Origin of the sequence: Burkholderia sp. Bp9031, from assembly GCF_003857965.1 — a bacterium.
Classification (GTDB): domain Bacteria; phylum Pseudomonadota; class Gammaproteobacteria; order Burkholderiales; family Burkholderiaceae; genus Burkholderia; species Burkholderia ambifaria_A.
Genome location: NZ_QTPW01000008.1, coordinates 1 through 57,318 on the forward strand (window position 1 = coordinate 1; position 57,318 = coordinate 57,318).

Annotated in this window: 49 protein-coding genes and 2 pseudogenes; 29 read left to right on the top strand and 22 right to left on the bottom strand. The window is 68.4% G+C overall.

Features of this window, described 5'->3' with window-relative positions:
- The 3 genes from DIE15_RS12705 to DIE15_RS12715 all read left to right on the top strand — a co-directional run.
- A partial coding sequence (locus tag DIE15_RS12705) for a type VI secretion system Vgr family protein (RefSeq protein WP_148095687.1) occupies positions 1–2,031 on the top strand: 2,031 nt, incomplete at its 5' end.
- On the top strand, positions 2,028–3,422 hold the full coding sequence (locus DIE15_RS12710) for a VRR-NUC domain-containing protein (protein WP_124833404.1): 1,395 nt from the start codon (positions 2,028–2,030) through the stop codon (positions 3,420–3,422). The genes DIE15_RS12705 and DIE15_RS12710, both read left to right, overlap by 4 nt.
- Before the next feature lie 13 nt (positions 3,423–3,435).
- On the top strand, positions 3,436–4,677 hold the full coding sequence (locus DIE15_RS12715) for a type VI immunity family protein (protein ID WP_057927073.1): 1,242 nt from the start codon (positions 3,436–3,438) through the stop codon (positions 4,675–4,677).
- 86 nt (positions 4,678–4,763) lie between these two features.
- Here DIE15_RS12715 and DIE15_RS12720 read toward each other — a convergent pair whose 3' ends face one another.
- From DIE15_RS12720 to DIE15_RS12730, 3 genes are all read right to left on the bottom strand, one after another.
- The gene (locus DIE15_RS12720) at positions 4,764–5,246 is read right to left on the bottom strand and encodes a PRC-barrel domain-containing protein (protein WP_124833405.1); all 483 of its coding nucleotides are present in this window, start codon (positions 5,244–5,246) and stop codon (positions 4,764–4,766) included.
- A 91-nt stretch (positions 5,247–5,337) separates the two neighbouring features.
- Positions 5,338–5,769, bottom strand: a complete 432-nt coding sequence (locus tag DIE15_RS12725; RefSeq protein WP_057927071.1) for a CBS domain-containing protein — start codon at positions 5,767–5,769, stop codon at positions 5,338–5,340.
- A gap of 85 nt (positions 5,770–5,854) precedes the next feature.
- Positions 5,855–6,109, bottom strand: coding sequence for a hypothetical protein (locus tag DIE15_RS12730; protein ID WP_057927070.1), 255 nt, complete (start codon positions 6,107–6,109; stop codon positions 5,855–5,857).
- A gap of 156 nt (positions 6,110–6,265) precedes the next feature.
- Between DIE15_RS12730 and DIE15_RS12735 the strand changes: the two genes are divergently transcribed.
- The 11 genes and pseudogenes from DIE15_RS12735 (at position 6,266) to ligD (ending at position 14,777) form a co-directional block, all read left to right on the top strand.
- Entirely contained in the window at positions 6,266–6,568 is a 303-nt protein-coding gene (locus tag DIE15_RS12735; protein ID WP_057927069.1) for a hypothetical protein, read from the top strand.
- A 196-nt stretch (positions 6,569–6,764) separates the two neighbouring features.
- The gene (locus DIE15_RS12740) at positions 6,765–7,022 is read left to right on the top strand and encodes a hypothetical protein (protein ID WP_124833406.1); all 258 of its coding nucleotides are present in this window, start codon (positions 6,765–6,767) and stop codon (positions 7,020–7,022) included.
- The gene (locus DIE15_RS12745; protein WP_124833407.1) at positions 7,019–7,330 is read left to right on the top strand and encodes a hypothetical protein; all 312 of its coding nucleotides are present in this window, start codon (positions 7,019–7,021) and stop codon (positions 7,328–7,330) included. The genes DIE15_RS12740 and DIE15_RS12745 overlap by 4 nt, the downstream gene beginning before the upstream one ends.
- A gap of 51 nt (positions 7,331–7,381) precedes the next feature.
- Positions 7,382–7,693 carry a hypothetical protein gene (locus DIE15_RS12750; protein WP_124833408.1) on the top strand — a complete coding sequence of 104 codons (312 nt, stop codon included), beginning with the start codon at positions 7,382–7,384 and terminating at the stop codon, positions 7,691–7,693.
- A 304-nt stretch (positions 7,694–7,997) separates the two neighbouring features.
- Positions 7,998–9,431, top strand: coding sequence for an RNA polymerase factor sigma-54 (locus DIE15_RS12755; RefSeq protein ID WP_124833409.1), 1,434 nt, complete (start codon positions 7,998–8,000; stop codon positions 9,429–9,431).
- Between the two features lie 70 nt (positions 9,432–9,501).
- Positions 9,502–9,690, top strand: coding sequence for a DUF3008 family protein (locus DIE15_RS12760; RefSeq protein WP_124833410.1), 189 nt, complete (start codon positions 9,502–9,504; stop codon positions 9,688–9,690).
- Between the two features lie 53 nt (positions 9,691–9,743).
- Complete coding sequence (locus DIE15_RS12765; protein ID WP_124833411.1) at positions 9,744–9,905, top strand: DUF1328 family protein; 162 nt, start codon at positions 9,744–9,746, stop codon at positions 9,903–9,905.
- On the top strand, positions 9,902–10,288 hold the full coding sequence (locus DIE15_RS12770; RefSeq protein WP_057927063.1) for a DUF3022 domain-containing protein: 387 nt from the start codon (positions 9,902–9,904) through the stop codon (positions 10,286–10,288). The genes DIE15_RS12765 and DIE15_RS12770 overlap by 4 nt, the downstream gene beginning before the upstream one ends.
- 149 nt (positions 10,289–10,437) lie before the next feature.
- Positions 10,438–10,689, top strand: a pseudogene (locus DIE15_RS12775) (catalase); the annotation flags it as partial.
- A gap of 182 nt (positions 10,690–10,871) precedes the next feature.
- On the top strand, positions 10,872–11,906 hold the full coding sequence (locus DIE15_RS12780; protein ID WP_124833413.1) for a Ku protein: 1,035 nt from the start codon (positions 10,872–10,874) through the stop codon (positions 11,904–11,906).
- A 24-nt stretch (positions 11,907–11,930) separates the two neighbouring features.
- Positions 11,931–14,777 (top strand): DNA ligase D, encoded by a 2,847-nt coding sequence (gene ligD, locus DIE15_RS12785; RefSeq protein WP_124833414.1) that lies wholly within the window; start codon positions 11,931–11,933, stop codon positions 14,775–14,777.
- Positions 14,778–14,782: 5 nt separating this feature from the next.
- Here ligD and DIE15_RS12790 read toward each other — a convergent pair whose 3' ends face one another.
- Complete coding sequence (locus tag DIE15_RS12790; protein ID WP_057927059.1) at positions 14,783–16,102, bottom strand: sodium:proton antiporter; 1,320 nt, start codon at positions 16,100–16,102, stop codon at positions 14,783–14,785.
- A gap of 42 nt (positions 16,103–16,144) precedes the next feature.
- The gene (locus tag DIE15_RS12795; RefSeq protein ID WP_057927058.1) at positions 16,145–16,495 is read right to left on the bottom strand and encodes a DUF3175 domain-containing protein; all 351 of its coding nucleotides are present in this window, start codon (positions 16,493–16,495) and stop codon (positions 16,145–16,147) included.
- A gap of 144 nt (positions 16,496–16,639) precedes the next feature.
- Here DIE15_RS12795 and DIE15_RS12800 point away from each other — a divergent pair, with 144 nt between their 5' ends.
- The 5 genes from DIE15_RS12800 to DIE15_RS12820 all read left to right on the top strand — a co-directional run bounded on the left by DIE15_RS12800 (position 16,640) and on the right by DIE15_RS12820 (position 19,207).
- A complete protein-coding gene (locus DIE15_RS12800; protein WP_124833415.1) occupies positions 16,640–17,092 on the top strand; it encodes a hypothetical protein in 453 nt (150 codons plus the stop codon).
- A 90-nt stretch (positions 17,093–17,182) separates the two neighbouring features.
- On the top strand, positions 17,183–17,545 hold the full coding sequence (locus DIE15_RS12805) for a DUF3022 domain-containing protein (RefSeq protein ID WP_057927056.1): 363 nt from the start codon (positions 17,183–17,185) through the stop codon (positions 17,543–17,545).
- Positions 17,546–17,832: 287 nt separating this feature from the next.
- Entirely contained in the window at positions 17,833–18,381 is a 549-nt protein-coding gene (locus DIE15_RS12810) for a type 1 glutamine amidotransferase domain-containing protein (protein WP_124833416.1), read from the top strand.
- Between the two features lie 3 nt (positions 18,382–18,384).
- The gene (locus tag DIE15_RS12815) at positions 18,385–18,726 is read left to right on the top strand and encodes a DUF1488 domain-containing protein (protein WP_124833417.1); all 342 of its coding nucleotides are present in this window, start codon (positions 18,385–18,387) and stop codon (positions 18,724–18,726) included.
- Positions 18,727–18,982: 256 nt separating this feature from the next.
- Positions 18,983–19,207, top strand: coding sequence for a hypothetical protein (locus DIE15_RS12820; RefSeq protein WP_124833418.1), 225 nt, complete (start codon positions 18,983–18,985; stop codon positions 19,205–19,207).
- Between the two features lie 26 nt (positions 19,208–19,233).
- Here DIE15_RS12820 and DIE15_RS12825 read toward each other — a convergent pair whose 3' ends face one another.
- Positions 19,234–20,484: a phosphatidylserine decarboxylase family protein gene (locus tag DIE15_RS12825; RefSeq protein ID WP_124833419.1), complete on the bottom strand. Its 1,251-nt coding sequence runs from the start codon at positions 20,482–20,484 to the stop codon at positions 19,234–19,236.
- A gap of 119 nt (positions 20,485–20,603) precedes the next feature.
- On the opposite strand from DIE15_RS12825, the gene DIE15_RS12830 reads away from it, so the two are divergent.
- Positions 20,604–20,849: a hypothetical protein gene (locus DIE15_RS12830; protein WP_057927053.1), complete on the top strand. Its 246-nt coding sequence runs from the start codon at positions 20,604–20,606 to the stop codon at positions 20,847–20,849.
- A gap of 13 nt (positions 20,850–20,862) precedes the next feature.
- Here DIE15_RS12830 and DIE15_RS12835 read toward each other — a convergent pair whose 3' ends face one another.
- Positions 20,863–22,476 (bottom strand): Fic family protein, encoded by a 1,614-nt coding sequence (locus DIE15_RS12835; RefSeq protein ID WP_124833420.1) that lies wholly within the window; start codon positions 22,474–22,476, stop codon positions 20,863–20,865.
- A gap of 209 nt (positions 22,477–22,685) precedes the next feature.
- Here DIE15_RS12835 and DIE15_RS12840 point away from each other — a divergent pair, with 209 nt between their 5' ends.
- The 5 genes from DIE15_RS12840 (at position 22,686) to arsN2 (ending at position 25,895) form a co-directional block, all read left to right on the top strand.
- Complete coding sequence (locus DIE15_RS12840) at positions 22,686–23,021, top strand: helix-turn-helix transcriptional regulator (protein ID WP_124833421.1); 336 nt, start codon at positions 22,686–22,688, stop codon at positions 23,019–23,021.
- A 22-nt stretch (positions 23,022–23,043) separates the two neighbouring features.
- Positions 23,044–23,538: an arsenate reductase ArsC gene (locus tag DIE15_RS12845; protein ID WP_124833422.1), complete on the top strand. Its 495-nt coding sequence runs from the start codon at positions 23,044–23,046 to the stop codon at positions 23,536–23,538.
- 74 nt (positions 23,539–23,612) lie between these two features.
- The gene (arsB, locus tag DIE15_RS12850) at positions 23,613–24,683 is read left to right on the top strand and encodes an ACR3 family arsenite efflux transporter (protein WP_124833423.1); all 1,071 of its coding nucleotides are present in this window, start codon (positions 23,613–23,615) and stop codon (positions 24,681–24,683) included.
- Positions 24,684–24,704: 21 nt separating this feature from the next.
- Complete coding sequence (gene arsH, locus DIE15_RS12855) at positions 24,705–25,427, top strand: arsenical resistance protein ArsH (RefSeq protein ID WP_124833424.1); 723 nt, start codon at positions 24,705–24,707, stop codon at positions 25,425–25,427.
- Positions 25,428–25,436: 9 nt separating this feature from the next.
- A complete protein-coding gene (arsN2, locus tag DIE15_RS12860) occupies positions 25,437–25,895 on the top strand; it encodes an arsenic resistance N-acetyltransferase ArsN2 (protein WP_409364297.1) in 459 nt (152 codons plus the stop codon).
- Positions 25,896–26,040: 145 nt separating this feature from the next.
- Here the strand turns inward: arsN2 and treY are convergent, their stop codons facing one another.
- Genes treY through DIE15_RS12895 form a run of 7 tightly spaced genes read right to left on the bottom strand, consistent with a single transcriptional unit; the run spans position 26,041 to position 44,149 of the window.
- Positions 26,041–28,815, bottom strand: coding sequence for a malto-oligosyltrehalose synthase (treY, locus tag DIE15_RS12865; protein ID WP_124833425.1), 2,775 nt, complete (start codon positions 28,813–28,815; stop codon positions 26,041–26,043).
- Positions 28,812–31,115: a 4-alpha-glucanotransferase gene (gene malQ, locus DIE15_RS12870; protein WP_124833426.1), complete on the bottom strand. Its 2,304-nt coding sequence runs from the start codon at positions 31,113–31,115 to the stop codon at positions 28,812–28,814. Before malQ ends, treY begins: the two co-directional genes overlap by 4 nt.
- Positions 31,112–32,992 carry a malto-oligosyltrehalose trehalohydrolase gene (treZ, locus tag DIE15_RS12875; protein ID WP_124833427.1) on the bottom strand — a complete coding sequence of 627 codons (1,881 nt, stop codon included), beginning with the start codon at positions 32,990–32,992 and terminating at the stop codon, positions 31,112–31,114. The genes malQ and treZ overlap by 4 nt, the downstream gene beginning before the upstream one ends.
- A 9-nt stretch (positions 32,993–33,001) precedes the next feature.
- Positions 33,002–35,116 carry a glycogen debranching protein GlgX gene (gene glgX / locus DIE15_RS12880; protein WP_124833428.1) on the bottom strand — a complete coding sequence of 705 codons (2,115 nt, stop codon included), beginning with the start codon at positions 35,114–35,116 and terminating at the stop codon, positions 33,002–33,004.
- A 32-nt stretch (positions 35,117–35,148) separates the two neighbouring features.
- Entirely contained in the window at positions 35,149–37,350 is a 2,202-nt protein-coding gene (glgB, locus tag DIE15_RS12885; RefSeq protein WP_124833429.1) for a 1,4-alpha-glucan branching protein GlgB, read from the bottom strand.
- Complete coding sequence (gene treS / locus DIE15_RS12890; protein WP_124833585.1) at positions 37,347–40,757, bottom strand: maltose alpha-D-glucosyltransferase; 3,411 nt, start codon at positions 40,755–40,757, stop codon at positions 37,347–37,349. The genes glgB and treS overlap by 4 nt, the downstream gene beginning before the upstream one ends.
- The gene (locus DIE15_RS12895; RefSeq protein WP_124833430.1) at positions 40,757–44,149 is read right to left on the bottom strand and encodes a maltotransferase domain-containing protein; all 3,393 of its coding nucleotides are present in this window, start codon (positions 44,147–44,149) and stop codon (positions 40,757–40,759) included. The genes treS and DIE15_RS12895 overlap by 1 nt, the downstream gene beginning before the upstream one ends.
- Before the next feature lie 618 nt (positions 44,150–44,767).
- Between DIE15_RS12895 and DIE15_RS12900 the strand changes: the two genes are divergently transcribed.
- The gene (locus DIE15_RS12900; RefSeq protein ID WP_260428246.1) at positions 44,768–47,872 is read left to right on the top strand and encodes a type VI secretion system Vgr family protein; all 3,105 of its coding nucleotides are present in this window, start codon (positions 44,768–44,770) and stop codon (positions 47,870–47,872) included.
- Positions 47,873–47,958: 86 nt separating this feature from the next.
- Here the strand turns inward: DIE15_RS12900 and DIE15_RS12905 are convergent, their stop codons facing one another.
- The 4 genes and pseudogenes from DIE15_RS12905 to DIE15_RS12920 all read right to left on the bottom strand — a co-directional run bounded on the left by DIE15_RS12905 (position 47,959) and on the right by DIE15_RS12920 (position 49,857).
- Positions 47,959–48,447, bottom strand: a complete 489-nt coding sequence (locus tag DIE15_RS12905; RefSeq protein WP_057927039.1) for a phage protein NinX family protein — start codon at positions 48,445–48,447, stop codon at positions 47,959–47,961.
- Between the two features lie 50 nt (positions 48,448–48,497).
- Positions 48,498–48,710, bottom strand: a pseudogene (locus DIE15_RS37635) (hypothetical protein); the annotation flags it as partial.
- Positions 48,707–49,045, bottom strand: a complete 339-nt coding sequence (locus DIE15_RS12915) for a hypothetical protein (protein ID WP_057927038.1) — start codon at positions 49,043–49,045, stop codon at positions 48,707–48,709. The pseudogene DIE15_RS37635 and the gene DIE15_RS12915, both read right to left, overlap by 4 nt.
- Complete coding sequence (locus DIE15_RS12920; RefSeq protein WP_260428247.1) at positions 49,042–49,857, bottom strand: MgtC/SapB family protein; 816 nt, start codon at positions 49,855–49,857, stop codon at positions 49,042–49,044. The genes DIE15_RS12915 and DIE15_RS12920 overlap by 4 nt, the downstream gene beginning before the upstream one ends.
- Before the next feature lie 198 nt (positions 49,858–50,055).
- On the opposite strand from DIE15_RS12920, the gene DIE15_RS12925 reads away from it, so the two are divergent.
- Positions 50,056–50,298: a DUF6566 family protein gene (locus DIE15_RS12925; RefSeq protein ID WP_124833431.1), complete on the top strand. Its 243-nt coding sequence runs from the start codon at positions 50,056–50,058 to the stop codon at positions 50,296–50,298.
- Positions 50,299–50,452: 154 nt separating this feature from the next.
- On the opposite strand, the gene DIE15_RS12935 is transcribed toward DIE15_RS12925, so the two are convergent.
- Positions 50,453–51,127, bottom strand: a complete 675-nt coding sequence (locus DIE15_RS12935) for an HAD family hydrolase (RefSeq protein ID WP_124833432.1) — start codon at positions 51,125–51,127, stop codon at positions 50,453–50,455.
- Between the two features lie 199 nt (positions 51,128–51,326).
- Here DIE15_RS12935 and DIE15_RS12940 point away from each other — a divergent pair, with 199 nt between their 5' ends.
- Positions 51,327–52,511, top strand: coding sequence for a sugar transporter (locus DIE15_RS12940; RefSeq protein WP_057927034.1), 1,185 nt, complete (start codon positions 51,327–51,329; stop codon positions 52,509–52,511).
- Between the two features lie 45 nt (positions 52,512–52,556).
- Here the strand turns inward: DIE15_RS12940 and DIE15_RS12945 are convergent, their stop codons facing one another.
- Positions 52,557–53,702 (bottom strand): AraC family transcriptional regulator, encoded by a 1,146-nt coding sequence (locus DIE15_RS12945; protein WP_124833433.1) that lies wholly within the window; start codon positions 53,700–53,702, stop codon positions 52,557–52,559.
- Positions 53,703–53,948: 246 nt separating this feature from the next.
- Between DIE15_RS12945 and DIE15_RS12950 the strand changes: the two genes are divergently transcribed.
- On the top strand, positions 53,949–54,671 hold the full coding sequence (locus DIE15_RS12950) for an OmpW family protein (RefSeq protein ID WP_057927032.1): 723 nt from the start codon (positions 53,949–53,951) through the stop codon (positions 54,669–54,671).
- Between the two features lie 195 nt (positions 54,672–54,866).
- Here DIE15_RS12950 and DIE15_RS12960 read toward each other — a convergent pair whose 3' ends face one another.
- Together DIE15_RS12960 and DIE15_RS12965 are read right to left on the bottom strand one after the other, a co-directional pair.
- Complete coding sequence (locus DIE15_RS12960; protein ID WP_242431828.1) at positions 54,867–56,036, bottom strand: helix-turn-helix domain-containing protein; 1,170 nt, start codon at positions 56,034–56,036, stop codon at positions 54,867–54,869.
- A gap of 153 nt (positions 56,037–56,189) precedes the next feature.
- Positions 56,190–57,317: an NAD(P)-dependent alcohol dehydrogenase gene (locus DIE15_RS12965; protein ID WP_057927030.1), complete on the bottom strand. Its 1,128-nt coding sequence runs from the start codon at positions 57,315–57,317 to the stop codon at positions 56,190–56,192.
- Position 57,318: the final 1 nt, after the last annotated feature.

Here is a 57,318-nt window from a genome sequence, read left to right on the forward strand (position 1 = left end):
CAGCATATCGACGAGGAACACATTCACACGCTGTCCGTGACCAGCCGCCTGACGCCCGGACGCGTGACCGTGACGGATTACGACTACACGCGCCCGCGCGCCGATCTGGCGACCACGGCGGAAAACCCTTGCCCGACCGCAAGCGCCGACGGCGAGCTATACGGTTGGGGCGATTACAGTCAGCCGCTCGCGGGCGCGCAAGGGTTGACGGGCCAGCCGAACGATACGGCTCGTGAAGCGCACCACTTCGCAAACGTTCAACTTGAGGCGCAGCGTTGCACGGGGCGGCGCGCGAACGGGAAAGGGAATCTGCGTGGCCTGACGGTCGGATACACCTTTACGTTGACCGGCTATCCGCAGCAGGCGGCGAATCGCGAATACCTCGTTGTGTCGTGCGTGCTCGACATTGAGGAAGTCGTGGGGCGGACCGGCGGCGCGCAGACGTATCGCGTCGATGCGCAGTTCGAACTGTTGCCGACGAACGAGCCGTTCCGCCTGGAACGGAGCGTCCGCAAGCCCGTCATGAGCGGGCCGGAGAAGGCCATCGTCGTCGGTCCCGCCGAACAGGAAATCTGGACGGACCAATACGGCCGGGTCAAGGTGCAGTTCGAATGGGATCGGCAGGGCCGGCACGACGAGCATTCGGGTATCTGGCTGCGCGTGCTGTCGCCGTGGCAAGGCGTGGACATGGGCGCGACGTTCCTGCCGCGTATCGGCCATGAAGTGGCCGTGTCGCATTACTACGGCGACCCGGATTTGCCGGTGATTATCGGCAGTGCCGTCAACGCGTTCCGCCAGCCCGCGCTGGACCTGCCGCACAGTCATGCGCTGTCGGTGCTGCGCGGCAAGGAATTCCACGGCACTGCATCCGGCCATCTCGCGATCGACGATACGCGGGAACAAATCCAGACGCAGATTGAGAGCGATGCCGGTACGTCGCAACTCAGTCTCGGCAACATCCGGCGCATTACGCGAAAAAAGGGGCGTGCGGATGCACGCGGCAAAGGCTTCGACCTTCGCACCGACGATTGGGGCGTGGTGCGAGCGTTGAAGGGTTTGCTTGTGTCGACGGACGGTCAACCGGGCGGTCCTGGCCACGCGAAGGACGCCAAAGAGGCTGTAGGCCGGCTGACGCAGGCGCGCGAACTGCAGGAAAGCCTGACGAATTTGGCGCAACAGCACGACGCACAGCAACGTGGCACGGACCAGAGCGATGTCACCCGTGTGATCAAGGCGCGTAACGATGCGATTCGGGGAACACCGTCCGGCGGCGCGGATGACTTCCCGGAGCTGACGGAACCGGACATTGTGATGGCCGGGCCGGCGGGGATCAGTTTCGCGGCCGAGCGTAGCGCCCATATCGCGAGCGGAGAGGATGTGGCGGTCACGAGCGGCCGGCATGTCGGGATTGCCCTGGGGCGTTCGCTGTTCGCGAGCGTGTCGAATGCGTTCTCGCTGTTTGTGCACAAGGCAGGCATGGCACTCGTTGCCGCCGCGGGGAAAGTACGGATCGAGGCGCAGACCGATGGTATGGACGTGACCGCCAAGAGGGCAATCCATATCACAAGCATGACTGACAGTATCCACCTGCATGCGGCCAAGGAAATCGTGCTGCACGCCGGCAGTACGGAGGTTCGCATCAGCGATCAGGGTTACATGGTCCGGACGGCCGGTGAGCACACGGTCTATGCAGGCAGTCATCAAACGTTCGGCCCGGAGTCGGTCGCGAAGCCGTTTCCGGGGATGCCCGGTGCGGATTTCGAAGAGTTCTACACCCTCCGGGATCGAGCGGGCAAGGCGCTGCCCGACTGCGCTTATCAATTGACGCATCCGGATGGTCGTGTGGTCGAGGGGCGCACCAATGCGCAGGGACATACCGTGACGGCCTATGCGGAATCGACTGCGCCCGTGCATTGCGAGGCGCTGCCCGATGACGCGGCGGATTTTGTGCGGGCGCGGTATTGGGACGACGAAGCGGAATACAAGCTGGATTTTGCGCGCATCAGTGAAACGGGAGCGAGCCAATCATGACAAATACAACCCCTCCGCCCCGCAAGCAAGCGCCGAACGTGCCGAAACCCGGCAAGGGTAGCCAGACGAAGCGGCCGGACGCAGCCGGCACGGTGTTGCCCGTCGAGAACCCGATGGACCTTTGGTATCTGTGCCAGAAAGCGGGCTTCGCGGAACGGTTCCCGATGCGCGATGCACGGGGGCGTGCGCTGTGCCAGCGGCAGGTGTCGCGCTGGGTGCACTACGACAGCAAGGGAAGCCGCTGGCAATGGCCGTATTGGGGTGAGGTCGGCTTCGACATGCTGCCTGCCGGTGGGCGGCCGCCCGAGGCCATCATGAGCTGCAGCGAGCCGTTCCGGCCGTCAACCATGCCGCTATCGCGCTACGAGATCATCCGGCGGCGCGTGGCGTTCCAGGCGGGCATCGATGCGGGCACGTTGCCGTGGGTGCAGATCGGTTTGGCGGAGCCGCTGGTGACGACTGCGTATCTGGAGGACAACCTGTCGCCTGACGAGGTACGCGAAGCATATCGGCTGGTGCGCTCCGCCGATACGGGGTGGGACTGGACGGCGATGGATCGGCCGAAGATACCGGGGTTGCTTCGCATTCCTGACGTAATTCGTTTGCATGACTACAAGGGGCGCACGGGATCAGCCCGGTTTGCTGCCGACAACATTGCTTACCTGATCGAAATCAAGTTCGAGGGGGACGCGTTGACGCCGGAGCAGACGCGAGATTACTACAAGATTGTGAACAACAATCGGAATAAATTTCGGCTACTGGAAACGAAGGTCTGCAAGACGCCGCGCCGACGGCGAGAATGGCTGGATAAGGCGCGTAAGTCGGAGCCGGTGTTTCGCACGGTCAAGGGCGGTGTGACCTCGCCGGAGCGGCTCAAAGAGTTTCATGCGCAATTGCCTCAGTCGGCCATGCTGTTGCAAGACATGGAGGCCGAGCAGCAGGCGGTGCGGCGGGTATTCGGGAACGGTGCCCGCCGGATTGATGACCATCGATATCTGGCGGAGTTGCACAGCTACGATTCGCAGGGGGCCGCACGCGAGGAGGCGGAGCGGCGACGCTTGCGGGAACAACTGACGCTGATTCTCGGTGCGCCGCTGGCGGGCGCGGCGGCCGGCGCGGCGCTTGCGGGAGCCGGTGCGCTTGCCGGCGCTGCGGGTGAACTGGGCGGTGCGGTGGAATTGGTTGGACACGGAGCGCAGACACTGGCGCGTTTCCCGATCGGGAAGGTTGCCGTGACGGCGGCGGCAGCCAATGCCGCGATCTATAACGCAGCGGCACAGACGCCGCCAACAAGCGACAACATGGCCCCAAGGATGACGCAGGACGCGCTGCGGATGCTGGACATGCTGAACCACAACCTGACGGTGCGCGTGCTGTATCTGTCGGATTAAGAGGAGAGGAAACATGGAATTCTTTGAGGAATGGGACGCGGCGAAGTGGCATTTCACTTACGGGTCTGAGGACGATCCGGACAAGGTCGTGTTGCAGGGTGGGCTGGTGATCGTGTTCTACCTGCTGAAGTCGTATGCGCAAGCGAACCGGTCGGAGCTGGCCGGGGTGATGCGGCGGCTAGAAGAAATCATGGGGCGGCGGTTGCATTGGGGCTATTGGGAGCATCCGCGCAAGAGGGGCAAATACACGCCCGAGCGCTTTTCGGCATTTGCGGAATCAGTGCGCACGCAACCACCTACCCATGTTGTCCAATTCACGTGGTCGTCGGGGCAGGGTTATGACTTCGTCGGCGATTGGGGGATGCGAGGATTTTCGCAGATGAGCCTGAAGGAAGAGGCGTGGAAAGACCTTTCTTACCTCCAAATCTATTTGCCCGTCGAAGTGCTGCGCGGCGACGGCCGGGCGGCCTTCGAGAAGCTACTGGCGGAATTGGCGATGCGGCTGCCCGTGTTACATGGTCACGCCGGACTGGGCTTTCAGCAATGCGACGAGTTCCACCGTTATGAGAATCTCGAATTTGAGCAAGCCGAGCAGTTTCTAGGGTTTGACGTCGGTGATCCACTGGCCCACGACGAACTGCGTGAAGGCATCAAGAGCGTGAACTGGTACACGATCCTGCACCGAAGCTGGCTAGAGAAACTGGGCGGCCGGGAAGCGCTGGAACGGGCAGTCCAAGACGAGGCGGCGAACGGACTATCGCTGATCGATTACGCAAACGGCGTGATGGTGAAGGCGGGCGAATGGCCGTCGCTGGGTTGGACGGAGCGCGATCCGCAGCCGGCCGCCTATGTGGCCGCGAACCGGCTCTTGAAGCCAATACGCGTGCCCGAATTGCGTTGCTTGCATATGGGCTCGATCGTGGGTGAAGTTCGATTCGACGAGATGTCGTCGAACGAGTGGCTGCGCCGGTTCGACGCACCGGGTATCTGGCCGCCGCGCCCGGTTGAACCGATTGCATTCCCGTCTGGGCCAGCGATGGATGAACCCGCCATTTCCCCGCCCCCGCAGGCACCGCAGCCGTCGGGTGGAAGGGTGCTGCGAGCCTATCCGGGCCAGCCGTGCCCGCGTGACGGAGATTGGTTTAGCCCGTTCCTGAAGCGCACGGAGCGGCTGAAGGAAGGCGAACCGATGCCGGGGCCAGAAACAACCCGGCAAGGGGCGGTGACGTGGTATCTGCGCGAGGCGGACGGCTGATCGTGTAGATCGGCAATCTGCCCAAAAAAAGCCCCGCATCCGCGGGGCCCGTCGGCTAAACCACCGCCAAACCAAATCGTGACCGGTCAATGATGCCCGCGCGTGCGCGGATCGTTCAATTCCTCGGTCGGATCGGTCAGCCCGAGCTCGTCGCCCGCGCTCCAGTACGGCGCGCTGCCGTAGTACTCGTGCAGCGGCTCGGCCCATTGCGGGTCGGCCATCGCCGGCCAGTGGTCCTTGTCGAAGCCGGGGGCGTTCTTGATCCGCTCGGACGATACCGACAGCAGGAAACACTTGCGTTCGGTATCGAGCGTGAGCGCGCTCCATGGGATCGCGAGCAGTTTGTCGCCGATGCCGAGCAGGCCGCCGCTCGACAGCACGGCGTACGCGATGCGGCCCGAGCGCACGTCGAGCATGATGTCCTTGATCTTGCCGACGTCGTCGCCATCGGTCGTATAGACCTTGTCGCCTTCAAGCGTGTCGGCTGCCATCACGTCGGGGCCGGGGCCCGCTGCCGTCGCGGCGCCCTTGCCGATGATGCGGGTCCGTCCTTGATCGGGAGTCTGCATGGTTGTCCTCCAGGCTGCATGGAGCGCGACCGTGCCCGGGATGGGCCCTGCGGGTCGCGCGGGTGGTCGGGGCGGGGCGAGGATCGCCCCGTCACGTCCGCTTCGGTTGCGATACGCCCTCGAGCGTGTTCGCGACGTCGTCGCGCGCGGGGCCGGCCGTGCGCGTCGCGATGTCCGCGAGCGACAGCATGCCGACGAGGCGCTTGTCGTGATCGACGACGGGCAGGCGGCGCAGTTGCGCGTCGGCCATGTAGTGCTGGATCTCGTCCAGCAAATCGTCCTCGAAACACCATTCGATCGGAGCCGACGCGACTTCGTGGATCCGCGTTTCCGGCGACTTGCCGGCCGAGATCGCGCGCACAGCGAGGTCGCGGTCCGTGACCATGCCGATCAGCCGGTTGTTGTCGCACACGGGCAGCGCGCCGATGTCGTAGCGCTCCATCAGTTGCGCTGCATGACGGATCGAGTCGGTGGGCGCGATGTGCACGACGTCCTGCGACATGATTTCGTTGACGCGATGCATGAAATCCTCCTTGCGGGTTGAAGCGGGGCCGTCCGGTTCAGCAAGCGGCGTGCCGTTCGGCACGGGGTGTCTGTCGAGCGCGACGTCATTCGTCGCGGCGCCTGGCCGGGTCCTGCCACGGGCCGTCGTCGTGCGTGCCCGGGGGCGTGTCGGGCTCGATGCGCGTGACGCCGCCGGTGGCGGGCGGATCGCTTGCGGGGAACGTGTCCTCGAGCTGCTTGTCGATATGACGCTCCGAGTGGCGCGTCTTCGTCTGGTCCTGCTGCTTCAGCGGCGATGACGGGTCGGGATGCCGTTCGTGCGCCGGCGCGTCGCGGCCGGACCGGGTCGAATCCTTCATGGCAAGCCTCCGTGTCGGTGACGATGACGCGCTGATCACGCAACGGCCATGCCCGCTGCGTTCAGGCGGCACGCGACTTGCCGCTGCGGCGGGTGACGACACGACAACGCGCGGCGCAGCGCGCCGCACACACACGCAGATCAAGCGGGAGGCACGATGACGATTCCAAAACGGCGACCTGGGGTGCGCTACGAAGTCAACGTATGCGGCGGCGGGTTCGACTCGGTGAAGAGCCATTTCAGCGCATGGAAACAGGAGCCGCTGATCTACCGGCCCGATCGTCGGATGTTCGAAGGCAAAGCCGATGTGCGGCCGCTCGATGAGACGTTCGGCTCGACCGAGCCGGCGCGGTTCGCGCTGCAGCGCGCGTGCGAGCCGGCCGATCCGTATGCGCTCGCCGCGCGCGTGCGCGACGACGACCACGAGCTGTGGCTCGTGATGGCCGCGTACGAAGCGTAGCGCGATGCCCTTGAAAGAATTGCAGCGCGCGGTGTAGCGAAGGCACGGCGCACCGCGCTTCGGCATGTGCGCCAGCGCGTGACGGCGCCGTACACGGACGGCACGCACCTTGCGGCCCATGTGTTCGGTAGATCATCGAGCGGCGCAGGCGCGCCGCGTAACTGATCCGATCCCGTGAGGACACCGCAACGATCGCATGCCCATGAACCCGCACCGCACCCAGTCGCTACACCGGCCCGAGCCGCCGGTGCCCGACGTCAACCCGGACCCCGAGCCGCCCGTGCCGGACGATTTGCCGCCCGGCACGCCGGAACCGTATCACGACCCGGAGGGCGACCCGCCGGAGCAGCCGCCGCCGGAACGCGAGCCGCCGACGCGGGAACCGCCGATCCACGTGCCGCCGACGGGCATTCCGCCAGTGGCGTTCACCCGATCCACGGAGGGCCCACGATGAGCATCAGCGTGAAACCCGGCATGTTGCGCGATGTGGCCGAAACGCTCGGCCGCCATTTCGAGGCGCGCGCGATGCCGTTCCACGTCGAGGAGCAGCCGGCCGGCGCACTGCATTTCGGCTTTCGCGTCGACGGCCATCCGGCGTCGCTGACCGTCACCTTCGACGCTGACGCGTTCGCGGCGCTCGAACAGGCCGATGTCGAGCGGCAACGCGGCGCATTGACGCGCGTCGCGGCCGAGTTCGACACGATGATGGCGCGCCGCGCACCGACCGCGTATGCGGGCGATTTCCATTTCAACCGGCTCTGAGCCGTGCCGCCACGGCCGGCGCAGGTGCCGCCGATTCCACGGAGGATTCCGATGAAACTGATCCAGACGATACGCGTGGGCACCTGTGCGTTCGCCGCCGTGTGCGCGCTGGGCGCATGCACGCAACCGCAGGCCACCTACGGCACGCGCGGCGCGCCGCCGGCGCCGCCCGACGGCCATGGCGCGTCGCCGACCACGACGATGCCGGACGCGAATACGCGCTACGACACGCGTCCGTCGCCGCACAACACGATGCCTCCGGGCGCGACCGGCGGCGAAGCGGCCGACGTGCCGCCGCCGGGACCGAACGGCGTGCAGAGTGGCCAGCAGATGCCAGGCACGCCGCCGCCGACGCTGTACTGACGGGACGCAGCGCGCGCATCACGCGCCGCGCGGCGTGACGCGCGCGCAGGAGCACGACGGTGAGCCCGCACGAATAGTTCGCCTGCGCGACGGCGACGCGCCGCAGCCCCGGGCGCCCGCGTGCGGCCCTGCGCGAATTCCGTGCCTCCTAACTTCCCGCCGCTTGTAAAAAAGCGGTTCCGACGGCGCGACGCGACGGGGTACGAACCCGCGAGAACCGCGCCGGACGGCGATTTGCCCCGCTGGCATGGAAGCTGCGTGGATTCCGACACACGAATTGCGCACACCCATCAGGAGGGCAATGATGTCAGTCACGCTTGCGCTCCAGATGCGACAGCATCTGGCACTCACGCCGAGGCTTCAGCAGTCGCTTCGCCTGCTGCAGTTGTCTTCGCTCGAATTCCAGCAGGAATTGCGGCAGGCGCTCGACTCGAATCCATTTCTCGAAGATGGCCAGGGCGACGACGAAGCCGCCGCCGACGCGCCCGAACACCCGGCCGAAGCCGCGGCGCCGGAGCCCGCGCCCGAGCGCGAGGAGGTGCGTCCGCCGGACGGCGAGGTGTCGTACACGGCCGCGCCGGCGCCGCGCGGCACGGGCCGCCAGGCCGACGACGCGGGCGACCTGTCGCCCGGCGAATGGATGGCGGCGGAGCCGTCGCTGCACCAGCAGCTGCACGACGCGCTGCGGCTCTATCCGCTGAACCGGCGCGACCGCGAGGCCGCGCGCATCGTGATCGACGCGCTCGACGAAGACGGCTACCTGCGTCAGGAGCTGGCCGAGCTGCTCGTCGCGGCCGATCCGGCGCTGCTGCTGTCGGAACAGGATCTCGCGGTCGCGCTGCGGCTCGTGCAGATGCTCGATCGCCCGGGCATCGCGGCGCGCTCGCTGTCCGAATGCCTGGTGCTGCAGCTCGACGCGATTCCGGCCGGCACGCCGGCGCTCGCGGAAGCGAAGGCGATCGCGCGCGAGCATCTCGAACGGCTCGGGCGGCGCGAGACGGCGGAGATCCAGCGGCGCGTCGGCTGCAGCCAGCCGACGATGCATGCCGCGTGCGCGCTGGTACGCGGGCTCGATCCGCGCCCGGGCAACCACTACGGGAGCACGCGCGGTGACTACGTGGTGCCCGACGTGATCGTGCGCCAGGTGCGCGACGAATGGATCGTGACGATCAACCCGGCGGTGCTGCCGCGTGCGCGGCTGCACGAACGCTATGCGACGCTGTTCGCGCAGTCGAGCGGCGAGCGCGATTCGCCGCTCGGCCAGCAACTGCAGGAAGCGCGCTGGCTGATCCGCAACGTGCAGAAGCGCTTCGACACGATCCAGCGCGTCGGCGAATGCATCGTCGCGCGGCAGCGCGATTTCTTCCGCTACGGCGAGATCGCGATGAAGCCGCTCGTGCTGCGCGACATCGCGGAAGAGCTCGACCTGCACGAGTCGACCGTGTCGCGCGCGACGGGCAACAAGTACATGGCCACGCCGCATGGCACGTTCGAGTTCAAGCATTTCTTCCCGCGCAAGCTCGAGGCGGCAGGCAAGGGCGTGTGTTCGGCAGCGGCCGCGAAGGTGCTGATCCGCGACATGATCGCGGCCGAGTGCCACACCGAGCCGCTGTCCGACGTCGCGCTCGCGCAGAACCTCGCGGGCCGCGGCATCCTTCTTGCGCGTCGTACGGTGACCAAGTATCGCCAGGCGATGAAGATTCCGCCGGCCGAACTGCGCCGGCGCGACGCCGCATGACGATACCGTCCGAACCGCGCGCGGCCCGCATGCCGCGGCCGTCGCGCGCGCCACCGAGAGGAGGAACGTCATGCCAGCCAAGTCCCAGGCACAGCAGCGCGCCGCAGGGGCCGCCCTGTCGGCCAAACGCGGTGAAACCAAAATGAAGGACCTGAAGTCGCCTTCGAAGTCGATGGCCAAATCGATGACCGAGAAGGAGCTCGAGAAAATGGCTTCGACGCCGACCCACGGCAAACCCAAGCACAAGCACGATGCTTGATCGGCGTCGACGCGCGTCGACAATCGCCGTTCTCCAGGACTCGGGAGGAATTCATGCTTCGATATGCCATCATCTTCTTCGTCATCGCGATCATCGCCGCCGTGTTCGGCTTCGGCGGCATCGCGGCGGGCGCGGCCGAGATCGCGAAGATTCTGTTCTACATCTTCATCGTGATCTTCCTGGTCACGCTGCTGCTGGGCGTCGTGCGACGATGACGGTCACGCCCGACCGTTCGCAGCGCATCGCGGAACTCGAAAATGCGCTCGCGAACGGATTTCCGTCGCAGTCGACCCTCGTCGTGCATGCGGACGACGCATCGGGTCGGCTGACGATTCAGGTGTCGTGGGTGCGTGTGCCAGCCGACGAAAGCGCGCGTCAATGGCGCTGCGTGGTCGACCTGCACTTCGATCCGGACGTGCTCACACGCTATGCATCGCTCGGCGCGGCCGATCGGCTGCGCGTGCGCACCCTGCTGTGCGACCTCGCACGGCGCGCGGTGGACGAACAGAAGCCGCGCGTCGAGGACGCCGAGATCGAATGCAGCGTCGCGCTCGACGTGACGCGCGCCGAACTCGATCGCGCGTTGCGCGCGCCCTGACGCAGCCGCCGCCGCCTGCAGCGACATCGCGGCCGGTCCGTCGCGGGTTGCACTGCGCGGCTCGTCCGTTTCCCGCGACGGCCCCGCGTGCGCCGCAATTCGGTCGCGCCCGCCGTCGCCCTTTATCGAACCGATACGAGGACGCGCGCATGACGAATCCCCCTCCATCCGGCACTCCGCCGCCCAGCCTGCAGCCGCCCGACAGCCCGAAGTCGCGCCAGCTCGACGAGAATCGCGTGCGGCCCGACGGCGAGGCGCCGCGCACCAACCGGGGCTTGCGCATCGCCGGCAACCAGAACACGCTGCGCGCCGGTGCGCGCGGCCCGTCGCTGCTCGAAGACTTCATCGTGCGCGAGAAGGTCACGCACTTCGATCGCGAGCGGATTGCTGAACGGATCCTTGAGCGGATTGCCGAACGGGTCGGGCACGCGGCCGATCCCGACGCGGTGCTCCGCACGTGCCCGGACGACATAGGCCGACGTCGCGTGCGGACTCGTGAACGGCAGGCGGCGGAGCGACCCGCGTAATGCCGCACGGGCGCCCGCCAGGCCGGGCGGCGCGCACGCAGCAAAGGAGGACAGGCATGGCACCGCGGATGATATGGAAAGGCGCGATCAGCTTCGGGCTCGTTCACGTGCCCGTGCAGCTGTTCCCGGCGACGCGTACCGTGAAGCCGTCGTTCCGGCTGCTCGACAAGCGCTCGATGGATCCGGTCGGCTACCGGCAGATCAACAAGCGCACCGGCAAGGAGGTCACGCGCGAGGACATCGTGCGCGGCTACGAGTACGAGAAGGAGCGCTACGTCGTGCTGACCGACGAGGAAATCCGCGCGGCGAATCCCGAGTCGACGCAGACCGTCGACATCCTGACCTTCGTCGACGAGGACGCGGTGTCGTTCCTGTATCTCGACACGCCGTACTACCTCGTGCCGGACCGCAAGGGCGAGAAGGTCTATGCGCTGCTGCGCGACGCGCTGAAGGACAGCGGCAAGATCGGCATCGCGCTCGTCGTGATGCGCGACCGCCAGCATCTCGGCGCGCTGATTCCGGTCGGGCCGCTGCTTGCGCTCGACACGCTGCGCTGGCAGGAAGAGTTGCGGCCGCTCGACGAGCTGTCGGTGCCCGCCGACGATGCGAAGCGCGCGGGCGTCACCGCGCGCGAACTCGGGATGGCGAAGAAGCTGATCGACGACATGTCGGGCAAATGGGCGCCCGACGAGTATCACGACACGTTTCGCGACGACATCCTCGAGCTGGTCGAGCGCAAGGTGCGTGCGGGCAAGATCGAGGAAATCGAGGAGCGTCCGCCGCAGACGGGGCGCGCGGCGGCCAACGTGGTCGACCTGACCGAGCTGCTGAAGCGCAGCCTGAAGGGGGGCGGCGGCGCGCATGCGGCGGACCTGCGCGATGCGGACGACGAGAGCGATGTGGACGCGGACGCTTCGTCTTCACCGTCGCGCGGCGGCGGGCGCCGCAAGCCGGCTGCGAAGGGGGCGTCGAAGGCGGCGTCGAAGGGCGCGACCACGAAGGCCGCGGCGAAACGGCCGGCCGCGAAACGCGCTGCGACGGGAGCGCATGCGGAGAAGAAAACCGCTGCGCGCCGCAAGCACGCCGCATGATGCCGCCCGACATGAGGTGACGCGATGGCCGGCAAGCTCGATCCGTATCGCCGCAAACGCCACTTCGGTGCGACGCCGGAGCCCGAAGGCGCGCATGGACGCCGGCGTGCGAAGGCCAGCGCGAAGGCCAGCGCAAAGCCCGACGCAAAGCCCGATGCGCGGCCGGCTTCGCGCTCCCGTCATCCGCTGCGCTTCGTGATCCAGGAGCATCATGCGCGGCGCCTGCATTATGACTTCCGGCTCGAACTCGACGGCACGCTGAAGTCGTGGGCCGTGCCGAAGGGGCCGAGCTTCGATCCGTCGGTGAAACGCCTCGCCGTGCATGTCGAGGATCATCCGCTCGAATATGCATCGTTCGAAGGCGAGATTCCGGCCGGGCATTACGGTGCGGGGTCGGTCATCGTGTGGGACGAAGGCACGTGGACGCCCGACGGCGGCCTCGCGCAGGCGCGCGACGGCTACCGCGCGGGCAAGCTGACGTTCCGGCTCGATGGCGAAAAGCTGCACGGCGGCTGGGCGCTCGTGCGCAGCGGGCGCCAGCAGGGGCGGCAGGAGCAGTGGCTGCTGATCAAGGAGCGCGACGACGACGCGCGCGGCGCGGATGGATTCGACGTCGTCGGCGAGCGGCCGGGGAGCGTGCATGATGGTGCGGCGTCGGCGTCGGCGTCGGCGCAGGCGTCGGCGGCGCGGGCGGACTCCAGCGGCGGTTCGACGCGTGCGCGCCGTTCGCAGCGTGGCCGGGGCGACAAGACCGGCGAACGCGACAAACGCGGCAACCGCGCCGCACGCCACGACGACCACGCCCGCTTGCCCGCCGATCCTTCCGTTATCGAAGGCGCTCTGCGCGCACCGCTGCCCGAACGCGTCGCACCGCAGCTCGCGACGCTGGTCGACGGTCCGCCGACGCAGGGCGACTGGCGCTACGAACTGAAGTTCGACGGCTACCGAATCCTCGCGTGCATTTCGGGGAAGGGCACGCGCCGGCACGTGAAGCTGATGACGCGCGAAGGCCGCGACTGGACGGCGAAACTGCGCGCGCAACGCGACGCGCTCGCGGCGCTCGACGTCGACGACGCCTGGCTCGACGGCGAGGCCGTCGTGCTCGGCGGGAACGGTCTTCCCGATTTCCAGGCGCTGCAGAATGCGCTCGGCGCGGGGCATTCGGACGCGGTCACATTGTTCGTGTTCGACTTGCCCTGTCTCGACGGTTACGACCTGCGCGACGCGCCGCTCACCGCGCGCCGCGCGTTGCTCGAACCGCTGCTCGCCGACAGCGATCCCGCGCGGCTGCGCTTTTCGCCCGATCTCGGCGACGACGTGGCATCGCTGATCGCGAGCGCGTGCGATACCGGCCTCGAAGGGCTGATCGGCAAGCGTGCGGACGCGCGCTATCGGGCCGGCCGCTCGCCCGCCTGGATCAAGCTCAAGTGCCGGCGCCGGCAGGAGTTCGTGATCGGCGGCTATACCGAGCCGTCCGGCAGCCGGCACGGCTTCGGCGCGCTGCTGCTCGGCGTGCACGAACCGGCGCCGGACGGCAGGCGGCGGCGCGGGCCGATGCCGCTGCGCTATGTCGGCCGCGTTGGCACCGGCTTCGACGCGCGAATGCTCGACCGGCTCGCGGCGATCCTGCGCAAGCACAAGCGCGACACGACGCCGTTCGATCCACCGCCGCGCGAACGCACGCGCACGCGCGTGCACTGGATCGAGCCGACGCTCGTCGCCGAATGCGAATTCGCGGAATGGACCGGCGACGGTATCGTGCGCCAGGCCGCGTTCATCGCGTTGCGCGAGGACAAGCCGGCGGTGCAGATCGTACGCGAAGTATCGAAGCATACGGAAACGGAGGTGGCGATGGACCCGCGTCAAATCGCGCATGACAACGAACGCAAGCACGCGTCGCACGCCGATCGCGATTCGGGCGACCGCAAGCACCCTGCGCGTTCACGCGCATCCCTCCGCGCTGCGGCCGACGATACCCGCTCCGACCAGCTCGGCCGCGTGCGCATGACGCATCCCGATCGCGTGCTCGATCCGCATAGCGGCACGCGCAAGATCGATCTCGCGCATTACTGGAAATGGGTGGCGCCGTGGCTGCTGCCGGACCTGAAGGGCCGGCCCGTGTCGCTCGTGCGCGCGCCCGGCGACATCGCGGGCGAGCTGTTCTTCCAGAAGCACGCGGAGCGCCGCGAGATCCCGTTCGTCACGCAGCACGAGGGGCTCGATCCGGGCCATGGCTCGCTGCTGTCGCTCGACAGCGTCGACGCGCTGCTCGGCGCCGCGCAGATGGGCACGATCGAACTGCATACATGGAACGCGCACGCGTCGAACATCGAGCGGCCGGATCGCATCGTGTTCGACCTCGATCCCGATCCGGCGCTGCCGTGGCGCGCGATGATCGAGGCCGCGCAGCTCGTGCGCGGGCTGCTCGATGAATTGGGTCTCGCGTCGTTCTGCAAGACGAGCGGCGGCAAGGGGCTGCACGTCGTCGTGCCGATCACGCGGCACATGGGATGGGACGACGTTAAGGATTTTTCGCGCGCGGTCGCGCAGCACGTCGCGGGCGCGCTGCCCGATCGCTTCACCGCGACGATGGGTCCGAAGCACCGGCGCGGCAAGATCTTCATCGACTACCTGCGCAACGGCCGCGGCGCGAGCACAATCGCCGCGTATTCGGCGCGCGCGCGGCCCGGGATGGGCGTGTCGGTGCCGCTGCGCTGGGACGAGGTGCCCGACACGACGGGCGGCGCGCAATGGACGATCGACACGCTGCACGCACGCCTCGACCGGCTCAAGCGCGATCCCTGGGAAGGCTATGACGATACGCGCCAGCGGATCACCGCGCAGATGCGCGCGCGGCTCGGTACGTCGTGACGCAGTCAGCGCCGGTGCTGCAGCCGGTAATACCAGTCCATCAGCGGCGTCGCGGATATGCCGTGCGCGATCACGGATGCCGACACGACGGCGAGCACCGGTGCCGCGAGCGGCCGCACCGCGCTGGACGGCCCATGTTCAAGCGCGAACAGCAGGTAGTAGAACGAGCCGATCCCGCGTATCCCGAACCAGGCCATCAGCCGCCGCTGTGCATGCGTCGCGCGCGAGCCGGTGAGCGTCAGCAGCACCGCGAGCGGCCGCACGGCGACGAACAGTGCGACGGCCAGCCCAACCGCGCCCCACGTGACGAGCGGCGCCGACAGCGTGCCGAGCACGCTGCCGATCATCGTCATCACGAGCGCTTCCGCGATCCGTTCGAGCTCGATCGTGAAATCGAGCACCGATTCGGCCATGAACGCGTGGACTTTTTCCGGATGTTTCTCGGTGGCGACCACGTCTTCCGAATCGATCCGGCCGATCACTTCGCGCGGCCGGCGGTCGCCGCTCGCGCGATGCTCGACGCGGCGCATCGCGACGCCCGCGGCGAACGTCGCGATGAAGCCGAACGCATGCGCGAGTTGCGCGGCGCCGAACGACAGCACAATCAGCGCGAGCGCGAAGAAGCTTTCGAAGCCGAGCGCCTGCGCATAGCGGGTGCGCAGCCAGCCGATCGCCTTGGTGGTGGCCGCGCCGAGCACGCCGCCGATCACGGCCGCGCCCGCGATGCCCCACAGCGCGGCGAGCGCGAACGAGCCCGACAGCGCGGGCCGCGCGTGCGGCGTGTCGGGCGCGCCGCACAGCGCGAGGCCGGCGAGTGCGAACGGCAGCGCGATCCCGTCGTTCATCCCGCCTTCGCCGGACAGCGCGAAGCGCACCAGGTCGCGATCGCCCGGATCGTGCACCTGCACGTCGTGCGCGAGCACCGGGTCGGTCGGCGCGAGGATTGCCGCGAGCAGCAGCGCGGGGCCCCAGCCGAGCCCGAGCGTCAGCACCGCGCAGCCGGCGAGCAGCGGCACCGTGGCGATCATTGCGAGCAGGCCGAGCCGGCACGGCACGAGCCACAGTGTGTCGGACAGCGGCACGCGCAGCCGCAGCCCGATCGCGAACAGCGACACCAGCAGCGCGACCTCGACGATCTCGCGCAGCAGTTGCGCGTCGCGCTCGATGTCGAGCTGCAGGAGCCCGGCGCCGGACGGGCCGAGCGCGACGCCGAGCGCGAGATAGATCATCGCGGCGCTGCACGGCAGACGACGCAGCGCCGACGTCGCGATGCCCATACCCATCAGCACCGCGCCGACGATCAGATACCACTGCGTTTCATGCATGCGGGCGAGCGGAGCAGGTCGATAGGGAGCAGGCGCGTGGCGTCACGGCTTGCGGCCGAACGCCTCGCGCAGTTTGCGCTTCGCGCGTTCGAGCGTCGCGCGGCGTGTTTTCGGCAGATTGCGGCCCGCGCGGTTCACGTAGAAGTTCAGCATCGACATCGCCGACTGAAACGGCGACGCCTTGCGGCGGCGGCTGTGTTCGGCCGAACGCTTGAGAGACGCCGCGATCTTGCCCGGATCGTCGGACTTGAAGATTTCGGGCTCGAGGTCGAGCGCATCGCTTTTCTGCATGACGCCGGCGGACCAGCGCTTGCGGTGATGCGGGTCGTTGCTGCGCGCACGGCCCGCGCGGCGGGTCGCGCGTTTGCCGTGCGGATGGGAAGCTGAAGGCATGGCAGGACTCCGTACGGAATCGGGATGGATGACTGGTCGTGGGCGTCGCAAGCCGCGTGCCGCGCATCGTTGACGGCACGGGCCTTGCTGAATCGTATGCGCAGGCATTTCCACGACAGCGGTTCCATCGAGGGAGAACATTTCATGAACGCAGCATCCGAATCGAAATCTGCCGCGTGCCGCATCGTCGCGTGCGCGGCCGTCGCGCTAGTCGCCGCCGCACCGGCCGCGTGGGCACAGAATTCGCAGCGCCCGGGCGAGGGCACCGGCGCGCCGATCCTGTCGCCGCCCGATACGTCGGCACAGGACACCGGCGGCGCCATGTCGAATGGCAATACGGCCACGCCGCCGCCGGCAACTCGCATGCAGGAGCCGCGCGGCACACGTTCGCACGGCCGCCCGCACGTGCCCGCCAAGCCGGGCGGCCCGAGCGGTGCCGGTACCGGCAGCAGCGGCAGCACGGGCGGCGCCAACGGCGGCGGTAGCGCGGGGGCGGGCGCGACCGGGATGGGCAGCGCCGGCACGGGCGGCATGGGCGCGGGCCAGGGCGGCACCGGCACGGGCGGCACCGGCAGCGCGGGCTCCAGCGGTTACTGACGATCACGGCGCCGCGCCGGCCCGGCCGGCGCGGCGCGATGGCGGACGCGGGCCGGGGGCCGGCATGCCGCCACCACGCAGGAGGACATCATGCAATCGAATGACCGGACCTCGTTCGACCCGAGCGACCTGGACAGCGATGTCGATACCGACGAACTCGACACGACCGTTCATCTCGACGTCGAGACCGGCAGGATCATGTTTCAGGCGGCGTGGGCGCTCCCGCCCGATGCGCCGCCCGATACCGCGCGGCACTCGGTCGTGCTCGCGCTCGACTGCGACACGATGGAGCGCTACGCGGACCTCGACGAAGGCGCGCGCATGCGCGTGCACGCGATGCTGCACGAGAGCGTGCAGGCCACGCTCGACGCGCTGCCGGACGTGACCGACGACTTGACGCTGACGGTCGAATTGACCGACGCGATGCTCGACGCGGCGCGTCACCTGCAGTGAGCGCGGCGGGGCGGCCCGGGCGCACCTCGTACGAAGGCCGCTGGCGATCCCGCTGAATGCGGACGCGTTACACATTCCGTTGAAATCTTTGCAGATGCCGCGCGGCGCGATGTGACGCGGCCGGCGCACGCCGCGAGGCGGCACGCCCGCGCACCGTCGATCGCCGATTGCGGGTCGCGCCCCACCGAAACGGGGTCGTACTGCCCGAATCCGCAGGGGCGCGGCACGCCGCTTGCTGCGCCACGGACACGGCACGACGGGTGCCGCAACACGACAGGGAGCGTTCCATGACCGGCAAGCTGGACCAATGCAAGGTAGCGATACTCGCGCTCGACGGTTTCGAGGAAGCCGAACTGGTCGAACCGCAGCGCGCGCTGATGGCCGAAGGCGCGCAGGTCGACGTGATTTCGCAGAAGCGCGGCGAGATCCAGGGGCTCAGGCACGTCGACAAGGGCGAGCGCGTGAAGGTCGACCGCACGTTCGACGATGCGCGCGAAGGCGACTACGACGCGGTCGTGCTGCCGGGCGGCGTCGTCAACGGCGACACGATCCGGATGCTGCCGGCCGCGCGCGAATTCGTGACCGCGGCCGTCGGCGCGGGCAAGCCCATCGCGGCGATCTGTCACGGCGGCTGGCTGCTCGTGTCTTCCGGGCTGGTGGACGGCCGCACGATGACGAGCTGGCCGAGCCTGCGGGACGACATTCGCAACGCGGGTGGCAAGTGGGTCGACCAGGAGGTCGTGCGCGACGGCAACCTGATCACGAGCCGCATGCCCGACGACCTGCCCGCATTCAACGGCGCGCTGGTGCAGTGTCTCGCGTCGCACGGAGCGTGAGCGATGCCGGCCGATTCCGTTCACCACGTGACGCTGACCGATGCGCCGCCCGAGTTCGACGGCGCGACGCTGCAGATGCGCTTCGTCGTCGACGTCGACGGAAAGCCGCTGACGTGCGCGATCACGGTGGAAGCACTCGAGGATCATTTCGGTGCGCGCTCCGCGCTGGAAGACGACTTGCGCGACGCGTTCGAGCGCGGCCGCGCGCGCATCGAGGCAGCGTGCAAGGACGTGCTCGCCGATGGCAAGGGCGGTGTGGAACTGCACAGTGGCTATTTCCGTGCGCGCGACAACGCGGCGGGCAATACCGCGCGGGCCGGGCTGGCCCGCTCGCGGAAGTCGTGAGCCGCGCAAAGTGGCTCGAGCACGGGTTCCGCGTCATGCTCCTGTTGGCGCGCCATTACATGCCGTTGAAAACTTTGCAGCGGCTCCCGAGCGGCCTGGAGTGACAGATCGCGCCGCGCGCCGGCTGCTCCTGGAGCTTCGTTTTCCCACATACTGGCACGCTCCCTGCATGTATTCCCGATTGCGGCGCACGATTCGCGGCCGCGCCATCGCGATGCGGCCACCGCATCGCGCCAAGAGCCAATAGGGAGACAACATGCTGACCGCCCATGAATTTGCCGCGCTGTTCCTGGTACTCCGCGCGCCGGAACAGATCCAGGCCGACCGCGAAGACATCGTCTCGCTGATGGAGCAACACCTGATCGAGATACATTCAGACGAATCGGGCGCGCGCCGGCTCGCCCTGACGCCGAACGGGCTGTCGATCGTGCAGTGCATGCAGCGGCAGGTCGGGCGTGGATTCAGCAGCGCCGACGCGTGAGGTCGCCCGGCGTCGCTTGGCGTCGCTCAGCGCGCGATCGCGACCGACGCGTTGACCTGCACGACCGGCGTATCGCCGTCGAACGGCGGCGCTTGCAGGAAGCGGTCGATCACGTCGGGCTCGAACAGCAGGCAGAAGGTCGAGCCGCCGTACTGGAAATAGCCGATCTCGTCCCCTTTGTCGACGCGCTGGCCCGGCATGACCTCGATCACGCACGACGACACGTCGCCCATCCCGACGAACACGGCTGCCACCGTGCCGATTCCCGGATCGTCGCTCTCGATCGCGACCACCGCGCGCGCGGCCACGGCCGTCATGTAGCCCTGCGAATCGTTGAGCCCGGCCGGGTCCGGGCCTTCCGCTTCCGCGACCGAATAGTAGGTGCCGTCGACCCGGTAGGCGTGCGTGACGGTGCCGCGCACCGGCGCGTGCCAGCGGTGATAGTTGTATGCGCTGAGATACGCTTGGTACAGGTCGCCGCCGACGAAGCGTTCGGCGAGCGGCAGCCGCGTGGGCGTGAAGATGTCGCGCAGCGAGTACGGCTGGCCCTTGATCCAGAACGTGTCGCGCAGCTTCACGTTCGATTCGGCGTGATACGGCGCGGCCTCGCATGCGCTGACGATCACGTGCGAATCGTCCGGCGCTGCGATCGGCCGCGCGCCCGCGCGAAAGCGGCGCGTGAAGAAGTCGTTCCACGAGTCGAAGCCCCAGTGCGGCTGGTTCTCGCGATACTGGAACTGCGACAGCCCGAGGCGCTTGCACGCTTCGTCGCAGAACCAGCCGTCGGGCGCCGACGTGTCGAGATGCGTGCACGAATGCGGGCCGCCGAGGAAGTCGCACCACACGTTCAGCACGTCCTTCAGGTGCGCGTTGACCGTCGCGTCGCGAAACACCGCGTGGCCCGACGGCATGCACATCGGCCAGTCGAGGAACGCGTTCAACGGGCACACGATCAGGCTCGTTTCGCTGAACGGCGGCGTATAGGTCATCAGGTGATCGATCACCGTCATCAACTCGCCGATCGATGCGTAGCCGAGCGTGCGGCCCGATTCGAGCGCCTCGTCGATTGCGCGGGTGAGGCTCATGCGCAGCACCGCGTCGTCGTCGAACAGCCGCGCGAGCGCCTGCACGGCCGGCGTGCGCAGCCGTTCGCCGGCATGCGCGCGCGCCTGGTTCGCAATTTTTTCGCGGTACGCGGCCATATGCGATTCCTCGCGGGCCATCCATTCGCCGAGGCGATGGCGCATCGCGGGCGGTGCGCTGTGGTCTGTCGGCATGGTCGCCTCCGGCAACGGTTGCGGTACGAACGCGGGAAGCAAGACGCTTGCCCGGCGCGCGGCACCGAAATTGCGGCGTTCGGGCGACCGGCTTCGATCAATCACACAGGAGAGGATCCATGAACGCAGCTTCGAATGCGCGACAGACCAAGGATGCGGCTTCGACCGGCGAGCGCCGTGGCGGCGAGCAGCGGACCGTGGCGCCGACACGCACGCGGGCGCGGGTACGTGCCGCGACGTCGCGTGACGGTGGGCGGCGCAACGAACGCGGCGGCGGGAAGATCACGACGGGCCACGGGGAAGGGGCGGCCGAGCCGCATTGGGAGGACGACGGCGGCGCGATGCCGCCGGAAGAGTGGTCGTGACGTCGCGCGCTTACTATTGTCCCGCCGGCCGCTCCGGCCGATAGCGATCGACGACTGCGGGATCGGTCGATTCCTCGTCGCGAAAGGCCGAAGATACTGCGTCCACGATGGCGGGCCAGACGCCGACTTGCTGCAGGACCGGCATTTCCTTGGCCAGGACGTTGCTGAGTTGCCCCTGGTTTTGCTCGATCGAACGGAGCACGCGGTCGGCTTGGTGGTCCGGCATCTCCACGATTTCCTTGACGGCCTGCCGAGCCCGCGCGTGACTGCGCAGATAGCGCGACTCTTCGCGCATTTGTTCAGTCAGCGTGCGCTTGACGATATTGGCGAGATACTGCACGTGCGGGCCGAGGTCCGGGTAGCGCCATAGCGGCTGCGCCTGGTGTTCGCCGCCGAACGCGAAGTTGGAGACGACACCGTCAGGGTAGGCAGTCTGAGCCGCTTCGAACGACACGTTCCCGCGAACATGCGCCATCAGCGGAGCGGATACGTGGTCCAGGACTTTGTCATAGCCGCGGCGTTCGCCCGCATCGTCCATGATGACCGCGGATACCGGGAGGATCACGGGCTCTGGAATGGCGCCGTCCCGCCGCAGGACATCGTTGATCAGAAAACGATGGACACGACCGTTTCCGTCGGCAAGCGGATGGATATAGACAAAGCCGAAGGCCGCAACGGCGCTGCGCATGACCGGGGATTGTCCGGCCGTGCGCGCCAGGAATACGCGAAGTCCGTCGAGCATGACCGGCACGTCGTCTTGCGAGGGGGCGACGTAGTGCACGATCTCGTTGAAGCGGACGGTTTCTCCGACGAATACGGGTGACTGCCGGAAGCCGAAATGCGTGAGGGTGGTGCGCTCGCCAAGGATTTCCCGCTGCAGTTCGGCTGCCGCCCGGTTCGTCAGTGGTTGTTCGCCTTGTGCGGTACGCCTGGCCAGCACGTCAGCGAAGCGCTGAATCCGGGTGATGCGATCGGCCTCGCCTTCGATGGCGAAACTCGCCTTGCTTTCTCGCAAGGTCATCCACGCCGCAGCCCGCATCAGAAGATCCTCGCCGAACTCCGCCGTGAGATCGGCGAACAGGTGCGGCACGTCGAGCGCGGCGGCTTCTACGAAAGCGGGCGTTTTTACGAGCGTCGGGCAGAAGTAGCGTGTGCCGGGAAGATTGTCGTTCACTCGCCACCGCGGATTTTTCACGATGCGGTCGCGCGAAGAAGTGACCATCTTGCCGTCGTCCAGCAGGTCGACATAGTTGCCGCCCATCCGGTCTGGAACACGCAGCGCGTTGCCGGTCAGCCATTCGTACAGGAAGGCGGCACGACGGGCGTATTGCCCGGTGGGCTCGGCATCAACCCAGTCCTGAACGAAGGCCGGCGCCAGCCGCGCAAACAGGCGAGCCAAAAACTCGAGTTGCGGCACTTCATGGCGCAGATGAAACTGGAAATGCGCTGCAATGTCGTCTGTCGGACGCATCGAATCCGGATAGGTCTCGAGCCTGTATCCGTCGACTGCTTCGGTTGCACGCCGCCCTCCGCAGCGGCTGATGACAGGGAGCCGTGCCATGGGATGGACATCGCAATGTGCCATGAGCCACGCGGCACCGATCGGATTGTCGGGCAGTTCGGCCATATGCAGCTCCTGTCAGTCGGGTCAGCTTCCGCGCAAAATCGATTATTGACGGCCATTCCGTGCGCAAATCGATTACGGGCGTACAAAAACGATTATACGCGTGCCGATTTGCACAAAATCGATTATGTGAAGCGATCAAGGGTGCGGCCATCGGGCAACGCCGGGCGGGTGGGTTCCCATAGTTTCCATATTTCGAGTATTATCGAAAAATGGAAACGAACCAGACCATCGCCGCCCTGTCGGCCCTCGCGCACGAGTCGCGCCTCGCCGTCTTCCGTGCGCTCGTTCAGGCCGGCCCGTCGGGCTTGCCGGCCGGGCAAATCGCGACGCTGCTCGACGTGCCGCCGTCGTCGCTGTCGTTTCATCTGAAGGAACTGGCCCATGCGCAGCTCGTCACGAGCCGCCAGGAAGGCCGCTTCGTGTTCTATTGCGCGAACTTCGCGACGATGAACGGGCTCATCGACTACCTCACCGAGAACTGCTGCGGCGGCAATCCGTGCTCGCCGGCCTCCGCCTGTTCGACCTCCTGCTCCGACCCCGCGTAATCACGCGCTCACGCACCCGCCGATGACCACCAACGTCCTGATCCTCTGTACCCACAACTCCGCGCGCAGCGTGCTCGCGGAGGGGATGCTCAACCACTGGGCCGCGAAGCTCGGGCGCGACGTGCGTGCCTACAGCGCCGGCAGCGCACCGAGCGGCCGGCTCAATCCGTTCGCGCTGGATGCGCTCACGCGTGCCGGCGTCGACGTCGCCGGATACCGCAGCAAGAGCTGGGACGAATTCGTCGGCGACCACGCGCCGGAAATGCGCATCGTCATCACGGTATGCGACAGCGCAGCCGCGGAGACCTGCCCGTACTGGCCCGGCAGTCCGGTGAAAGCCCATTGGGGCTACGCCGATCCGTCGAACGCGCCGGGCGGCGATGCGGGCAAGCAGCTCGCGTTCGAACTGACGCGCGAGGCGCTCGGCTACCGGATGCTGCAGCTGCTCGCGCTGCCGCTCGAGCGCATGAGCCACGCCGAACTCCAGGCGGGATTGACCGCCATTTCGCGAAACTGAGCGGTCGCATCGCGGCATATGTAAGCCGGCGTGCCGCGTGCCTTCTCCAGCTCCAGCCCGACTCCTCCTGTCCGATGAACACGTCCAACGTCATTCCGCCTCGCCACGCCGTCGTCAAGCCCGCGATCAACTTCTTCGAACGCTACCTGACGGTCTGGGTCGCGCTGTGCATCGTCGCCGGCATCGCGCTCGGCCAGCTGCTGCCCGGCCTGTTCCAGCGGATCGGCCGCATCGAGTACGCGCAGGTCAACCTGCCGGTCGGGCTGCTGATCTGGGTGATGATCGTGCCGATGCTCGTGAAGGTCGATTTCGGCGCGCTGCATGAAGTGCGCCAGCATGTGAAGGGCATCGGCGTCACGCTCGTCGTGAACTGGCTCGTCAAGCCGTTCTCGATGGCCTTGCTCGGCTGGCTGTTCATCCGGCAGCTGTTCGCGCCGATGTTGCCGGCGGACCAGCTCGACAGCTATATCGCCGGCCTGATCCTGCTGGCCGCCGCACCGTGCACGGCGATGGTGTTCGTGTGGAGCCGGCTCACGGGCGGCGATCCGCTGTTCACGCTGTCGCAGGTCGCGCTGAACGACAGCATCATGGTGATCGCGTTCGCGCCGCTGGTCGGGCTGCTGCTCGGGATGTCCGCGATTACCGTGCCGTGGGCGACGCTGCTCACGTCGGTGCTGCTCTACATCGTGATTCCGGTGATCCTCGCGCAGATCTGGCGCAAGCGGCTGCTGCGCAACGGACAGGCCGCGTTCGATGCCGCGATGGCGAAGATCGGCCCGTGGTCGATTGCCGCGCTGCTCGCCACGCTCGTGCTGCTGTTCGCGTTCCAGGGCGAAGCGATCCTGAAGCAGCCGCTGGTGATCGCATTGCTCGCGGTGCCGATCCTGATCCAGGTGTTCTTCAATGCGGCGCTCGCATACTGGCTCAACCGCGCGGTGGGCGAGAAGCATAACGTCGCGTGCCCGTCCGCGCTGATCGGCGCATCCAATTTCTTCGAGCTCGCCGTCGCGGCCGCGATCAGCCTGTTCGGTTTTCACTCCGGTGCGGCGCTGGCGACCGTCGTCGGCGTGCTGATCGAAGTGCCGGTCATGCTGCTGGTGGTGCGCATCGTGAACCGGTCGAAGGGCTGGTACGAGCGCGCTTGAGCCAACCACGGAAATCCCGCCATGACCGACCGACTGACCGATCTGCCGCAACTCGACCCCGAACTCTTCCGCGTGCCGGACGCGAGCCGCTTGCGGCCGGCGTCGTCGTCCACGCATCCGCCGCGTTTCCTGCTGCTGTACGGCTCGCTGCGCGAACGTTCGTTCAGCCGGCTGCTGGTCGAGGAAGCCGAGCGTCTGCTCACGGCGATGGGGGCCGAGGTGCGCGTGTTCAATCCGAGCGGCCTGCCGCTGCCCGACGATGCGCCGGAGAGCCACCCGAAGGTCGTCGAGCTGCGCGAGCTCGTGATGTGGTCGGAAGGGATGGTGTGGTGCTCGCCGGAGCGGCACGGCGCGATGACGGGGATCATGAAGTCGCAGATCGACTGGATTCCGCTGTCGGTCGGCGCCGTGCGGCCGACGCAGGGCAAGACGCTGGCCGTGATGCAGGTCAGCGGCGGCTCGCAGTCGTTCAACGCGGTGAACCAGATGCGCGTGCTGGGGCGCTGGATGCGCATGCTGACGATCCCGAACCAGTCGTCGGTGGCCAAGGCCTTCATGGAATTCGACGAAGCGGGGCGGATGAAGCCGTCGGCCTATTACGATCGCGTTGTCGACGTGATGGAGGAGCTGGTCAAGTTCACGCTGCTCACGCGCGACATCGGCCCGTATCTGGTCGATCGGTACAGCGAGCGCAAGGAAAGCGCGGAGGCATTGTCGAAGCGGGTGAATCAGCGCGGGATCTGACCTGCACCGATGCCGCCGATCCAATCGGGAGTCGATGTCATGCAACTTCGTTCCGCAGCGTTGTCCGACCTGGCCGCGATCGAGGCATTGCTTCGCGCGTCGAACCTGCCTGTCGCCGGTGTCGCGGCGCACCTCGAAAACTTCGTCGTGCTCGTCGATCCGCCTGCCGTGACCGGATGCGGCGGTATCGAATATTACGGGGACTTCGCGCTGATCCGGTCGATCGCCGTCGCATCGGATGCGCAACGGAACGGTCACGGTCGCGCGATCGTGGCGCGGCTGATCGCGGCGTGCCGCGCGCGCGAGGTCCAGTCGATCGGGTTGCTGACGACGACCGCGGAAGACTATTTCGCCGGTTTGGGTTTCGTGCCTGTGGCCCGCAAGGATGTTCCGCGGCCGCTGCTGGCGTCCAGTCAGTTTCAGGGGGTATGTCCGGATGCGGCCACGGCGATGTTGCTGGCGTGTTGAACGGACTGGCTGGAGCGCAGCGAGGCGGCTGGTGTCGGGCGCCGCTCGTCCTTGCACAAAATCGATTGGCGAAACCTGTTTTGTGCGAAAAACGATTTTGGTCGTGCAAAAACGATTATTTTCGGGCCGATTTGCACAAAATCGATTACCGCTGCGGGCCGTTCGTATCGGTTGCCACGAGCACCGCGACCGGCAACGCCGCCAGGCAGCGATCGAGCCGCATCGTGCCGTCCGGCGCTCCGGCTTCGCGTCCGTCGTTCAGCCAGTCGATCCACTGCTCGCTGGCGCCGCGCGGCAGCACCACGGCCGTATCGCCCCATTCCCGAGGCTCGATGCGCGGCAGCCCCGGCACTTCGCCAAGCAATCTGCACGCGAGCCGCGTCACGATCACCACGATCGTTGCCGTTTCGTCGCACCGTGCGAATGCCACCGCGTGCCGTCCGAGCCTGCCGCGCACGCGCAGCGGCACATAGGCGCCATCCGCGAACGTCGCAGGCCAGCGCGTGTGCAGCGCGAGCATCCGCTCGACGAGCGCCCGCTTCACGCGCGCATCGGGCCAATCCTGCAGATACGCGGCGACCTGCCCGTCGACCCGTTCGGCCGCGAGCGCGGCAAACGGCACGTCGCGCCGGTTGTCCGGATCGACGAGCGAGTGATCCCATGACTCGGTACCTTGGTACAGGTCGGGCACGCCCGGCGACGCCATCCGCAGCGCCGCCTGCGTGAGACTGTTGACGACGCCGGCCGGCGCGATCCGCGTGACGAACGCATGCAGCCGGTGCACGAAATCGCCCGTGCCGTGCGGCGTCAGGATCGCGCGGACGAACTGCTCGCAAGCGTGCTCATAGTCCGCGTCGGGGGCGAGCCAGTCGGTGTGCTGTTTCGCTTCGCGCAGCGCCTTCGTCTGCCAGCGCACCACGCGTTCCGCAAGCGCCGCGAGCCCGGCCGCATCGTCGGGTGCGAGCCGCGGCGGCCAGCAGCCGACGAGCGTCTGGTACAGCATCGCTTCCGCGGCCGGCCCCGGCGCCCACGCGAGATCGCGATGCGCGCCGCCGCGGTGCGGCTGGTTCAGCGCGGACCAGTCGAGCGACACCGCGTGCCATGCGTCGGGCACTTCGCTCAGCACCGCGAGCCGCGCGCGCGCATCCTCGCCTCGCTTGTGATCGTGCGTGGCGGTCGCGACGAGCGTATGCGGGACGGTGCGCGCGCGACGCCGGTTGCGTGCATGGAACGCGCCGCGCGACAGGCTGAAATCGCCCGCATCGGCGCCGACCTCGTTGCGCGACAGCAGCCGGCCGTAGCGGTAGTTGGCCGTGTCCTCGACGCCCTTCGCGGCGAGCGGCGCGGTGAGCTGTGCGAACGCGACGCGCGCCGCGTGCAGCGCCGCGGCATCCGCGCGCGGCACGCGCGTGCCCGGCAGCCCGAGCCAGCCGGCGACGCGGTCGAGCGCGTAGCGGTCGGACGGATCGATCGCGGCGCACGCCGCGTCGTACGCGTGCGCCAGCACGCGGCGATCGGCGCAGGTCGGCTCGTCGCCGGCTGTCGGGTACATCCGGTACACGGGCAGGTGCACGGCGAGCTCGCCCAGCACGCGCTGGAGCGCGATCCGGCTGATGTCGCGCGTCGCGGGGGCCGCGCGCGCGATGCGGTGCAACGCCCGTGCGACGCGTTCGTGCTCGCCGGCGAGTTGTCGCATCAGCACGCGCCGCTTGCCGGCCACCGCTTCCTGCGCGAACGACCGCGCCGATCCCGACACGGCTGCCCAGTGCGCGGCGAGCGGCGCGGCGCCGGCCGGGTCGTGCAGCAGCGCGGCGACGTCGTTCATGAAGTCGTAGCCGGTCGTGCCGGCGACGCGCCAGTCGTCGCGCAGCGTCTCGCCCGGCGCGAGGATCTTCTCGACGACGACGTACGGCTGCTCGTCGCGCTGCGCGGCGAGCCGCGCATGCAGGCGCCGGCAGTACGCGCGCGGATCGGCGAGGCCGTCGACGTGATCCACGCGCAGGCCGTCGATATAGCCGGCCGCATGAAGCGCCAACGGTAGCGCGTGCACCGCGTCGAACACCGCTTCATCGTCGACGCGGACGGCCGCGAGCGTCGCGATATCGAAGAAGCGCCGCCAGTTCAGTTCGTCGGCGGCCGTGCGCCACCACGCGAGCCGGTAGTGCTGGCGTTCGAGCAGATGGTGCAGGCATGCGCGCGTGCGTGCGCGGCGCGGATCGGCGCCGCGCAATATCGCGTCGAACGCGGGCGGGCCCTGGGCGGCGGCGTAGTCGCGCAGCGCCATGTGCGCGGCCGCGAGACGCGCGCTGCCGCGTGCCGTCGCGGCGGCGAAGCGTTCGGCGAGCGCGTTCAGGTCCGCGCGGTTCGCGATGCGCAGGATCTCCGCATAGGTTGCCGCCGCGACCGGCAGGGTTCTGCCCGGGCATGCGATGAAGAAGCGTCCGGCCGACGGATCGGCGCCGAGCGTGATGTCGCCGGCCGCGAGCGCGTCACCGTACGACGCGCCGAGGCAGGGCAGCAGCACCTTGCCGTCGAGCGCCGCATCGGGCGGATGCCAGTCGATGTCGAAGTAACGTGCATACGGGCTTGCCGGCCCCCATTCGAGCACGTCGTTCCACCAGCCGTTCGACGTGCCGCCGACGCCCATGTGGTTCGGCACGATATCGACGATCACGCCGAGGCCGTGCGCGCGCAGCGCGTCGACGAGGCGCCGGAAGCCGGCTTCGCCGCCGAGCTCCACGCCGATCGCGCGATGGTCGACGGTGTCGTAGCCGTGCAGCGAGCCGGGCTCGGCCGTCGTGATCGGCGACAGGTACAGGTGGCTCACGCCGAGCCTGGCGAAATAGTCGGCGTGCGCGGCCGCGTCGTCGAACGTGAAGCCCGCGTGCAGTTGCAGCCGCAGGGTCGCGCGCGGCGTCATGCTTCGTCCTCCCGAGCCCGGCGCGCGTGCTCGATCGCCGCGATGCGCTTGCGCGCGTCGGCGTCGAACAGCGCGTCGACCGCGCGCGGCAGCCGGCGCAGCCAGTTCGGATGGCCGCATGGCGGGCCGGGGAGATTCGGTTGCTCGTCCAGTGCGAGCAGATCCTCGAGCGGCACGATCGCGAGCGGCGACGGGCTGCGCGCGACGTATGCAAGGATCGCGCTGACGGGCGGTGCGTCGGCGGACGGGATCGGCGCGCCGGCCGGCGCGCAGCGTGCGTGCTGCAACGCGTGCCACAGCGCCGCGCGGTCGGCGGCGCGTTCGGCCTCGGCGGCTGTGAGGTCGGGGGCGATGGGTGACGCGTCGTGTGTGGAAGGCACGTTGCGGCCGTCGTCCGCAGCGGGGGTATCGTCATTACGCAGACCCGGACTGTTCCGTTCGGCGCGGCCCGAGCCGTGTGCGGCTGCAGTGCGACCGATGTCGTCATCGGCGTTGCGCGCACTCGCGGTTCGTCGCGTGTGGTTGCTTTCATCAGCCGCACGTGCATGTTTGGCGGCATCGGCATCGGTAACCGCACCCGCCACGACCCGCCGCCACGCGAGATCGACACCATGCCACCAGCCCGCCACCGTCGGCAGGTCATGCGTCGACGTCATCGCGATCGTGTCGCGATCCCACGCCGACGGCGGCCGAAATGCGCGGTCCGCTTCCCGCTCGAACCACAGCACGCGCATCCCCGCGATGCCCTGCGCGCCGAGCCGTTCGCGAAACCCCGCCGGCACCGTGCCGAGATCCTCGCCGATCGCGACCGCGCGATGCCGTGCCGCCTCCAGCGTGACGAGCCGCACGAGATCGTCGACCGGATAGCGCAGGTACGCGCCTTCGCGCGGCGACCGGCCTTCCGGCACGATCCATAACCGCGCGAAGCCGAGCACGTGATCGATGCGGACCCCGCCCGCATGGGCGAAGGCCGCGCGCAACAGGTCGACGAACGGCGCGAAGCCGTTCGCGCGCAGCGCGGCGGGTGTCCACGTCGTCACGCCCCACGCCTGGCCGTCCGCGTTGAACAGGTCGGGCGGCGCGCCGACCGACACGCCGCGCAGCAGCGTCGTGCCGTGCGCCCACGCGTCGCTGCCCGCGCGATCGGAGCCGACCGCGAGGTCGGCGATCAGCCCGATCGTCATCCCGGCGTCGCGCGCCGCCTGCTGCGCGTTGCCGAGCGCGTCCGACGCGCACCATTGCAGGAACGTGTGGAACGCGATCGTCTCGGCATGCGCATGGGCGAACGCGTCGGCCTCGGCCAAAGCCGGCATTTGCCATTGCGCGGGCCATTGCCGCCAGTCCGCGCCGATCCCGTGTTCGATGCAGAACGCCTGCAGCGCATCGAAGCGCGCATGCGCGTCGAGCGCCGCGCCGCCCGCCGCGCGAAACCGCTCGAACGCGTCGCGCGACGGCTCGCCGTTCGCACGCCACGCGTCGAAGCACGCGCGCAGGCGTCGCAGTTTCAGCGGCAGCACGTGCGGCCAGTCGATCAGCGGCGTATCCGCTGCGTGTACGTCACCTGCTGCCGCGCCGTTCATCCGCCGCACGATATCGGCCCCCGGCACCGCATCGCAGTCGAGATACGCGACGTTGTGCCAGCGCCGCGACGACGGTGAATACGGGCTGTCGTGCTCGGGCAGCGCCGGATAGCCCGCATGCGTCGGGCTGATCGCGACCGCGTGTGCGCCATGCCGCGCCGCGCGCGCGGCGAGGCCGGCGAGCGCGGTGTAGTCGCCCGCGCCGTCGTCGCCCGCGCGGCGCAGGCTGTAGAGCTGGGCCGCGATGCCCCACCGGCGCCGCGCTTCCGGCATGCCGCGGCCCGCATCGAACGGCCGCGCACGCGGCGGCGCGATCGCGAGCCCGATGCGCTGCTCGCCGATGTCGAGCGTGTGATAGCCGGGCAGCGCGAGCGGCGGCAGCGTGCCGTGTTTGCCTGCGCCGGCCACGCGCCCGTCGACGTGCCCGCCCGATTCGAGCGCGATCCGGAAGCGCGCGCCGGGCGGCGCGATACTGCGCGGCAGCGTCAGCGGCATGCCGGCGTCCCCGGTCACGACACGCGGCGTCGCGTCGCGCGCGTCGGTGAGCGCGGCTGCGCTGTCGGCCCGCTCGCTCGGCGTGCCGCACGGCCAGCCGAGCGCATCGACGAGCGCAACGAGCGCATCGTCGTCCACCCGTCGCGCGACACCGCCCGCATCGATCCAGTCCGGCTCCAGCCCGGCCGCACGCGCGAGTTCGGCGATCGATACGTCGGTCGTCATGGTCGCGTGTGCCCGTTCGCGCGGTGACTCAGCGCATCGTGGTTGACCGCGCCGTCGCGCCACGCGATGCAGGTGTGTGCGGGCAGCCGCTGGTCGGCGAGCCGGTCGCGCGCGCGCGGCGGCGTCTCGAACACGATCTTGCCGACCGGCAGCGCAGGCAGCACCGCATCGTGCGAGCCGGGATTGAACGCGATCGTCAGCGTGCTGCCGTCGCCGAGCTGCCAGCGCGCGACGAGCGCTTGCGCGTCGCCGCCGCCGCTGTTGCCGTTGCCGGACAACAGATCGACGCCGAGCGCGCGGGCGCCGGCCAGATGCGGCGTCACGAGCGCCGCGCGCACCGTCAGCGCGCTGCGGTAGAAGCGCCGCCACGCGTCGGCGTCGGGCCAGGCGGTGGCGTCCGCGTGGCCGGGCGACGAGCGCACGAAGGTGCCGACGTCGTTCGGATCGGGAATCGCACTGCGATGCGCGGGATCGGCGAACGCGGAAAACGCGGCGAACTCGCGGCGCCGGCCTTCGCGCACCGCATCGGCGAGTTCGCCGCGATAGTCGGCGAAGAACTGGAACGGCTGCGTGCTGCCGTCTTCCTCGCCCATGAACAACAGCGGAATCTGCGGTGCGAGCAGCATCAACGCGGTCGCCGCGCGCACTGCGTCGTCGTTCGCGAGCGCGCGCAGCCGTTCGCCGAACGCGCGATTGCCGATCTGGTCGTGGTTCTGCAGGAACGTGACGAACGCGGTCGGCGGCAGGTGCGCGCTTGGCTCGCCGCGCGGTGCGCCGTCGTGCAGCGGCGACGGCTCGCCCTGGTATGCGAACCCTTCGCCGAGCGTGCGCGCGAGATGACGCAGCGGCGCATCGGCATAGGCGCGGTAGTAGCCTTCGCGCTCGCCGGTCAGCAGCACGTGCGCGCTGTTGTGGAAGTCGTCGTTCCACTGCGCGTCGAAACCGTCGGGCCCGAGCAGGCTCGCCGCATTGCGTTCGTTCTCGAGCACCAGATGCACGTGGCGCGCACCGCCCGCATGCGCGCGCACGCGGCGCGACAGCTCCCGCAGCCATACATCGTCGTCGATCGCATGCGCGGCATCGATGCGCAGGCCGTCGAAGCGGAATTCGTCGAGCCAGTACAGCGCGTTCTCGATGAAGAACGCGCTCGTCTGCGCACGCGAGAAGTCGATTGCCGGGCCCCATGCGGTCGGCCGGTCCGTGCGGAAAAATGCGGGCGCATAGCGCGGCAGCAGGTTGCCGTCGGGGCCGAAGTGGTTGTACACGACGTCGAGAAACATCTGCAGCCCGAGCCCGTGCGCGGCGTCGACGAGCGCCTTCAGTTCCTCGGGCCGCCCGTACGACGCATCGGGCGCGAACGGCAGCACGCCGTCGTAGCCCCAGTTGCGCGCACCCGGGAACGCATTGACGGGCATCAGCTCGAGCGCGGTCACGCCGAGCGCGGCGAGGTCGGCCAGGTGCCGTTCGACGTTCGCATAGCCGCCGCATGCGCCGACGTGCAGCTCGTACAGCACCGTCTCGTGCCACGGCCGGCCGCGCCACGCGTCGTGGCGCCAGCGGTACGCGGCCGGATCGACGACCTGGCTCGGGCCGTGCACGTCATCCGGCTGGAAGCGCGATGCGGGATCGGGCACCGCGAGGCCGTCGTCGAGCAGGAAGCGGTACAGCGTGCCGGCGCCGCACGGCGCGACGACCTCGAACCAGCCGTCGCCGGCGGCCTGCATCTCGACGCGCCGTTCGCCGTGCACTTCCACCGCGGCCGTGCGGCTCGCGGGCGCCCACAGCCGGAAGCGCGTGTGCTCGGCGTCGAGGCAGGCCGCGCCGAACGACGACGCGAATGCGTGCGTGCCGGGCGGATGGGCGGTATGTGACGTCATGGCGGCTCCTCACGAGGGCTGGGCGGGTGGCACGGCCGCGACCGCGATCACGGCTGCGTGCGCGACGACGTCGAGGCCGGCATCCGGCCAGGCGCGCGGGCCGGCGTCGGGCGTCGCGGTATCGAGCAGCACGCGGTAGTCGAGCACGGGTGCCGGCGGCTTGAACCGGATCGTGTGGGTCGACGCATTCAGCATCACGAGCAACGCCTCGGTGCGCCCGGTGCGGCCGGTGCCGACGCGCCGCATCGTCAGCGCGCGCCGTTCGCCGTCTTCCCACGCGGGCACGGCCAGCGGGTCGCCGCGCTCGTCGAACCAGTCGATCTCGTGCATGCCCGGTGCGCCGTCGCGGTCGCCGGACGGATAGTGCGGCGCCGACATCACCGTGTACATGCGCCGCAGCGCGGCGAGCCGCGACACGAAGCGCATCATCTGCACGCCTTCGTCGCTGCGCGCGAGGTCCCAGTCGAGCCATGACAGTTCGTTATCCTGGCAATAGGCGTTGTTGTTGCCGTGCTGCGTCCGGCCGAATTCGTCGCCGGCCACGATCATCGGCGTGCCGAGCGCGGTAAACAGCGTCGCGAGCATCGAGCGTGCGACCCGCGCGCGCAGGTCGCGGATCGATGCATCGTCGGTGGCGCCTTCGGCGCCCCAGTTCGCGCTGCAGTTGTCGTCGCGGCCGTCGCGGTTGTCCTCGCCGTTCGCGTCGTTGTGCTTGTGCGCATACGACACGAGATCGGCGAGCGTGAAACCGTCGTGCGCGGTGACGAAATTGACCGACGCCCACGTGCGCCGCCGCTGGTGGTTGAACAGGTCGGCCGAGCCCGCGAGCCGCGCGGCGAGTTCCGGGCGCTGGCCGGCGTCGCCGCGCCAGAAGCGCCGCACGGTGTCGCGAAAGCGGTCGTTCCATTCGGCGAAACCGGGCGGATGGCGGCCCAGCTGATAGCCGCCGGGGCCGAGATCCCACGGTTCGGTGATCAGCTTGCGCTGCGCGAGCACCGGGTCCTGCCGCAACGCGTCGAAGAACCCGGCGCCGGGTTCGAAACCGTGATCCTCGCGGCCGAGCGTCACGCCGAGGTCGAAACGAAAGCCGTCGATGTTGAACGCGCTCGCCCAGTAGCGCAACGAATCCATCACCATCTGCACGACGCGCGGATGCGACAGGTTCAGCGTGTTGCCGCAGCCGGTCTCGTCGACGTGGTAGCGCGGATCGTCCGGCCGCAGCCGGTAGTAGCTCGCGTTGTCGAGGCCGCGCCACGACAGCGTCGGGCCGAGCTCGTTGCCTTCGCACGTATGGTTGTAGACGACGTCGAGCACGACCTCGATGCCGGCCGCATGCAGCTGGCGGATCGCGATGCGCATCTCGTCGAGCCGCCGCGTCGTCAGGTACGACGGCTCCGGCGCGAAGAACGCGGCCGTGTCGTAGCCCCAGTAGTTGCGCAGGCCCCGGTTCACGAGCGCGCGCTGCTGCAGGAACGCATGCACTGGCAGCAGCTCGACCGTCGTCACGCCGATCGACAGCAGGTGATCGATGAACGCCGGATGCGCGAGCGACGCGAACGTGCCGCGTTCCGGCGCGCGCAGCCCCGCGCGGCGCATCGAGGCGCCGCGCACGTGAGCCTCGTAGATGACGGTGCTGCGCCACGGCACGTCCGGGCGCCGGTCGGTGCGCCAGTCGAACGCCTCGTCGACGACCACGGCCTTCGGCATCGCGGGCGCCGAGTCGCGGCGGTCCATCGACAGATCCGCGCGGTTCGAATGCACGCGATAGCCGAACAGCGCATCGGACCAGCGGAAGTTGCCGACCAGCTTGCGCGCGTACGGATCGAGCAGCAGCTTGGTCGGATTGAAGCGATGGCCGTGCTGCGGCTGGTACGGGCCATCCGCGCGAAAACCGTACACGGTGCCCGGATGCGCGTTCGGCAGGTAGCCGTGCCACACCTCGTCGGTGCATTCAGGCAGGTCGAGCCGCGCGAGCTCCTTGCGCCCGGTCGGGTCGAACACGCACAGCTGGATGCGCTGCGCGTGCGCGGAAAACACCGCGAAATTGGTGCCGAGACCGTCCCAGGCCGCGCCGAGCGGATAGCAGCGGCCGGGTTGGAGACGGGCAGGCAGGGCGGTCGGCATGGGGATCGTCTCCGTGTCGAGGGCGCCGGGTGTCAGGCCGGGCTCAGCCAGACGGTGGCGAGCGGCGGCAGGCGCAACGCGGCCGACCACGACTCGCCGTGCGCGGGGATGTCTTCCGCCCACACGGCGCCGTCGTTGCCGGCATTCGTGCCGCCGTACACGGCGGCATCGGTGTTCATCCGTTCGCGCCACTGCCCGGGCGCGGGCAGCCCGACGCGATAGCCGGCGCGCGGCACCGGCGTGAAGTTGCAGATCGCGACGACGAGGCGCCCGGACTCGTCGCGGCGCGCGAACGCGAACACGCTGTTGTCGCGATCGTCGCCGATCAGCCACGCGAAGCCGGCCGCGTGGCAGTCGAGCGCATGCAGCGCCGGCTCGGCCGCATACGCGCGGTTCAGGTCGCGCACGAGCCGCTGCACGCCGCGATGCGCGGGGGCGTCGAGCAGGTCCCAGTGCGGTGTCGCGTCGTGCGCGAATTCGGCCCATTGCGCGAATTCGCTGCCCATGAACAGCAGCTTCTTGCCCGGATGCGCCCACATGAAGCCGAAGTACGCGCGCAGCGTCGCGAGCCGCTGCCAGGCGTCGCCGGGTATCTTCGCGGCGAGGGAACCCTTGCCGTGCACGACCTCGTCGTGCGACAGTGGCAGCACGAAGCGCTCGGAGAACGCATAGACGAGCCCGAACGTCATCCGGTCGTGGTGATAGCGGCGATGGATCGGATCCTCGCGCAGATAGGCGAGCGTGTCGTGCATCCACCCCATGTTCCACTTGAAGTCGAAGCCGAGCCCGCCGTCGACGGTCGATGCGGTGACGCCCGGCCATGCGGTCGATTCCTCCGCGAAGGTGACGACGCCGGCCGGCGCGAGCACCCCGTGCAGCGTATCGTTCAGCGCGCGCAGGAACGCGACCGATTCGAGGTTCTCGCGCCCGCCGTGGATGTTCGGCACCCATTCGCCTTCCTTGCGCGAATAGTCGCGGTACAGCATCGACGCGACCGCATCGACGCGGATCCCGTCGACGTGATAGCGGCGCGCCCACGCGAGCGCCGACGCGACGAGGAACGCGCCGACTTCGTTGCGCCCGAGATTGAACACGCAGGTGTTCCAGTCCGGGTGCATGCCTTCGCGCGGATCGGCATGCTCGTACAGCGCGCTGCCGTCGAACTGCGCGAGGCCGTGCGGGTCGTTCGGAAAGTGCGCGGGTACCCAGTCGACGATCACGCCGATGCCGGCCGCATGCGCGCGGTCGACGAAGCGCGCGAAGCCGTCGACCGGCCCGAAGCGCGCGGACGGCGCGAACTGCGCGAGCGGCTGGTAGCCCCACGAGCCGCCGAACGGGTACTCGGAAATCGGCATGAATTCGACATGGGTGAAGCCCATCCCGCGCACATACGGGATCAGCCGCTCGGCGAGTTCGTCCCAGGTCGCGCTGCGATCCATTTCCTCGGGCACGCGCTGCCACGATTCGGGATGCACTTCATAGATCGACCACGGGATGCGAAAGCGGCGGTCCGCGTGCGGCCGCGCGTGCAGCCAGCCGTTGTCGTGCCATGCGAATCCGTCGAGCGCCGCCGTATCGGCGACGACGGATGCGGTGCCGGGTGGCGCCTCGGTCGCGCGCGCACACGGATCGGCCTTGTGCGGCAGCACGTGCCCGTCGGCCGCGCACAGCTCGTACTTGTAGTGCTCGCCGGCGCCGATGCCCGGCACGAACAGCTCCCATACGCCCCACGGCCGCCGCAGCCGCATCGGGTGACGGCGGCCGTCCCAGGTGTTGAAGGCGCCGACCACCGACACGCGCTGCGCGTTCGGCGCCCATACCGCGAACCGCACGCCGTCGATCCCGTTGACGCGCGCGGGCGTCGCGCCCAGGCAGTCGAGCACGGCGGCCGGGTCGCCGGCCGAGAAACGCGCGAGCGCCGCGTCGTCGAGCAGCAGGCCGAACGCATACGCGTCGTCGGTCACCTGGCGCGCGTCGGGCCAGTCGATGGCCAGCCGGTAGTGGCCGTCGTGCGCGATCGTTCCTGCAAAGCAGCCGGCATCGTCGACGCACGAGAGCGTGCCGAGCTCGTCGCCGTCGGGCGTCACCGCGCGCACGCGCCGCGCACCGGGCAGCAGCGCGCGCACGACGGTCGCGCCCGCATGCCCGTGCGGGCCGAGGCACGCGAACGGGTCCGGATGGCGGCCGGCGAGCAGCGCATCGATATCGCGGCGGTCGAACAGCGTATCGGTCATCGGGGGTCTCCGTTGTCGGAAGCGCCGTCGGCATCGAGCAGGCGTTCGACGAGCGCGGCGAGCCCGCCCACCGGCACGCCGAGCCAGTCGGGGCGGTTCGCGGCTTCGTAGCACAGCTCGTACGACGCCTTGTCGATCAGGAACAGCGCGAGCAGGCGGTCCGCATAGCGCGGGTCGACGAAGCGTTCGGGCGCGTGGTCGGTGGCCGCGCGATAGCATTCGACGAAGCGATCGGCGGCGGCCTGCCCGAACCGGTCGTATAGCGCGCGCTTGCGGCGCTCCGCCTGCGGCGGCGCCTTCTCGATCGCGAATTGCGCGGTCGCGCTCACGTACGACAGCGAGCGCAGGAAGCCGGCCACGTCGCGCAGCGGATGCGACTTCGCGCGGCGCCGCTCCAGCGCACGCGCAGGCTCGCCCTCGAAGTCGATCAGCAGCGCGTCGCCCTGCACGTCGAGCACCTGGCCGAGATGGAAGTCGCCGTGAATGCGGATGCATCGCGCGTCGAGCGTGCGCGGCACCAGTTCGCCGAGAGCCTGCACGGCCGCTTCGCGCGACGCGAGCAGCGTATCGGCCGCGGCGCGCTCGGTCGGGTCGAGCGCATCGAGCCGCGTGGCCAGCACGTCGAGCGCCTGCTCGAACGATGCGATCGCGTCGATGCACCAGTGGTCGACGTAGTCCGGCGTCGCGCGCTCCGGCGTGAATGCCGGGTCGTCGGACGGCTGCGCGAGCGCGACGTGCAGCTGGCCGAGCCGCGTGCCGACGATCCCCGCGAACGCCGCGTAGCCGAGCAGCGCATCCGGTTCCTCGTCGGGCTCGGCCGCTTCGCCATCGTCGACGGCCGGCAGCGCGAGCTCGTCGACCGCGCGCCTCAGGAAGTCGAACGAGCGCGTCCACGCGTCGCCCTGGTTGTCGACGTAGCGCTGCAGGATCGCGACCGTATGCGGCGTGCCGTCCGGATCGACGTGCACGACTTCGCCCGCGAGCGTCGCGGTGTTCGCATAGCCGATCCGCGTCAGGTGGCGGCTCATCTCCGCTTCCGGGTGGATGCCGTGCGCGACCTTGCGCACCAGCTTCAGCACGATCGCGTCGCCGATCACGAGCGAGCTGTTGCTCTGCTCGGCCGCGAGCCAGCGCACCTCGGCGTCGTCGCCGGGATCGAGCCCGGCGAGCGCGAACTCGGGCAGGAAGTCCAGGCGGCCGCCGTCGGACGTCGGCACGGTCGCGCCGTCGCGCAGCTTGCGCAGCATCCCGCGCGCGAACGACGGCAGCGCGAACGCGTCGGTCAGGTAGCCGACCGTATGGCCACGCCGCACGCGCGCGAGCGCGAGCTGCGCGAACAGCGGATGCGACGTCTCGCCGCCCCACGCGGCGGCCAGCGGCACGACGTAGCGTTCGACGCCGCCGTCGCTTGCGGACACCCAGGCCTCCGCGTACTGGAACGGTTCGTCCGGCATCGGCGTGACGATGTTCAGCCACGCGTCGCCGATCGCGCGATCCTTCGATGCGAACCAGCGCCGCCGCGCGAGCCACGACGCGAGCGCATCGTGCGCGAGCGTATGAAGCTGCCCGACGTCCGGCCGCACGTCGCCGCGCCGCATCACGATCGTCACGAGTTCGGGCAGCGGCTCCGCGTGCGGCTGCCGCCACGACGGCTCGCGGCCGTGCTCGGACAGCACGAACCACAGGAACCCGTACGGCGGAAAGGTGAGCAGGTACGTGAGCTGCCCGATCGGCGGAAACGCCGAGTCGGACGTCATCTCGATCGGCACGCGGCCCGCGAATTCGGACAGGTCGAGCTCGACCGCCTGCGACGCGCGCGACAGGTTCGCGACGCACAGCACCGTCTCGTGGCCTTCGAGTTCGCGCAGGTATGCAAGCACCTTGCGGTTCTCCGGACGCAGGAAGCGGATCGTGCCGCGCCCGAACGACTGCGTCGCGCGGCGCGTGGACAGGATCCGGCGCGTCCAGTTCAGCAGCGAATGCGGGTCGCGCGTCTGCGCTTCGACGTTGATCGCGTCATAGCCGTACAGCGAGCCCATCACGGGCGGCAGTACCAGCAGTTCCGGGTCCGCGCGCGAGAAACCGCCGTTGCGGTCCGACGACCATTGCATCGGCGTGCGCACGCCGTCGCGGTCGCCGAGGTGGATGTTGTCGCCCATCCCGAGTTCGTCGCCGTAGTAGATCACCGGCGTGCCGGGCATCGACAGCAGCAGCGAGTTGATCAGCTCGATGCGGCGCCGGTCGCGCTCCATCAGCGGCGCGAGGCGGCGCCGGATCCCGAGATTGATCCGCGCGCGCCGGTCGGACGCGTAGGTCTGCCACAGCAGGTCGCGCTCCGAGTCGGTCACCATCTCGAGCGTGAGCTCGTCGTGGTTGCGCAGGAACACGGCCCACTGGTTGCTCGGCGCGAGCGCGGGCGTCTGCCGCATGATGTCGACGATCGGGAAGCGGTCCTCGCTCGCGATCGACATGTAGATGCGCGGCATCAGCGGGAAGTGGAACGCCATGTGGCATTCGTTCTCGTCGCCGAAGTATTCCTGCACGTCCTCCGGCCACTGGTTCGCTTCCGCGAGCAGCATCCGGTTCGGATACTCGGCGTCGATCGTCGCGCGGATCCGCTTCAGGACCGCATGCGTCTCGGGCAGGTTCTCGTTGTTGGTGCCTTCGCGCTCGACCAGGTACGGCACCGCGTCGAGCCGCAGCCCGTCGATGCCGAGATCGAGCCAGAAGCGCATCACCTGGATCACCTCGCGCACGACGGCCGGGTTGTCGAAGTTCAGGTCCGGCTGGTGCGAGTAGAAGCGGTGCCAGTAGTACTGGCCGGCGATGGGGTCGTGCGTCCAGTTCGACGTTTCCGTATCGAGGAAGATGATCCGCGTGCCCGCGTATCTCGTGTCGGTGTCGGACCACACGTAGTAGTCGCGATGCATCGAGCCGGGCTTCGCGCGCCGCGCGCGCTGGAACCACGGATGCTGGTCCGACGTGTGGTTGATCACGAGCTCGGTGATCACGCGGATCCCGCGCGCGTGCGCTTCGCGGATGAAGCGGCGCACGTCGGCGAGCGTGCCGTAGTCGGGATGCACGTCGCGGTAGTCGGCGATGTCGTAGCCGTCGTCGCGGCGCGGCGACGGGTAGAACGGCAGCAGCCAGATCGTGTCGACACCGAGCTCGGCGATGTAGTCGAGCTTCATGATCAGGCCCGGGAAGTCGCCGATCCCGTCGTTGTTCGAGTCGTAGAACGACTTCACGTGCACCTGGTAGATGATCGCGTCCTTGTACCACAGCGGATCGTCCGCGCAGAGTGCGGGCGCACGGCGCCGCGAACGGCGCCGGCGCGGCGTGCCGGCCGGTGCGAGCGACGGGAACTGCGCGCGTCGCACGTCGTCGAGGGAGTCTTCGCGTTTCATCATGCGTGTGCTCCGGAAGGGCCCCGGGCAACGCCCGGGTCGGGCGCCGCGGCTCGCGCGGCGCCGGGAGACGGCGCGAGCCGCCAGATCGCATACGGCCGCACGTGCGGGTCGAGCGATACGTACTGGCGATGCCCGCGCCAGGTTTCGGCATGCGCGGCGTCCTGTTCGAGCGCGTCGAGCGGTTCGCCGTCGACGAGCCCGAAGCCGCGCCACAGCGATGCGTCGAGCGTGAAGTTCGCGGCCTGCGGATGCCACGGGTCGAGGCTGATCGCGACCGCGACGACGTTGTCGTGCGCGGGCGTCGCCTTCACGAACACGAGCACCTGGTCGTTGTCCGCGTCGACGAACGTGAGGCCGAGGTGCGTCTGCAGCGCCGGATGGTCGCGCCGCGCGCGGTTCAGTCGCGCGATTTCGGCACCGATGTGCGCGGCCTTGTTCCAGTCGCGCACGCGCAGCTCGTATTTCTCCGCGTCCGCGTATTCCTCGCTGTCGGGCAGCGGCGCCGATTCGCCGATCTCGAAGCCCGAGTACAGGCCCCACGACCCGGCGAGCGTCGCCGCCAGCGCCGCGCGGATCACGAACTGCGAGCGCGGCGCGTTCTGCAGATGGCGCGGATTGATGTCGGGCGTGTTCACGAAGAAGTTCGGCCGGAAGAACTCGCGCGCGGGGCCGGCCGCAAGCTCGGTCAAATAGTCGATGAATTCGCGCTTCGTCTCGCGCCACGTGAAATACGTGTACGACTGCGAGAAGCCGATCTTCGCGAGCCGGTACATCATGCCCGGCCGCGTGAACGCCTCCGACAGGAACACGACGTCCGGATGCCTGCCGCGCACGTCGGCGATCATCCACGCCCAGAACGGCAGCGGCTTCGTGTGCGGATTGTCGACGCGGAAGATCCGCACGCCGGCATCGACCCAGAACAGCACCGCGTCGCGCAGCGCGAGCCACAGGCCGGGCAGCGCGTCCGGTGCGTAGAAGTCGGGGTTCACGATGTCCTGGTAGCGCTTCGGCGGGTTCTCCGCATAGCGCAGCGAGCCGTCGGGCCGCCATGCGAACCAGCCCGGGTGCGCGGCGAGCCACGGATGGTCGGGCGAGCACTGGATCGCGAAATCCAGCGCGATCTCGAGCCCCTGCGCGTGTGCCGCATCGACCAGCGCGCGGAACGACGCGAGCGTGCCGAGCTGCGGATGCACGGCCGTGTGGCCGCCGTCGGGCGAGCCGATCGCGTACGGGCTGCCGACGTCGTCGGCGCTGGCCTTCAGCGTGTTGTTGCGGCCCTTGCGCGCGGTCGTGCCGATCGGGTGGATCGGCGGGAAATACAGCACGTCGAAACCCATGTCGCGGATGCGCGGCAGTTGCGCGATCACGTCGTCGAACGTGCCGTGCCGGTGCGGGTCGTTGCTCGCCGAGCGCGGGAACATCTCGTACCAGCTCGAGAAGCGCGCGGCGCGGCGTTCGACCTCGACCGGGTAGACGGTTTCATCGTGCGTGACGAACGGCCGGTAGCGCAGCGCCGCATACGCGTCGGCGAGTGCCGGCGCGCCGAGCAGCGCGAGGCGGTCGTCGGGCGACGCGTCCTTGAAATCGGCGGCCAGCCGTTCCATGTGCGCGCGCGCGCGCGGATCGGCCGGCTCGGCGAGCTTCAGCGCGGTCGCGAGCAGCAGTTGCGCTTCGCGTACCTCCAGCGTCACGTCCTGGCCGGCCGCGCGCTTCTTCGCGACGTCGGTGACGAGCGACCCCCAGTCGTCGCGCCATGCGATCACGCGGAACGCGTGGCGGCCGAGCCGGTCGAGCGCGATGCGCGCGTGCCAGCGGTCGTTCGGTTCGGCGACGAACGGCGCTTCCCGCCAGTCGTCTTCGTCGTCCGCGCGCCATTGCAGCGCGGCCGCGAGATGCGCGTGGCCATCGGTGAAGATCGATGCGTGTACAACCAGTGTTTCGCCGATCACGCGCTTGATCGCGAAGCGGCCGCCGTCGACCGCCGGCTCGACGCGCTCGATCGCGATCCGGTCGGCCGAGCGTGCGGCAGACAGCGCGGTGCGCTCGCGTGCCGCATCGGCGTGCGTGGTCGCGGGCGGCGCGCGCCACGCATCGAGCAGCGCATAGCCGCCGGGCTCGAGCGTGAAGGCTTCCAGCGCGACCGGCGCGTGCTTGTGCGTGCCGTCCGGCGTCGCGACGTGCGTGAAGCCGCCCGGCACGCCGGGCAGGATCGTCGCGGGATCGACGCGCGCCGGCGTATCGAGCGCGGGATTCAGCGCGATCAGCAGCGCGGTGTCGTCGTGTTCGAGCGACGGGCCCATGCCGCGCAGCAGCGCGGTCGCGGCCGCGCCGGGCGCGCTCAGCTGCGCGATCTCGCCGCGCTCGGCCGCGAGCGGTGTCGCGCGGCGCCACGCATTCGCATCGGCAATCGCGCCGGACAGGTCGAAGCGCGCCCGGTCGAACGCGGCGCGGTAGCGCGCGGCGTTAGCGTCGCGTGCCATCAGCGGCAGCGCGACGCCGCGCTCGAAGCCCATCGGCACGAGCCAGCCGGTGCCGACCGATGCCGCGGTCCACAATGCACGGTGGTATGCGCGGGCGACCGTTTCATCCGGCGCCATGCGCCAGCCGTCGGCGAGACGCGGGCCGTCGAATGCGTCCGGAAACGCGATCGGCGAGCCGATGCGGCGCAGCAACCGGTGTTCGTCGACGAACCAGGGCGCGTGCAGGTCCCACCAGCGTACCGACGAGAACACCGCGTCGAAGCCGGCCGCGTCGAGCTGCGCGAGCGCGTCGCGCGCATGGCCGGGCACGCCGGCCAACACCGCGACGTCCGGGCGCGCGCGGCGCAGCGCCGCGCGCCAGCCGGGCCACCACGCGGCCGGCAGGCGGTGCGGCGCGTCGACCAGGAAGCCGGCCGCGCCGGCGTCCGCGAACGTGGCCAGGTGCTTGCACCACCAGGCGGCGAGCGCGTCGTGCGTCGCGTCCTCGCCGATCTGCGCATGCGCGACATCCGTTTCATGTGCGGCGCTGCGCGGATCGATCAGCGCGTCGTCGTGCGCGCGCTCGACGTACCAGTCCGGATGCTCGGCGCGCAGCGGATTGTCGCGGGCGATGCGGTCCGGCACGACTTCGAGCAGCACGCGCAGCCCGTGACCGTGCGCGAGCTGCGCGAGCCGCGAGAACGTCTCGAGCGCGCCGGCGCGCGTCGCGAACGTTGCGGCCGGCCGGTGGAAGTCGGCGACGTGACGCGGAAAGCCCGCGACGCTGGCGGCCCAGAAGCCGCCGATCAGTACATGGTCGAAGCCCATGCCCGCGATGTGCGCGAACGTGTCGGGCCACGCGTCGAGCGGGCCGATGAGGCGGGCGTCGCAGAAATAGAGGTGCGGGGCGAAGGGTGGGGTGGCGTTCATGGAATGGCGTCGATGGGCGGCGGCGGGATCGGCAATGCCCATGTTCGCCGCAATGCGCGTTCCCGCCGCGATGCATCCGGCGCGGCAAGCCCCCGCGCGGCTCGCGGCGGTCCGGGACGGTCGCTTTTTGCATGGGGCAGGTGGACGGTCGCGGGATTTTTACGCGGGTTCGCGTCGCCGCGGAGTGGTCCGGCTTCGTGAAATTTTTGCCAATGACGTCGAGTCACCGATGAAAATCTCGACGTTCGGGCGGGATGCGGCATCCATCGCTGCAGGTGCGGTATGCAAGAGCCGAGCCCGGTGAAATGTTCGCGTCAAAATCATACGAGTCCTATGGTGGCATTGCCTCCCGGACGGTTAGGATCGCTCGCGATATTCCGAAAACGTTCGACGGGGGCGCCTTGACCAAAAGCACGGCCATTTCCGATATACCCGCGCGCGCGGGTATCGACATCCACCAGTTTTACAGCCTGGATATCCAGGGCGCGCCCGCAGCCGCACTCGCGGACGTGTACGAGTTCGAAGGCACACGCGGAATCGGTGAGCCGACGAAGTACACGATCCGGTTCACGCATTCCCGTCATGACCTGTCGCGCAGCGAATTCCTGAAACGGATGGGTGCGTTCGTCATTCAGCCTGCCAGCGCAGGACCGATGGAGTCAGCCGGAAGCGGCGCGGCGCGTGCAAGGTGTCGTGACGGGCTTTGCGTTGAAGGCTGTGAACCGCGATCAGTCACTGTACGAGATCGTGCTGGAATCACGGCTGGCGCTGTTGCGCAATGCGCCAAAGTGTCGATTCTTCCTCGACATGAGCATTCCCGAGATCATCGAGCGGATTCTGCGGGAGCACGAGTTCAATAAGATCTTCGCCGACTTCGAGTTCAGGTTGAATCGGCCGTACCGCAAACGCAGCTTCGTGATGCAATGGGGCGAGGACGATCTGGCGTTCATCACGCGCTTGTGCCGACGCTCGGGCATCTGGTTCGTGTGCGACGAAGGCGAGCGGTGCGAGCGGGTGTGCTTCGGCGACGACTATGCGCACTACCGCCGCGATCCCGAGCGTCTGACGGTCGCGTACCGGCCGCACAGCGGGCTGGATGCCAGCGGCATCGAGTCCGTCAGCGCGCTCGAAATGCGCGCGACGACCTTGCCGACGGCCTATGCGGTACGCACGTTCAACACGGAAGCGGCGATCTCGGATCCGATCGAGGCGGTCAGCCCGATTCGCGACGACCGCACGACGTACGGTGAAGCGTATACCTGGGGAGCGCCGAATCAGAGCGAGGACGAGGCGAAGGAAGAGGCGCAACTGCGCCGCGAGGCAGCGCTGGCCGGTCAGGTCGAATATCGCGGCGAGTGCGACATGCTGGACCTCACGCCCGGCTCCGTGCTGAAGCTATCGAACCGGGAATTGCCCGATGCGAAGCACGGGCTCGCCGTCGTGCGCGTGACGTGCGGTGCGAGCCGGAGGCAGGCCTATCACGTGACGTTCGATGCGATTCCATCGGATCGCCAGTATCGAATGCCATTGAAGGAAGAAACCTGGCCCCGGATCGATGCGGTCATTACCGGGACGATCGCGTCGTCCGGCGGCTGGAAAAGCCCCTACCTCGATAGCCAGGGCGAATACATCGTCGATCTTCATCTGGATCGCGACACGCGGACGCCGGGTCTGCAAAGCTGCCCGATGAGGCTGGCGAAACCGTTCGCGGGGCCGAACCACACCGGTTTTCACTTCGGACTCGTTGAAGGCACGGTGGTTGGTGTGAGCTTCCTGTGGGGTTGCGTGGATTTGCCGTTCATCAGCCACGTGCTGCATACCGCACAACACACGGATCCGATCGTCGCAGGTGTTCCCTGGGGCACGCGCAACACGATCCGCACGCGCTCGAACAACACGCTGGAGATGGATGACAGGGAAGGGCGCGAGCATATCAAGGTTGCGACCGAGCATGGCAAGTCGCAACTCAATCTCGGGCACATGGTAGACCGCGGCCAGAGCGAGCGGGGGAGCGGTGCCGAACTGAGATCGGATGGGCCTGCCGCGCTGCGGGGCGGTGCGGGTGTCCTGGTGTCGGCCTATGCGCGAAACGGTGCGTCAGGCAAGCAACTCGACATGCAGGAAACCGTTGCACAGCTCGAGGATGCGTTGGCGCTGGCGAAAGCACTGGCATCGTCCGCTCAGGCGTCGAAGGCCGAAGCGGCCGATATCGCCAATCAGCGAGCCGCGAACAAGGCGCTCGACCAGCTTCAGCAGTCCAGTGTGCTGGTGACCTCACCGGCATCGGCGGGCGTGGTGGCGGGCAAGAGCGTGCAGGTCGTCGCCGGTGAAAACATCATGGGCATCGCCAGGGGCGATGCGAGCTGGAGCGTGTGGAAGCGCTTTACGGTGGCCGCGCACGACATGGTGTCGCTGTTCACGCAGAAAGGCATGAGCCTGATTGCGGCGGCGGGCGCAGTCGTCCTGCAGGCACAGCGCGGACGCATGCAGCTTGCGTCGCAGGAAGACATGACGGTCGAGACGGTGAACGGCGTGCTCCACGTCAAGTCGTCCAAGGAAATCGTGTTGAACGTAGGCGGCTCGTATTTCCGCATGACGCCAGGCGGCATCGAAATGGGGACGCGCGGCGGCGTGTTGTTCAAGACCAGCAGCCTGAAAAAGACCGGGCCGGCGCAGATGGATCTGGGGGGCGCGGCATTTGCGCCGGCATTCGTGCCGTATACGACGCAATGTGACGTGTGGCGGACCAACCCGAACTTTGTTCCACCGGCGTCTCCTGCGTCCGTGACGGATGCTTCGGCCGATACCGGCGTCGCGGCGCCGTCGCTTCTCGGTGGCCTATTCGGTGGGAAATCTGGTGCGGGTTCGAAAACGCTAGGCAATGGCGGTTTGACTGTGAACGACGCCGAAAACGAGAAGTCGATCTGCGTCCCGCTTGATCCCATTCAGTTGCAGAATCCGGCGCCGTGTAACTGGCAGCTGGCCGATTTTGTTGAATCGGCAACGATGATGCGGGAGACGCCACCCTATCAAAAGTATGGTTGGACGAGAACCGAGCGTCTTACGGAGGATGGTCAACCTGTCATGTGTGCAGGGACGGCGCCGACCACATGCCAGTTCACCTACGATTCGGTCAGTAAAACGTTGACAGCGAAGGTGGTTATCGCATTAGTGCCGCGACTGCTGGTGAAAATGAATCGAGCGACCCGGGAGCCGTTGCGGGACGCGAACAATGACTACGTTGTTGTCCAGTACGAAACCTTCCGGAACGGAGCAAATTCTCCTAAGACCCTCGCAGAGCAGGGGCTGATGCTGGTGGAGCGCGACCCGAAGGAAGTCGGCGCTTCTACCTACAAGAATCAGATTGAAAAGACCCTGAATCAGGGCAACTACAAGCTCATTCTCGACGGGTGCCAGAAGGGTGGTGCCTGCGGTTGTCGAATCTCCGTCAAATTTTGTGCCGACGTGCATGTCGTACGAGTGGCCGACGCTCCGGCGCTCAACCCGAACATCACCATCAATCTGTATCCGACGACCGAGCGAGCCGACGCTTTGAATTGGCCAGAGGACGACTATGAACTAGATAACAGTGGGGCTGGAAAGATAAGGGTCGAGACGGTATTTACGATTGCGATTGGCGTCTTCGTCTTGCTGAGTATTGCGTGGCGCCTTTTTTGGGGACCGCGCCTCTATACGAATGACGTTTTGCGCGAGTACGGATAACCCGCGCGTCGGACGTTGTCGTTTCTACATGTGCGCCGCACGGTCGTGGCAATTCGACCGCAACGGACTACCCATGGGGCGCAGCCTCACATGCGCGGAATCGACCGGATATCCGAACTGTCTCCCGTAGCCGGATCATCGTCCGCCTCGGGAAGCGGCGCACCGGGGTCGTAGCGCACCGGGGCGCCGCGTTCGATCCGATGCGCGAACGACGGCGGCGTCTCGACCGTGTCGCCGAAGCGCGCTCGCACGAACGCGCGCAGCAATGCGGTGCGCATGTCCGGCGCACGGGCCGCACAGGTCGACGGACGGTCGATGAAGCACGCGTCGCATTCGACGCCGTCGCCGCGGCGCGCGATCCGAAGATCGCCGACGCGCTCGAGCACCGCCCCCGCGTCGGCCCATGACGCCGACGGTGCGAAATGCGCGTCGAGGCGCCGCAATGCATCGCATGCGGCGGTCACGATGACCTTCGGTTCGACGGCCGTGAAGCACAGCGTGTCTTCGTCGTCCGCGCACAACGCGCGCGCGCACCAGTAATCGAGGGCCGTTCCGGCGAGTTCGTCGGTTCGCATCGGCAAGCTCCGTCAGGTTCCATCAGGCAGGGGCGCTCAGCGCGCAAAGGGCGTGCCCGGCGCAGCGCGGCGCGCAGCGTCGCGAAATATGCGTCGCCGTCCACCGGCATCGCGAAACGGCTTGCATCGCGGATCGTGTCGCAGTTGCGTCCGCATTCGAGCAGCCCGTGTCGAACCGGATCGTCCGGGCGCGAGGTATTGACCGCCGCGTCGGTGCTCGCGGTCGCGAATGCGGCGCGCGTCATGCGAACCGGCACGATCATCGGGCGTCGACGTCCCGGTCGCCGTCGATGCGTTGCAGCAGCACGTCGCAACGCGCGCGCAGCGCCTGCAGTTCCGGCGAATCGGCGTCGAGCCGGACGCGTTCGCCGCTGTCGGGGTCGCCGTATGCGCACGCGATCTCGTAGATGCCTTGCGCGATCGTCGCGGACGCATGCGCGATCCTGATCCGGTCGAGCCAGCCGCATTCCGCGTGGTGGCACGCGAGCCACGCGCGCATCGCGCCGACCGCCTGGCTGGTCGTGAGCCATGCGCCGCCGCGCATGCGCGCAGCGAGCTGGCTGGTGACGAGGTAGGAGAGCAGGTCGGTCGGGGTCACGCGAGACTCCTTGTCGAGGTGTCGGGATGACAGGTCCGCACACCGGCGATGCGTTGCAGCGCCGCGCAGATCGCCGCAAATTCCGCGCCACTCGTGCGCGAGAACGATACCGAGATGTCGTCGGTGTCCGGATCGTCATCCGATTGCTGGACGATGAACCGCTTCACGCGCACGCGGCCGGTGCCGAGCGTGTCGTGCAGCACCCCGAGCGTCAGGCCGCCGCGTTCGACGACGAGCCGCAGCGTGCGCTGCTGCCGCTGCGCGATGAAGCGGCGCTCGAGCGGTTTCACGCCCGCGAGGATTGCAAGCACGATCGCCGTTGCACCGATCGCCGCGACATACATGCCGCCACCCGCGGCGAGACCGACGCCGGCCACCGCCCACAGGCTCGCTGCCGTCGTCAGCCCGCGCACCACTTCGCCGCGCAGCAGGATCGAGCCGGCGCCGAGAAAGCCGATGCCCGATACCACCTGCGCGGCGACCCGCGACGGATCGAGCACGACGCCGTTCTGCCCGCGCACGTCCTCGAAGCCGAACGTGGAAACGAGCATCACGAGGGCCGAGCCGACGCACACCAGCATGTGCGTGCGCAATCCGGCGGCCCAGTTGAGCCGCTCGCGTTCGAGCCCGATGACGCTGCCGAGCAGCGCGGCGAGCAGCAGGCGTCCGAGGAGAATTGAAATGAACGCGTCCCATCCCGTGACCGAGTGAGCGAAGAATGAGGGGGGATCCTCACGGGCCGACGGCATCGATGTGCCCAGGTAGAAAATGCACGCATTTCCTGGCAACCGGAGTTCGATATGGCCGATCATCGTGGCTTCCTTTATTGTCTGGCGTACCGGGGCGGTTCGATGCCCGGTTCGATACCCGATACCCATTCGGGACGCAAGGCGCGTGCTGGGCCTGCCGATACCGGGCACGGCGCGTGCGCACGGGGCCGACGGCGCGCGCGGCGATCATGCGGTGCGCATTTTTTGCATCTCCATCGCAGATAAGTACAGGGGGCCAGGATGCAACATCAACAGGACGCACAGGTTCGCGATCCGTATCGCGGCCACGAGATTCGCGTATGGGCGCGGCGCAACGTGCGCGGCGCGTGGGACGATGAGGTGCAGGTGTATGTCGACGGCGCGCGCATCGAGCTCTACGTGCCGGAGCCGGCCGGACCCGAATGGCCGACCGAGGACGAGGCACTGCGTGCCGGCGTCGAGCGCGGGCGCTATCTGGTCGACAAGCGGGTCGACGACGATTGAAGCGGGGCGATCCCGCGCGATCCGTCCGGCCCGGCTCACGCATTTCCGCCGCCGGACGATCAGGAGCTGCGCGGACGTGTGCCCGAAGGGGCCCGATCCGCCGAAGACGATGTCGGAGAACCGGGCGATGCGGGTCAGGCGGACGGTTCAGGCATCACGGCCGCGCCGCAATCTCGTCCAGATGCCACAGCAGATCCGCCGGATCGTCGTACACGCGCAGCGCCCCCGCGCGCTCCAGCTCGTCGCTGCCGTAACCGCCCGACAGCAGCCCGACGCCCAGCGCGCGGCAGCGGCTCGCGGCGAGCATGTCCCAGATGCTGTCGCCGATCACTACCGTATGCTCGATCGGCACGTTCAGTTTCGCGGCAGCGGTCAGGAACAGGTCGGGATCCGGTTTCGCATACTTGACCTGGTCGCGCGTGACGACCACGTGCTTCGCGGGATCGACGCCGAGCGCGTCGAGATTGATCGCGGCGGTTTCCATCCGCCCGCTCGTCGCGATCGCCCAGCGGATGCCCGCGTTCGACAACGCGGCCAATAGCACGCGCGCGCCCGGCAGCGGCCGGACCTGCGCACGCAGCCGCTGGTACGCGGCCGCATGCAGCCGCGCGAGCCGTTCGACGCGCTCGGCGTCGATGTCGCCGGCCGTCTCGCGCAGCAGCTGGTTCAGGAACAGGCCGCCGCTCATCCCGATCTTGCGATGGATGCGCCACACCGACAGCTCGATGCCTTCCGCATCGAGCGCTTCCTTCCACGCGAGCACGTGCTGGTAGACGCTGTCGACGAGCGTGCCGTCGAGATCGAACAGAAACGACGTTTCAATGCGCATGTGAATCTCCCTGCCCGAGGTCGTTCGGGCGAATCGTTAGCGAAAGCGTTTTCGACACATCGGTCATTATCGGCGCACGGCCGTGTCATCGCCATGTCCGCGCGCCGCGGCCGGCAGCAGCGTGTCAAGCGCCGCTGGTACAATCGCGCCGATGCGCCGGGCCGGCTGCCCGCGCTCTCAACCTTCGTCGAATTCCCGTATGGCAACCCCGGACGCCGTCAGTTCCGAACAGTCGTGGTGGGGCGTTCTGGCCCTGGCACTCACTGCCTTCATCTTCAATACCACCGAGTTCGTGCCCGTCGCGCTGCTGAGCGCGATCGGCGACAGCCTGCAGATGCAGCCGACCGCCGTCGGCCTGATGCTGACGATCTACGCGTGGGCCGTCGCCGTCGTGTCGCTGCCGCTGACGTTCGTCACGCGTCACGTCGAGCGCCGCAAGCTGCTGAGCTGCGCGTTGCTGGTGTTCATCGGCAGCCATGTCGTCACCGGCGTCGCGTGGAATTTCACGGTGCTGATGATCGGCCGGCTCGGCATCGCGTGCGCGCATGCGGTGTTCTGGTCGATTTCCGTCCCGCTCGCCGTGCGGGTCGCGCCGAGCGACCGAAAAAGTCGCGCGCTCAGCCTGCTCGCGATGGGCACGGCGATCGCGATGGTCGCCGGCATTCCGCTCGGGCGCGTGATCGGCGAGGCGCTCGGCTGGCGCGTCACGTTCCTCGTGATCGGCGGCGCGGCGGCCGTTGCGCTGCTGATACTGCGCGTGTCGCTGCCGACGCTCCCGAGCCAGGGCGCCGGCTCGCTCGCGAGCATCGGCACGTTCCTGCGCAAGCCGGCGCTGGTGTCGCTGTATGCGATCACCGTGCTGGTGGTATCCGCGCACTTCACGTCGTACACGTATATCGAGCCGTTCGTGCAGAGCGTCAATCACGCGAGCAGCGGCCGGATTACCTACGTGCTGATCCTGTTCGGCGTCGCCGGCATGCCGGCCGCGCTCTGCTTCAACCGCGTGTTTCCGGAGCGGCCGGCCGACTTCCTGCTCGCGTCGATCATCGCGTTGTCGGCCTGTCTGCTGATCCTGTTCCCGAGCGCACTGAACATCGTCACGCTGTCGGTTCACACGCTCGTGTGGGGCGGCGCGATCGTCTGCTTCGGTCTCGCGATGCAGGCGTGGGTGCTGAAGCTGGCGCCGGAAGCGACCGATCTCGCGGTGTCGATCTTTTCCGGGCTGTACAACGTCGGGATCGGCGCCGGCGCGCTGCTCGGCAACCATATCGCCGGAGCGTTCGGGCTGCCGTGGATCGGCACGTTCGGCGGGTTGGTCGGAATCTTCTCGGCCGGCATCGCGTGGGCCGCGTTGCGGCTGCATGAGCGGCGAGCGGTCGCGTAGGGCCTGTTCATCGGCCATGCCGACGATAACGCCGCAATGGCGGCGTCAACCCGCCGTGCTCCACGGCCGCGGCGCCGGCTCCGCGTTGCCGCGCACCTCGTTCGGCGTCAGGCCGGTCCAGCGCTTGAATGCATGCCGGAAACTCGCGGCGTCGCTGAATCCCAATACCGATGCGATGTCTTCGGTGCTCAGCGCGGTCGTGCCGAGATAGTCGATCGCCAGCGCCCTGCGCACGCCCGTCAGCAGTTCGTTGTAGGACGTGCCTGCGGCGTCGAGCTTGCGGCGCAGTGTCCTTGAAGTCATGTGGAGGGTCCCGGCGATCGCGTCGATGTCCGGGAATCTGCCGGGGATGCGCGTTAGTTCGTCGTAGACGCGAAGCGTGATCCCGGAGCGGTCCTGGAGTTCGTCGAGCAACTGCGCGCAGTGCCGCGAGACCTGGGCCGCCGTGATCGGGTGGGCAAGCTGCGGCGCCCGCGACAGCCACGCGGCGGGATAGCTCAACACATGGCAATCCTGATCGAATGCAACCGGACAGTCGAGCGCTTCGGCAAGCAATGTCGCATGGGCCGGTGGTTCGCATGCAAACTGTGCGCGCACCGGCACGCACCACGATCCCATCACGTCCTTGACGAATGTCGCGTGAAGAATGAACTGCATGTCGAGCAGAAACGCGTACAGTCGCGCGTCGAGTTCGGGCAGCACCACGTCTTCGCGGGCAGGGAAATGCCAGGACGCCAGATCGCCTTCCTCGCCTTCTATGCCCCAGCGAATGCCGAGCAAGCCGTTCGCGAGCCGGTGGAACCGGACCGCCGCATCGAACGCCTGCCCGAGCGTTTCGGCGCACAGCGTCGCATACCCGTACAGCCCGTAGCTCGATGCATGCAGCAACCTGCCGACCCGCACGCCCAGGTCGGAGCCGGAATAGTGCCGGAGCGCATTGCGCACGGCCGTCAGGAATTGTTGCGCCGACGTGAGCGTGAACGGGTTCGACACGTCGTTCGGGGTGAGATCGGTCCCGGCGAGCACCGCGGACGTGTCGAGCGCCAGATGCGCCGCGACTTCCATCAGCGCCGCGAGCTTCGACGGCGATGCGCGTTTTTCCGACAGGGTGGCCAGATCGACCGGCGACGACGGCAAGCCGGCGCCAGGGCCGGCTTGCGTCGGGTTCAATCGCATGGTGCTGCTGCTCATCTCTGAATCAGGTCGTCGGTTCTCGTCGCGGCCTGGAATCGGGCAATGCCGGGCATCGATGCTTCGCAGGCCGCGTCCGCAGTGACCACGTTACGTCAATCCGCCGGTTCCGTGTGGTAGCGAACGCGGACAATTTTCGCGTCCGTTTCAAACATTTCCAAAGCCCCGGTCGGCCGCCATAGTGGCGGCACGCCACGGTCGGCATACGCACCCGTGTCGAGACAATAAATAGGGAGATACCGTCTGATGAAGTCGATGAAACTGGCGGCGGCTGCCGCCATGCTGGTGGCGAGCGCGGCAGCGCATGCGCAGTCCGCGGGAAGCAACGTGATCGGAATGGGCTGGTTGCGAATCGCCCCTCAAACCTCGAGCGATCCGCTCGAAATCGGCGGGCACGCGGTGCCCGATACGGGCGCGAGCGTCGATAACGCCGACACGCTCGGCATGACGTTTACGCATTTCCTGACCGACAACATCGCGGTGGAGACGGTCGCCGGCATTCCGCCGAAATTCAAGTTCTCGGGAACGGGTGTGCTTTCCGCCGCGGCGATCAATCCGCTCGGCGATGTCCGCCAGTGGAGTCCGGCGCTGCTGCTGAAATATTATTTCGGCCGCGCGGATGCCCGATGGAGACCCTATCTCGGCATCGGCGTCAGCTACATCTGGTTCACCAATGCGCATGTCGGTCCCGCGTTCCAGCAGGCGTTGAGCGCGCAATTGACGCACGGGGCGACGACAGGCCTGTCGACGAGTGCGGACGTAGACAGCGCATGGTCGCCGGTCTTCAATGCCGGGTTGAATTACCAGTTCGACAAGCATTGGTCGGCCGGGCTTTCCGTGTCGTACCTGCCGTTCGGGACGAAAGCCAATTTGAGCACCCGGCTGCCGAACGGTGCCGTGGTCAAGAGCGTCGCGAAGATCACGCTGGATCCGCTCGTCACGCTGGTGTCGGTCAATTACGCATTCTGACCGGGTGAGGCTGCGGCGGCGATCCGCTTGCAAGGACGGGAGGAGGGCGGCGTGGCCGCCATCGTTTCATGCCGAACGGCGAACGGCGAACGGCGAACGCCGACCGCCGACCGCCGACCGCCGACCGCCGACCGCCGAACGCCGAACGCCGAACGCCGAACGCCGAACGCCGAACGCCGAACGCCGAACGCCGCGTCAATGCGGCCCGCCAATCCCGAGCCCCGCCGCATCGAGCTGCCTGAGCTTCGCATACAGCGTCGTGCGTGAAATGCCGAGCTGCCGCGCGGCCGCCGACACATTGCCGTCGTGCTCGCCGAGCGCCCGGCGGATCGCGTCGAGCGATTGTTCGTGCAAGCTCGCGTGCGGGGTCGCGGCCGGCGCTGCGTTGCACGCGTCGGCGGCGTCCTCGAGCACATCGGCGTGGCGCGCCATCGTCGCCCGATCGAGCGGCGCGCGCACGGTGCGCACCCATACGTGGCTACCATCGTCGCGCGCGATTCGCTGCGGCGTGCGCGCCGGCGTCAGCAAACGACGCTGCTGCGCGGGCGTTGCACCGGGAAACAGTTGCCGGAGATCGCACCGTGCGACCGGCCCCTCGGGCGCGAGATCGAGCATCTGGCGCGCGAGCCGGCTCACCGCGCGCACGCGGCCCGCTTCGTCGAGCGCGACGACGCCGGCGAGCGGCGTGCCGAGCCAGCGCGGATCGTATTGCACGTGCAGCAGATGGCAGTCGCGCAGCAGCGCATACAGCCGCTGCTCGGCGGACAGTGCCGCATGCCGGAACTGCTCGCGCAGTTGCACGACGTTGCGCCGGCCGATGCCGGTGATGTCGAGCGCGCCGATCACTTCGCCATCGAAGCCGACCAGCGGCACCGCGAGACAGAACACCCGCGACAACTCGTCGAGATAGTGCTGCGCACCCGCGACGACGGCCTCGGCCCCGTCGTGAATCACGCAGCTCGGCGCGGTCGTGCCGACGTTCGGTTCGACGATCCGGCGCCCGGCGACGATCGGCGTCAGCAGCGTGTCGCCGCACTGCGGGCTGCGCCGCGCATGGACGATCGTGCCGCGCGGATTGACGCAGAAGATCGTCCAGTCGCTGCCGCCGAACGCAGCCCACAGCTGCTCGATTTCCTGCGCGACGCAGCGGGTCAGTTGCCGGTCCGCGCGCGATTCGTCGCGCTCGCGCTGCATTTCGTAGCGGGCGGTTTCCCACGGCCGGAGCCCGGCATCGCGCGAACGCGCCCACGAGCGCGCGACGCTGGCCGGCAACGCGGTTTCGGGCAGTGGCTCGCCCGCCGCGAAGCGGACGCGGAGCCGGTCGAGGTCGACCGGCCGGGCAAGGGATTCGGGAGCCGTATTCACGCTGGATTCCATTTGGGGTCGAATGTCCGGGCCGGGCGGGGCGGCCCGGCGTGTCGCGCGAATGCGTAATATAGCCCGGCGCCCGAAGCGCGGTATTGTCGTCCCCGCCGGAGCGCCGCCGCGTGCCGCCGACGGCCGGCGGCACGCCTGGGCTCAATGCGGCAAGCGCAGGATCGGCTTGAGCGTGATGCCTTTGCTGCTGTCTTCCGCCGCCTGGTTGATCTGTTCGAGCGGATAGAACTTCACCAGCCGATCGAACGGAAACCGCCCTTGCAGATACAGCTGCACGAGCTGCGGAATGAAGATCTGCGGCACGCTGTCGCCTTCGACGATGCCGCGGATCGTGTGGCCGCCGAGCAGCAGGCTGTTCACGTCGAATTCCGCCCGGGTGCCGAGCTTCGGCGCGCCGACCACGCCCATCGTGCCGCGCGAGCCGAGCGCGTCGATCCCTTGCGACAGCACGGCCGGCAGCCCGGTCGATTCGAGCGCGAAATCGACGCCGCCGCCGGTGATCTCGCGGATCGCGTCGACGACATCGACTTCCTTGCTGTTGATCGCGTGCGTCGCGCCGAGCGCCAATGCCAGCGCGAGCCGCGACGGCACGATGTCGACGGCGATGATGGTGGTGGCGCCCGCGATGCGTGCGGCCATCACGGCGCTCATGCCGACCGCCCCCGCGCCGAAGCTCGCGAAGCTGCTGCCCGTGCGCACCGCGAGCGAGTTGATCACCGCGCCCGCACCGGTCTGGATGCCGCAGCCGAGCGGCCCGAGCAGGTCGAGCGGCGCCTCCTTCGGCACCTTGACCGCGTTGTTCTCGCGGGCGAGCGCATAGCTCGCGAACGACGACTGCGCAAAGAAATGATCGTGCAGCGGTTGTCCGGCGGCGTCGCGGATCGCGGTCTGCCCGTCGGCGTCGGCGCCGCCGAAATTCAGCGCGAAGAACTGCCGGCAATACGCACCGTGACCGCCGACGCACGACGTGCAGTGGCCGCACGCGCCGTAGGTGAGCACGACGTGATCGCCCGCGGCGAGCGTCTTCACGTTCGGGCCGACTGCCTCGACCACGCCGGCGCCCTCGTGACCGAGCACGGCCGGCAGCGGCACCGGGTAGTACTGGTCGCGCACGATCAGGTCGGTGTGGCACAGGCCCGTCGCGACGACGCGCACCAGCACCTCGTCGCCGCGCGGCGCGCGGATCCGGGCCGATTCGATCGAGAACGGTGCGCCGGCGGCGCGTGCGACGGCCGCGGTGACGGCGCGCGTATCGTTTTCCGTGTACATG

Coding starts and splice junctions, on each gene's coding strand:
- DIE15_RS12710 (WP_124833404.1), top strand. CDS start 2,028: ATGACAAATACAACCCCTCCGCCCCGCAAGCAAGCGCCGAACGTGCCG.
- DIE15_RS12715 (WP_057927073.1), top strand. CDS start 3,436: ATGGAATTCTTTGAGGAATGGGACGCGGCGAAGTGGCATTTCACTTAC.
- DIE15_RS12720 (WP_124833405.1), bottom strand. CDS start 5,246: ATGCAGACTCCCGATCAAGGACGGACCCGCATCATCGGCAAGGGCGCC.
- DIE15_RS12725 (WP_057927071.1), bottom strand. CDS start 5,769: ATGCATCGCGTCAACGAAATCATGTCGCAGGACGTCGTGCACATCGCG.
- DIE15_RS12730 (WP_057927070.1), bottom strand. CDS start 6,109: ATGAAGGATTCGACCCGGTCCGGCCGCGACGCGCCGGCGCACGAACGG.
- DIE15_RS12735 (WP_057927069.1), top strand. CDS start 6,266: ATGACGATTCCAAAACGGCGACCTGGGGTGCGCTACGAAGTCAACGTA.
- DIE15_RS12740 (WP_124833406.1), top strand. CDS start 6,765: ATGCCCATGAACCCGCACCGCACCCAGTCGCTACACCGGCCCGAGCCG.
- DIE15_RS12745 (WP_124833407.1), top strand. CDS start 7,019: ATGAGCATCAGCGTGAAACCCGGCATGTTGCGCGATGTGGCCGAAACG.
- DIE15_RS12750 (WP_124833408.1), top strand. CDS start 7,382: ATGAAACTGATCCAGACGATACGCGTGGGCACCTGTGCGTTCGCCGCC.
- DIE15_RS12755 (WP_124833409.1), top strand. CDS start 7,998: ATGTCAGTCACGCTTGCGCTCCAGATGCGACAGCATCTGGCACTCACG.
- DIE15_RS12760 (WP_124833410.1), top strand. CDS start 9,502: ATGCCAGCCAAGTCCCAGGCACAGCAGCGCGCCGCAGGGGCCGCCCTG.
- DIE15_RS12765 (WP_124833411.1), top strand. CDS start 9,744: ATGCTTCGATATGCCATCATCTTCTTCGTCATCGCGATCATCGCCGCC.
- DIE15_RS12770 (WP_057927063.1), top strand. CDS start 9,902: ATGACGGTCACGCCCGACCGTTCGCAGCGCATCGCGGAACTCGAAAAT.
- DIE15_RS12780 (WP_124833413.1), top strand. CDS start 10,872: ATGGCACCGCGGATGATATGGAAAGGCGCGATCAGCTTCGGGCTCGTT.
- ligD (WP_124833414.1), top strand. CDS start 11,931: ATGGCCGGCAAGCTCGATCCGTATCGCCGCAAACGCCACTTCGGTGCG.
- DIE15_RS12790 (WP_057927059.1), bottom strand. CDS start 16,102: ATGCATGAAACGCAGTGGTATCTGATCGTCGGCGCGGTGCTGATGGGT.
- DIE15_RS12795 (WP_057927058.1), bottom strand. CDS start 16,495: ATGCCTTCAGCTTCCCATCCGCACGGCAAACGCGCGACCCGCCGCGCG.
- DIE15_RS12800 (WP_124833415.1), top strand. CDS start 16,640: ATGAACGCAGCATCCGAATCGAAATCTGCCGCGTGCCGCATCGTCGCG.
- DIE15_RS12805 (WP_057927056.1), top strand. CDS start 17,183: ATGCAATCGAATGACCGGACCTCGTTCGACCCGAGCGACCTGGACAGC.
- DIE15_RS12810 (WP_124833416.1), top strand. CDS start 17,833: ATGACCGGCAAGCTGGACCAATGCAAGGTAGCGATACTCGCGCTCGAC.
- DIE15_RS12815 (WP_124833417.1), top strand. CDS start 18,385: ATGCCGGCCGATTCCGTTCACCACGTGACGCTGACCGATGCGCCGCCC.
- DIE15_RS12820 (WP_124833418.1), top strand. CDS start 18,983: ATGCTGACCGCCCATGAATTTGCCGCGCTGTTCCTGGTACTCCGCGCG.
- DIE15_RS12825 (WP_124833419.1), bottom strand. CDS start 20,484: ATGCCGACAGACCACAGCGCACCGCCCGCGATGCGCCATCGCCTCGGC.
- DIE15_RS12830 (WP_057927053.1), top strand. CDS start 20,604: ATGAACGCAGCTTCGAATGCGCGACAGACCAAGGATGCGGCTTCGACC.
- DIE15_RS12835 (WP_124833420.1), bottom strand. CDS start 22,476: ATGGCCGAACTGCCCGACAATCCGATCGGTGCCGCGTGGCTCATGGCA.
- DIE15_RS12840 (WP_124833421.1), top strand. CDS start 22,686: ATGGAAACGAACCAGACCATCGCCGCCCTGTCGGCCCTCGCGCACGAG.
- DIE15_RS12845 (WP_124833422.1), top strand. CDS start 23,044: ATGACCACCAACGTCCTGATCCTCTGTACCCACAACTCCGCGCGCAGC.
- arsB (WP_124833423.1), top strand. CDS start 23,613: ATGAACACGTCCAACGTCATTCCGCCTCGCCACGCCGTCGTCAAGCCC.
- arsH (WP_124833424.1), top strand. CDS start 24,705: ATGACCGACCGACTGACCGATCTGCCGCAACTCGACCCCGAACTCTTC.
- arsN2 (WP_409364297.1), top strand. CDS start 25,437: ATGCCGCCGATCCAATCGGGAGTCGATGTCATGCAACTTCGTTCCGCA.
- treY (WP_124833425.1), bottom strand. CDS start 28,815: ATGACGCCGCGCGCGACCCTGCGGCTGCAACTGCACGCGGGCTTCACG.
- malQ (WP_124833426.1), bottom strand. CDS start 31,115: ATGACGACCGACGTATCGATCGCCGAACTCGCGCGTGCGGCCGGGCTG.
- treZ (WP_124833427.1), bottom strand. CDS start 32,992: ATGACGTCACATACCGCCCATCCGCCCGGCACGCACGCATTCGCGTCG.
- glgX (WP_124833428.1), bottom strand. CDS start 35,116: ATGCCGACCGCCCTGCCTGCCCGTCTCCAACCCGGCCGCTGCTATCCG.
- glgB (WP_124833429.1), bottom strand. CDS start 37,350: ATGACCGATACGCTGTTCGACCGCCGCGATATCGATGCGCTGCTCGCC.
- treS (WP_124833585.1), bottom strand. CDS start 40,757: ATGAAACGCGAAGACTCCCTCGACGACGTGCGACGCGCGCAGTTCCCG.
- DIE15_RS12895 (WP_124833430.1), bottom strand. CDS start 44,149: ATGAACGCCACCCCACCCTTCGCCCCGCACCTCTATTTCTGCGACGCC.
- DIE15_RS12905 (WP_057927039.1), bottom strand. CDS start 48,447: ATGCGAACCGACGAACTCGCCGGAACGGCCCTCGATTACTGGTGCGCG.
- DIE15_RS12920 (WP_260428247.1), bottom strand. CDS start 49,857: ATGATCGGCCATATCGAACTCCGGTTGCCAGGAAATGCGTGCATTTTC.
- DIE15_RS12925 (WP_124833431.1), top strand. CDS start 50,056: ATGCAACATCAACAGGACGCACAGGTTCGCGATCCGTATCGCGGCCAC.
- DIE15_RS12935 (WP_124833432.1), bottom strand. CDS start 51,127: ATGCGCATTGAAACGTCGTTTCTGTTCGATCTCGACGGCACGCTCGTC.
- DIE15_RS12940 (WP_057927034.1), top strand. CDS start 51,327: ATGGCAACCCCGGACGCCGTCAGTTCCGAACAGTCGTGGTGGGGCGTT.
- DIE15_RS12945 (WP_124833433.1), bottom strand. CDS start 53,702: ATGAGCAGCAGCACCATGCGATTGAACCCGACGCAAGCCGGCCCTGGC.
- DIE15_RS12950 (WP_057927032.1), top strand. CDS start 53,949: ATGAAGTCGATGAAACTGGCGGCGGCTGCCGCCATGCTGGTGGCGAGC.
- DIE15_RS12965 (WP_057927030.1), bottom strand. CDS start 57,317: ATGTACACGGAAAACGATACGCGCGCCGTCACCGCGGCCGTCGCACGC.